54 protein-coding genes and 1 pseudogene (1 of these 55 running past the window's edge) are annotated in these 57,671 nt (G+C 69.4%); 14 read left to right on the top strand and 41 right to left on the bottom strand.

Translation table 11 applies throughout. The features are described from left to right. The 7 genes from qcrB to ACU436_RS35085 all read right to left on the bottom strand — a co-directional run. The coding region (gene qcrB, locus ACU436_RS35055) for a cytochrome bc1 complex cytochrome b subunit (protein WP_459031377.1) at positions 1-954 on the bottom strand (954 nt) is incomplete at its 3' end. Next, positions 951-1,619 carry a uracil-DNA glycosylase family protein gene (locus ACU436_RS35060; protein WP_459031378.1) on the bottom strand — a complete coding sequence of 223 codons (669 nt, stop codon included), beginning with the start codon at positions 1,617-1,619 and terminating at the stop codon, positions 951-953. The genes ACU436_RS35060 and qcrB, both read right to left, overlap by 4 nt. Before the next feature lie 11 nt (positions 1,620-1,630). Further along, a complete protein-coding gene (msrA, locus tag ACU436_RS35065) occupies positions 1,631-2,179 on the bottom strand; it encodes a peptide-methionine (S)-S-oxide reductase MsrA (protein WP_459031379.1) in 549 nt (182 codons plus the stop codon). A gap of 28 nt (positions 2,180-2,207) precedes the next feature. After that, positions 2,208-2,651: a DUF5709 domain-containing protein gene (locus ACU436_RS35070; RefSeq protein ID WP_459031380.1), complete on the bottom strand. Its 444-nt coding sequence runs from the start codon at positions 2,649-2,651 to the stop codon at positions 2,208-2,210. A 37-nt stretch (positions 2,652-2,688) separates the two neighbouring features. Continuing rightward, positions 2,689-3,354 (bottom strand): FAD-binding oxidoreductase, encoded by a 666-nt coding sequence (locus tag ACU436_RS35075; protein WP_459031381.1) that lies wholly within the window; start codon positions 3,352-3,354, stop codon positions 2,689-2,691. 53 nt (positions 3,355-3,407) lie between these two features. Further along, a complete protein-coding gene (locus tag ACU436_RS35080) occupies positions 3,408-4,016 on the bottom strand; it encodes a molybdopterin-dependent oxidoreductase (protein WP_459031382.1) in 609 nt (202 codons plus the stop codon). Between the two features lie 101 nt (positions 4,017-4,117). Then, a complete protein-coding gene (locus tag ACU436_RS35085) occupies positions 4,118-4,837 on the bottom strand; it encodes a TetR/AcrR family transcriptional regulator (RefSeq protein WP_459031383.1) in 720 nt (239 codons plus the stop codon). Positions 4,838-5,177: 340 nt separating this feature from the next. On the opposite strand from ACU436_RS35085, the gene ACU436_RS35090 reads away from it, so the two are divergent. Genes ACU436_RS35090 through ACU436_RS35100 form a run of 3 tightly spaced genes read left to right on the top strand, consistent with a single transcriptional unit; the run spans position 5,178 to position 7,779 of the window. Further along, positions 5,178-5,948 (top strand): SDR family NAD(P)-dependent oxidoreductase, encoded by a 771-nt coding sequence (locus tag ACU436_RS35090; RefSeq protein WP_459031384.1) that lies wholly within the window; start codon positions 5,178-5,180, stop codon positions 5,946-5,948. 23 nt (positions 5,949-5,971) lie between these two features. Further along, a complete protein-coding gene (locus ACU436_RS35095) occupies positions 5,972-6,892 on the top strand; it encodes a ferritin-like domain-containing protein (RefSeq protein WP_459031385.1) in 921 nt (306 codons plus the stop codon). 44 nt (positions 6,893-6,936) lie between these two features. Continuing rightward, on the top strand, positions 6,937-7,779 hold the full coding sequence (locus ACU436_RS35100) for an Fpg/Nei family DNA glycosylase (protein WP_459031386.1): 843 nt from the start codon (positions 6,937-6,939) through the stop codon (positions 7,777-7,779). On the opposite strand, the gene ACU436_RS35105 is transcribed toward ACU436_RS35100, so the two are convergent. The 3 genes from ACU436_RS35105 to ACU436_RS35115 are packed head-to-tail and all read right to left on the bottom strand — an operon-like array spanning position 7,760 to position 10,531. Next, positions 7,760-8,155, bottom strand: coding sequence for a hypothetical protein (locus ACU436_RS35105; RefSeq protein WP_459031387.1), 396 nt, complete (start codon positions 8,153-8,155; stop codon positions 7,760-7,762). The genes ACU436_RS35100 and ACU436_RS35105 overlap by 20 nt on opposite strands. A 28-nt stretch (positions 8,156-8,183) precedes the next feature. Next, the gene (gene ctaD, locus ACU436_RS35110) at positions 8,184-9,893 is read right to left on the bottom strand and encodes an aa3-type cytochrome oxidase subunit I (protein WP_459031388.1); all 1,710 of its coding nucleotides are present in this window, start codon (positions 9,891-9,893) and stop codon (positions 8,184-8,186) included. Between the two features lie 44 nt (positions 9,894-9,937). After that, a complete protein-coding gene (locus ACU436_RS35115; RefSeq protein ID WP_459031389.1) occupies positions 9,938-10,531 on the bottom strand; it encodes a Dps family protein in 594 nt (197 codons plus the stop codon). 594 nt (positions 10,532-11,125) lie between these two features. Here ACU436_RS35115 and ACU436_RS35120 point away from each other — a divergent pair. Next, complete coding sequence (locus ACU436_RS35120; RefSeq protein ID WP_459031390.1) at positions 11,126-11,794, top strand: antibiotic biosynthesis monooxygenase family protein; 669 nt, start codon at positions 11,126-11,128, stop codon at positions 11,792-11,794. 155 nt (positions 11,795-11,949) lie between these two features. Here ACU436_RS35120 and ACU436_RS35125 read toward each other — a convergent pair whose 3' ends face one another. Beyond that, positions 11,950-12,729 carry a TetR/AcrR family transcriptional regulator gene (locus ACU436_RS35125; protein ID WP_459031391.1) on the bottom strand — a complete coding sequence of 260 codons (780 nt, stop codon included), beginning with the start codon at positions 12,727-12,729 and terminating at the stop codon, positions 11,950-11,952. 264 nt (positions 12,730-12,993) lie between these two features. On the opposite strand from ACU436_RS35125, the gene ACU436_RS35130 reads away from it, so the two are divergent. Then, the gene (locus ACU436_RS35130; protein ID WP_459031392.1) at positions 12,994-13,650 is read left to right on the top strand and encodes a TetR/AcrR family transcriptional regulator; all 657 of its coding nucleotides are present in this window, start codon (positions 12,994-12,996) and stop codon (positions 13,648-13,650) included. Positions 13,651-13,743: 93 nt separating this feature from the next. Here ACU436_RS35130 and ACU436_RS35135 read toward each other — a convergent pair whose 3' ends face one another. Further along, complete coding sequence (locus ACU436_RS35135) at positions 13,744-13,908, bottom strand: hypothetical protein (RefSeq protein ID WP_459031393.1); 165 nt, start codon at positions 13,906-13,908, stop codon at positions 13,744-13,746. Positions 13,909-14,162: 254 nt separating this feature from the next. Further along, positions 14,163-14,642, bottom strand: a complete 480-nt coding sequence (msrB, locus tag ACU436_RS35140; protein ID WP_459031394.1) for a peptide-methionine (R)-S-oxide reductase MsrB — start codon at positions 14,640-14,642, stop codon at positions 14,163-14,165. Between the two features lie 464 nt (positions 14,643-15,106). Here msrB and ACU436_RS35145 point away from each other — a divergent pair, with 464 nt between their 5' ends. Both ACU436_RS35145 and ACU436_RS35150 read left to right on the top strand, forming a co-directional pair. Next, on the top strand, positions 15,107-15,772 hold the full coding sequence (locus ACU436_RS35145; RefSeq protein WP_459031395.1) for a cyclase family protein: 666 nt from the start codon (positions 15,107-15,109) through the stop codon (positions 15,770-15,772). A 120-nt stretch (positions 15,773-15,892) separates the two neighbouring features. Next, positions 15,893-16,063 carry a hypothetical protein gene (locus ACU436_RS35150; RefSeq protein ID WP_459031396.1) on the top strand — a complete coding sequence of 57 codons (171 nt, stop codon included), beginning with the start codon at positions 15,893-15,895 and terminating at the stop codon, positions 16,061-16,063. A 124-nt stretch (positions 16,064-16,187) separates the two neighbouring features. Here ACU436_RS35150 and ACU436_RS35155 read toward each other — a convergent pair whose 3' ends face one another. The 3 genes from ACU436_RS35155 to ACU436_RS35165 all read right to left on the bottom strand — a co-directional run bounded on the left by ACU436_RS35155 (position 16,188) and on the right by ACU436_RS35165 (position 18,442). After that, positions 16,188-16,643: a hypothetical protein gene (locus ACU436_RS35155; protein ID WP_459031397.1), complete on the bottom strand. Its 456-nt coding sequence runs from the start codon at positions 16,641-16,643 to the stop codon at positions 16,188-16,190. Between the two features lie 182 nt (positions 16,644-16,825). Then, positions 16,826-17,269, bottom strand: a complete 444-nt coding sequence (locus ACU436_RS35160) for a cytochrome P450 (RefSeq protein ID WP_459031548.1) — start codon at positions 17,267-17,269, stop codon at positions 16,826-16,828. Positions 17,270-17,407: 138 nt separating this feature from the next. Further along, complete coding sequence (locus ACU436_RS35165; protein WP_459031398.1) at positions 17,408-18,442, bottom strand: hypothetical protein; 1,035 nt, start codon at positions 18,440-18,442, stop codon at positions 17,408-17,410. 223 nt (positions 18,443-18,665) lie between these two features. Here ACU436_RS35165 and ACU436_RS35170 point away from each other — a divergent pair, with 223 nt between their 5' ends. Next, positions 18,666-18,926 (top strand): hypothetical protein, encoded by a 261-nt coding sequence (locus ACU436_RS35170; RefSeq protein ID WP_459031399.1) that lies wholly within the window; start codon positions 18,666-18,668, stop codon positions 18,924-18,926. Here ACU436_RS35170 and ACU436_RS35175 read toward each other — a convergent pair. After that, positions 18,917-21,508 (bottom strand): ATP-binding protein, encoded by a 2,592-nt coding sequence (locus ACU436_RS35175; protein ID WP_459031400.1) that lies wholly within the window; start codon positions 21,506-21,508, stop codon positions 18,917-18,919. The two genes, ACU436_RS35170 and ACU436_RS35175, sit on opposite strands and share 10 nt — an antisense overlap. Positions 21,509-21,764: 256 nt before the next feature. Here ACU436_RS35175 and ACU436_RS35180 point away from each other — a divergent pair, with 256 nt between their 5' ends. Beyond that, positions 21,765-23,138 (top strand): GlxA family transcriptional regulator, encoded by a 1,374-nt coding sequence (locus ACU436_RS35180; RefSeq protein WP_459031401.1) that lies wholly within the window; start codon positions 21,765-21,767, stop codon positions 23,136-23,138. Between the two features lie 212 nt (positions 23,139-23,350). On the opposite strand, the gene ACU436_RS35185 is transcribed toward ACU436_RS35180, so the two are convergent. The 6 genes from ACU436_RS35185 to ACU436_RS35210 form a co-directional block, all read right to left on the bottom strand. After that, positions 23,351-24,673, bottom strand: coding sequence for a flavin-containing monooxygenase (locus tag ACU436_RS35185; RefSeq protein WP_459031549.1), 1,323 nt, complete (start codon positions 24,671-24,673; stop codon positions 23,351-23,353). Positions 24,674-25,185: 512 nt separating this feature from the next. Continuing rightward, positions 25,186-26,259, bottom strand: a complete 1,074-nt coding sequence (locus ACU436_RS35190; protein ID WP_459031402.1) for an EamA family transporter — start codon at positions 26,257-26,259, stop codon at positions 25,186-25,188. Positions 26,260-26,478: 219 nt separating this feature from the next. Beyond that, the gene (locus tag ACU436_RS35195) at positions 26,479-28,080 is read right to left on the bottom strand and encodes an amino acid permease (RefSeq protein ID WP_459031403.1); all 1,602 of its coding nucleotides are present in this window, start codon (positions 28,078-28,080) and stop codon (positions 26,479-26,481) included. Positions 28,081-28,369: 289 nt separating this feature from the next. Then, positions 28,370-28,948, bottom strand: coding sequence for a tetratricopeptide repeat protein (locus tag ACU436_RS35200; protein WP_459031404.1), 579 nt, complete (start codon positions 28,946-28,948; stop codon positions 28,370-28,372). A 407-nt stretch (positions 28,949-29,355) separates the two neighbouring features. Next, on the bottom strand, positions 29,356-30,690 hold the full coding sequence (locus ACU436_RS35205) for a lipopolysaccharide biosynthesis protein (RefSeq protein ID WP_459031405.1): 1,335 nt from the start codon (positions 30,688-30,690) through the stop codon (positions 29,356-29,358). Then, on the bottom strand, positions 30,683-32,350 hold the full coding sequence (locus ACU436_RS35210) for a choline dehydrogenase (RefSeq protein ID WP_459031406.1): 1,668 nt from the start codon (positions 32,348-32,350) through the stop codon (positions 30,683-30,685). Before ACU436_RS35210 ends, ACU436_RS35205 begins: the two co-directional genes overlap by 8 nt. 1,421 nt (positions 32,351-33,771) lie before the next feature. On the opposite strand from ACU436_RS35210, the gene ACU436_RS35215 reads away from it, so the two are divergent. Together ACU436_RS35215 and ACU436_RS35220 are read left to right on the top strand one after the other, a co-directional pair. Next, on the top strand, positions 33,772-34,104 hold the full coding sequence (locus ACU436_RS35215) for a hypothetical protein (RefSeq protein WP_459031407.1): 333 nt from the start codon (positions 33,772-33,774) through the stop codon (positions 34,102-34,104). A gap of 29 nt (positions 34,105-34,133) precedes the next feature. Next, complete coding sequence (locus tag ACU436_RS35220; protein ID WP_459031408.1) at positions 34,134-35,174, top strand: hypothetical protein; 1,041 nt, start codon at positions 34,134-34,136, stop codon at positions 35,172-35,174. A gap of 169 nt (positions 35,175-35,343) precedes the next feature. Here the strand turns inward: ACU436_RS35220 and ACU436_RS35225 are convergent, their stop codons facing one another. The 5 genes from ACU436_RS35225 to ACU436_RS35245 form a co-directional block, all read right to left on the bottom strand. Continuing rightward, positions 35,344-36,186 carry a polysaccharide deacetylase family protein gene (locus ACU436_RS35225; RefSeq protein ID WP_459031409.1) on the bottom strand — a complete coding sequence of 281 codons (843 nt, stop codon included), beginning with the start codon at positions 36,184-36,186 and terminating at the stop codon, positions 35,344-35,346. Continuing rightward, the gene (locus ACU436_RS35230; protein WP_459031410.1) at positions 36,167-36,949 is read right to left on the bottom strand and encodes a phosphatase PAP2 family protein; all 783 of its coding nucleotides are present in this window, start codon (positions 36,947-36,949) and stop codon (positions 36,167-36,169) included. The genes ACU436_RS35225 and ACU436_RS35230 overlap by 20 nt, the downstream gene beginning before the upstream one ends. A 313-nt stretch (positions 36,950-37,262) precedes the next feature. After that, positions 37,263-38,060: an SDR family NAD(P)-dependent oxidoreductase gene (locus ACU436_RS35235; protein ID WP_459031411.1), complete on the bottom strand. Its 798-nt coding sequence runs from the start codon at positions 38,058-38,060 to the stop codon at positions 37,263-37,265. A gap of 108 nt (positions 38,061-38,168) precedes the next feature. After that, the gene (locus ACU436_RS35240; RefSeq protein WP_459031412.1) at positions 38,169-39,476 is read right to left on the bottom strand and encodes a lipopolysaccharide biosynthesis protein; all 1,308 of its coding nucleotides are present in this window, start codon (positions 39,474-39,476) and stop codon (positions 38,169-38,171) included. Positions 39,477-39,646: 170 nt separating this feature from the next. After that, positions 39,647-40,843, bottom strand: coding sequence for a COG4705 family protein (locus tag ACU436_RS35245; RefSeq protein WP_459031413.1), 1,197 nt, complete (start codon positions 40,841-40,843; stop codon positions 39,647-39,649). Positions 40,844-41,109: 266 nt separating this feature from the next. Here ACU436_RS35245 and ACU436_RS35250 point away from each other — a divergent pair, with 266 nt between their 5' ends. After that, positions 41,110-41,811, top strand: a complete 702-nt coding sequence (locus ACU436_RS35250; RefSeq protein WP_459031414.1) for a response regulator transcription factor — start codon at positions 41,110-41,112, stop codon at positions 41,809-41,811. On the opposite strand, the gene ACU436_RS35255 is transcribed toward ACU436_RS35250, so the two are convergent. From ACU436_RS35255 to ACU436_RS35270, 4 genes are read right to left on the bottom strand one after another with little or no spacing between them, the layout of a single operon-like run. Then, positions 41,795-44,443 carry an FtsX-like permease family protein gene (locus ACU436_RS35255; RefSeq protein ID WP_459031415.1) on the bottom strand — a complete coding sequence of 883 codons (2,649 nt, stop codon included), beginning with the start codon at positions 44,441-44,443 and terminating at the stop codon, positions 41,795-41,797. The two genes, ACU436_RS35250 and ACU436_RS35255, sit on opposite strands and share 17 nt — an antisense overlap. Further along, positions 44,440-45,132, bottom strand: a complete 693-nt coding sequence (locus tag ACU436_RS35260; protein ID WP_459031416.1) for an ABC transporter ATP-binding protein — start codon at positions 45,130-45,132, stop codon at positions 44,440-44,442. Before ACU436_RS35260 ends, ACU436_RS35255 begins: the two co-directional genes overlap by 4 nt. Then, a complete protein-coding gene (locus tag ACU436_RS35265) occupies positions 45,129-45,794 on the bottom strand; it encodes an ABC transporter ATP-binding protein (RefSeq protein WP_459031417.1) in 666 nt (221 codons plus the stop codon). The genes ACU436_RS35260 and ACU436_RS35265 overlap by 4 nt, the downstream gene beginning before the upstream one ends. A gap of 14 nt (positions 45,795-45,808) precedes the next feature. After that, positions 45,809-46,447, bottom strand: a complete 639-nt coding sequence (locus tag ACU436_RS35270; protein ID WP_459031418.1) for a hypothetical protein — start codon at positions 46,445-46,447, stop codon at positions 45,809-45,811. A 125-nt stretch (positions 46,448-46,572) separates the two neighbouring features. On the opposite strand from ACU436_RS35270, the gene ACU436_RS35275 reads away from it, so the two are divergent. Both ACU436_RS35275 and ACU436_RS35280 read left to right on the top strand, forming a co-directional pair. Next, positions 46,573-47,859: a sensor histidine kinase gene (locus ACU436_RS35275; protein WP_459031419.1), complete on the top strand. Its 1,287-nt coding sequence runs from the start codon at positions 46,573-46,575 to the stop codon at positions 47,857-47,859. Beyond that, positions 47,856-48,665 carry a phosphatase PAP2 family protein gene (locus tag ACU436_RS35280; protein WP_459031420.1) on the top strand — a complete coding sequence of 270 codons (810 nt, stop codon included), beginning with the start codon at positions 47,856-47,858 and terminating at the stop codon, positions 48,663-48,665. Before ACU436_RS35275 ends, ACU436_RS35280 begins: the two co-directional genes overlap by 4 nt. On the opposite strand, the gene ACU436_RS35285 is transcribed toward ACU436_RS35280, so the two are convergent. The 9 genes and pseudogenes from ACU436_RS35285 to ACU436_RS35325 form a co-directional block, all read right to left on the bottom strand. After that, positions 48,660-48,992 carry a hypothetical protein gene (locus tag ACU436_RS35285; RefSeq protein ID WP_459031421.1) on the bottom strand — a complete coding sequence of 111 codons (333 nt, stop codon included), beginning with the start codon at positions 48,990-48,992 and terminating at the stop codon, positions 48,660-48,662. The genes ACU436_RS35280 and ACU436_RS35285 overlap by 6 nt on opposite strands. Further along, a complete protein-coding gene (locus ACU436_RS35290) occupies positions 48,986-50,035 on the bottom strand; it encodes an aldo/keto reductase (RefSeq protein ID WP_459031422.1) in 1,050 nt (349 codons plus the stop codon). Before ACU436_RS35290 ends, ACU436_RS35285 begins: the two co-directional genes overlap by 7 nt. Further along, on the bottom strand, positions 49,983-51,116 hold the full coding sequence (solA, locus tag ACU436_RS35295; protein ID WP_459031423.1) for an N-methyl-L-tryptophan oxidase: 1,134 nt from the start codon (positions 51,114-51,116) through the stop codon (positions 49,983-49,985). The genes ACU436_RS35290 and solA overlap by 53 nt, the downstream gene beginning before the upstream one ends. Before the next feature lie 69 nt (positions 51,117-51,185). Further along, positions 51,186-51,538: pseudogene (locus ACU436_RS35300) on the bottom strand (amino acid ABC transporter ATP-binding protein); the annotation flags it as partial. A gap of 374 nt (positions 51,539-51,912) precedes the next feature. Next, positions 51,913-53,466 (bottom strand): ABC transporter ATP-binding protein, encoded by a 1,554-nt coding sequence (locus ACU436_RS35305; protein WP_459031424.1) that lies wholly within the window; start codon positions 53,464-53,466, stop codon positions 51,913-51,915. After that, positions 53,463-54,329: an ABC transporter permease subunit gene (locus ACU436_RS35310; RefSeq protein ID WP_459031425.1), complete on the bottom strand. Its 867-nt coding sequence runs from the start codon at positions 54,327-54,329 to the stop codon at positions 53,463-53,465. Before ACU436_RS35310 ends, ACU436_RS35305 begins: the two co-directional genes overlap by 4 nt. After that, the gene (locus tag ACU436_RS35315; protein ID WP_459031426.1) at positions 54,326-55,237 is read right to left on the bottom strand and encodes an ABC transporter permease; all 912 of its coding nucleotides are present in this window, start codon (positions 55,235-55,237) and stop codon (positions 54,326-54,328) included. The genes ACU436_RS35310 and ACU436_RS35315 overlap by 4 nt, the downstream gene beginning before the upstream one ends. A gap of 53 nt (positions 55,238-55,290) precedes the next feature. Then, positions 55,291-56,694: an ABC transporter substrate-binding protein gene (locus ACU436_RS35320; RefSeq protein ID WP_459031427.1), complete on the bottom strand. Its 1,404-nt coding sequence runs from the start codon at positions 56,692-56,694 to the stop codon at positions 55,291-55,293. Between the two features lie 613 nt (positions 56,695-57,307). Next, positions 57,308-57,671: the 3' end of a Gfo/Idh/MocA family protein gene (locus ACU436_RS35325; RefSeq protein WP_459031428.1), read on the bottom strand. Its footprint extends 695 nt past the window's final position; the window shows 364 of its 1,059 coding nt (coding positions 696-1,059); the start codon falls outside the window, past its right edge — the gene reads right to left on this strand; the stop codon is at positions 57,308-57,310.

A 57,671-nucleotide genomic window follows, 5' to 3' on the forward strand; every position in this document is an offset into this window, starting at 1 on the left:
CCGCAGCATTCCCTCGGTGAACAGCACGTACCAGTCGGGTTGGGACCCGGCGGAGACGTGGGCGGGGTTGTAGGGCCCGAAGTTCCAGATCGGGTTGATCTGGAAGATCCCGCCCATGATCCCCAACACGCCCACGGTGACCGTGAAGAACGCGCCGCCCTTGGCTGCGAAGGCCGGGAGGATCCGGACGCCGACGACGTTGCCCTCGGTGCGGCCGGGGCCGGGGAACTGGGTGTGTTTCTGGTACCAGACCAGCCCGACGTGCACGGCGATCAGGGCGAGCAGGATGCCGGGGATGAGCAGCACGTGCACGATGTAGAGCCGGGGGATGATCTCGGTGCCGGGGAACTCGCCACCGAAGATCGCCCAGTGGCTCCAGGTGCCGATCACCGGGACGGCCAGCATGAACCCGGACGCGATTCGCAGGCCCGTGCCCGACAGCAGGTCGTCGGGGATGGAGTAGCCGGTGAACCCGGCGAAGAAGCCGAGGAACAGCAGCAGCACGCCGATCACCCAGGTGGCCTCGCGCGGCTTGCGGAATGAACCGGTGAAGTAGTTGCGGAACATGTGCACGACCATCGCGGCCAGGAACAGCAGCGCCGCCCAGTGGTGCACCTGGCGGACGAACAACCCGCCGCGGACCTCGAACGAGATATGCAGGGCGCTCTCGTAGGCCCGCGACATGTGGATGCCGCGCAGGTTCTCGAACGGGCCGTTGTAGGTGACTTCCTGCATGGAAGGGTCGAAGAACAACGCCAGGTAGGTGCCCGACAGCAGCAGGACGATGAAGCTGTAGAGCGCGATCTCGCCCAGCAGGAACGCCCAGTGGGTGGGGAAGACCTTGTTGAACTGCTTCCGCAGGCGAGCCGGGTGGTAGCGCTGGTCCAGCTCGTCCAGGACGCCGATCACCTTGGCGTTGGCACCGGAGCCCGTCGGGGTCGTGAGGGCGCTCATCGCACCGCCTCGCTGTTCTTACCCACCCCGCCGGCTCCGCCGGAAGCGACATGAACATCGACGTCCGGCTGGAGGACCGCGTGCACGCGGGCGCGCAGCGCCGGGACGGCCTCCTCGGCGAACCACGGGTTGCGGGTCTGCCAGCGGAAGTTCAGCGGCGAGGGGTGGACGAGGGGCATGCGGTCGGGGAGGTGGTCGCGGAACGCCCGGACCGTGTCGGTGAGGTTCGCTCCGGCGGATCCGGGCAGGTAGTGCTTCTGGGCGTGGCGGCCGATCAGAACGGTGAGCCGGATGCGCGGGAGCTCCGCGAGGAGCCGTGGGTGCCAGCGTGGTGCGACATCGGGGCGGGGCGGCAGGTCGCCGTGGGCGGCCTTGCCCGGGTAGTAGAAGTCCATCGGCAGGATCGCGAACAGCGTCGGGTCGTAGAACTGGTCGTCGGTGATCCCGAGCCAGCGCCGTAGCGTGACGCCGCTCCGGTCGTCCCAGGGGATCCCGCTGCGCTGCGCGCGCGTTCCCGGCGCCTGCCCGATGAGGACGATCCGGGCCGCCGGGTGCGCGGTGTAGATCGGCTGCAGGCCCGCGGCGGTGGCGTCGCGGTTGGCCGGGTCGGCGACGATCTCCTCACGGATCCGCTGCAGCTCCGGACTCGTTGCCGATCCGTCCATGGTCGCGATCGTCAGGTCAGCTGGGACGAGGGCTGGGATGACGGCTGGGACGCGACGTCACGGCGTCGCGGCAGCACCCAGTCCGGCCGCGGGAAGTGGCAGGTGTAGCCGTGGGGGTAGCGCAGCAGGTAGTCCTGGTGCTCGGGCTCGGCCTCCCAGAACGGCCCGGCCGGCGTGACCTCGGTGACGACCTTGCCCGGCCACAACCCGGAGGCGTCGACGTCGGCGATGGTGTCCTCGGCGACCCGGCGCTGTTCGTCGTCGAGGTAGAAGATCGCCGACCGGTAGGACGTGCCCACGTCGTTGCCCTGCCGGTTCGTCGTGCTGGGGTCGTGGACCTGGAAGAAGAACTCGAGCAGGTCGCGGTAGGTGGTGGCGGCCGGGTCGTAGATGATCTCGATGGCCTCGGCGTGCGTGCCGTGGTTGCGGTAGGTGGCGTTGGGGGTGTTGCCGCCGGTGTAGCCCACGCGGGTGGACAACACGCCGGGGCGGGAGCGGATGAGATCCTGCATCCCCCAGAAACAGCCTCCGGCCAGGACTGCCCGCTGCTGCTCGGTCATCAGTGGATTCCTTTCTCGGTTCGGGACGCTAGACGTCGTCGGGATCGCGCACGATGTGGACGGCGGCTTCCTCGGCGCTGGCCGCCCCGCCGTCCCTCCCGACGTCGACGGCGTTCAGATAGGCGAAGTCGTCCCATTCGCCGGCGGCCTCGACGTCGACCAGACGCCCCGAGCGGACGCCGCCGACCTCGTCGTCGTACAACTCGCCGTCGGTGCCGGCGGTGTCGCCGAGGCCGTCGCCGTCATCGGTGTCGGCGAGGTCGGGCAGTTCGCGGGCCAGGCGTCCGGCGAGGCTCTCGTGCTCGTGCGCCTCGCGCGCCGTGACGCCGTAGTGCTCCCGTTCCCACGGTCGTTCGGGCACCGTGTAGCCCTCGTCGAGGACATCGACCCCGCGCCCGTCGAGGGTCTCGTCGTCCTCGAGCAGGCCGTTGTCGATGTCGACCCCGTCCAGGCCGTCGCTGTCATCGCCCATCGTTCTCGCCCATCTCATCCTCCTGTCGCGGGGCCGGTCATCCCGAGAACCCGAACCGCTCGACCCTGATCCGTTCATCGGGCACACCAGCGGCTACGGCCAACCGGGTGGCGGCATCGCAGAAGGCGGTGGACCCGCAGACGTAGACATCACGGTCCCCGTTCAGGGCGGCAGCGACGTCGCGGGCCATGAGACGACCCGCTGGACGAGCATGCCCGTCGGGGACGGTGCGTGTGAAGAAGACCGAGGTGTCCGGTCCCTGGATCTCGGTGGAGTAGTACAGCTCCTCGGGGCTGCGTACCGAGACGACGAGGCGGAAGAGGTCCGGCCGGCCGAGCCTGCGAGCGTGGCGCAGCATCGACATCAGCGGCACGACCCCGGAACCGCCGCCCACTCCGACCGCGGGCCGGAGATCCCAGGCGAAGTCGCCGCCGATCGGGCCCCGCACGTCGAGCACGTCTCCCACCTCGACGGCTTCGTTGAGGAAGCCCGACACCTCGCCGCCCGGCAGGACCTCGACGGTGAGATCGACCTCGGCCGAGTCCGACGGCGCGCTGGCGATCGAGTAGGACCGCTGGGCGCGGTACCCGTCGGGTGCGGTGAGGCGCACGACGAAGTACTGGCCGGCCCAGAACGAGCACGGTCGGGACAGCGCGAGGGTGAAGGTCTTCGCCGTGGGGGTCTCCTGGCGGATGCCGGTCACCCTGGCGGTCTGCCACGGTCCCGGGCGGGGCGGTCCTCCGGAAACGCTCGTCATCAGTCCCCCTGGTAGCGCTGCTCGGTCCACGGGTCACCCCTGTCGTGGTAACCGCGCACCTCCCAGAAGCCCTGCTGGTCCTCGGCGAGCAACGTCAGGCCCGACACCCACTTCGCGCTCTTCCAGAAGTACAGGTGGGGCACGAGCAGCCGGGCCGGGCCGCCGTGGATGTCGGTCAGTGGGGCGCCGTTGACGTCCCACACGACCCAGGCCTTGCCGCCGGTGAGGTCCTCGAGCCGCAAGTTCGTGGTGTAGCCGGTGTGGGATCTCGCCAATGCGAACGCTGCGCCGGCACCGACGCCCGCCGCGTCGAGGAGGGTGTCGACGGACACGCCGTCGAACCGCATGCCGAACTTGGACCACGTGGTCACGCAGTGGATGGCGCCCTCGTACCGAGAGGCCGGCAACGCGTGGATCTCCTTCCAGCTCCACCGGGCCGGCTTGTCGACGAGACCGTCGATCTCGAAGCTCCACCTGGCAGTGTCGATGCTGGGGGTCGGCTCGGCGTGTAGGACCGGCCAGTTCGTTCCGGCGTCGTACTGGCCGGGAGGCAGCCGCGGGTCGTGCGCACCGCGCCGGCGACCGGTGAATCCCCTCGTCAACGCCATCTGATCATCCCTCTCGATCATCGCCAGCGCTCGGAGGGCGGGCCTCGGCGTCCGGCAAGAAGGCCGGCTGTGGCCTGGACAGACCGAATATGACCGCCGCACTACTGGACTGTCAAGTCCGAATACGTCACTGCAGCCCGCGCCTGAACGGCGGCGTCGGCTCGCCGCTCGGGCACGTGATCGCTGCGCACCCGCCGGGCCTCGATGCCGTCGATCGCGAGGTCCAGCGCCATCACCATCGGACGCGAGCTGCGAGCTGCCTGGGACAGCAGGTAACCGCCCTGGTAGGCGGCCATGAGGCCGATGGCGAGCTCACCCGGGTCGGCCCCGGCGTCGAGCTCGCCTCGATCCTGCATCCGCCGCAGCCCGGCCGCGAGATAGGACTCCCACGAGCGGAACGCGGCCTGGATCAGGATCCGGGCCGGCTCCGACCGGTCCGCGAGCTCGCTGGACAGCGAACCGACCGCGCACCCGTTGGCGCCCCGAGCCTCCTCGACGAACCACACGACCGCGTCGCGCCACCGCCGCAGATCGGCGACCGACGCCAGCCGCTCGAGGTAGGGCTCCTGGAACTCCAGCACCCGCGCGACCTGCACTCTGATGACGGCGGCGACCAGCGCCTCTTTGTCGGCGAAGTAGTGGTAGAGCTGCGACTTGCTCGTGCTCGACGCGTCGACCACCTGGTCCACGGTGGTGCCGGCAACGCCCCCGGCATGCATGAGATCCGCGGCGGCACGGACTATGCGGTCCCGGGTCAGCGCTCCCCGCGCAGTCAGGCGCCGCACAGGAGGCTGGGCTCCGACACTGGTCACGGCGGTCATGTTAGTCCGCCCTTGCCGAAAGTAGTACTTGACAGTCCATTTCTGGTCCCACATAGTTCTCCGCAGTCGGTCCAACCGGGCGGCCGAAGAGCCGAGTGGACGCAGCGCTGCCGGGATCAAGGGTTCGGCCGAGGTCGTGGGGCTCGCGATACGTCGAGGACCTCGGGTCCGACGAGGCTGCCGGCCGCGTTCGAGCCGAGCCGGTGCAGCGCAGAGCTGCTGAGCCGGCTCGCCGACGCCGTCGCCGCCCTTGCATCGGTGATCCTGCTGCTGGCCGGCCACCCCGGCCGGGGCACGCACCAGATCGAAATTGTTCATACCTGAACGGAGAGTGACTCGCGTGGCCACGGACTTCGAAGGCAAGAAGATCGTCGTGATCGGCGGCGCCAGCGGCATCGGCCTCAAGACCGCCGAGGACGTGATCGCGAAGGGCGGCAGTGCGGTGATCGTCGGCCGCCCGGGTCGCAAACTGGACGACGCCGTGGCGAGCCTGTCGCGCGCCGGCGACGCGTGGTCGATCGCGGCCGACCTGACGGGCTGGCACCAGGTCGTCGAGGCTCAGAAGCAACTGGCGGAGGACCACGCTGACGCCACCCTGCTCGTCAACTCGGCGGGGCTCGTCCGGCTCAAGACGTTCGTCGACCACGAGGTGGCCGACTACGACTCCTATCACGACCTCAACCGGGCGACCTTCTTCCTGACTCAGACCGTCGTCCGAGGCATGGTCGCCGGCGGCCAGGGCGGCGCGATCGTGAACGTCGGCGCGATGTGGGCGCACCAGGCCCTCGCCGCGACACCGTCGTCGGCGTTCTCGATGGCCAAGGCGGGCCTGCACGCCCTCACGCACAACCTGGCCATCGAGCTCGCCGGCGACGGTATCCGTGCGAACGCCGTGGCTCCCGCCGTCACCAACACGCCCCATTTCGACTGGCTTCCCGCCGACCAGCGGGAAGCCACGCTGCAGCAGATGGCCGGCCTGCACCCGCTCGGCCGGATCGGCACCGCCCAGGACCTGGCCTCCGCGATCACCTTCCTCCTCTCGCCGGCCTCGAGTTGGATCACGGGCGCCATCCTCAACGTCGACGGCGGGGTCATGGCGGGCCGCAACTAGTTTCGACGAGTACAGGAGCAAGGATGTCTGAGCACCGCTTCATCGACGACGCCATCAACCGCAGCGCCGAAACCACCGAAGATCGCGCCAAGCTCTCCAGCATGGTCGCCGAAGCCGCCGCCGGCGCACCGACGACCACGACCGAAGAAGGCGGGCCGAGCGACGGTTCGATCCTGAACTTCGCGCTCAACCTGGAGTACCTCGAAGCGGAGTTCTACCTGCGTGGATCCACGGGTCAGGGGCTGCCCGATGACATGGTGGGTGGGACGGGGAAGCCCGGCCCGGTGTCCGGCGGCCGACAGGTCGACTTCCGTAGTCCTCTCATCAAGAACATCGCCCGCGAGATCGCCATGGACGAGCGCGCCCACGTTGCGTTCCTTCGCGGTGCACTCGGTTCCGCGGCCGCCGCGCGCCCACGGATCTCCCTCGACCACAGCTTCACCGCAGCGGCGACCGCAGCCGGATTGATCAACCCCGGCGAGGTCTTCGACGCCTACGCGAACGACCGGAACTTCCTCTTTGCGGCGTTCCTCTTCGAGGATGTCGGAGTCACCGCTTTCAAGGGTGCGGCGCCGTTCATCTCCAACAAGACTTACCTGGACGCAGCGGCAGGCCTGCTGGCCACCGAGGCCTACCACGCCGGAGTGGTGCGGGCGACGCTGTTCAGCGAAGGGCTCGTGGACGACTCGGTGTTCGACGTCGTGCACAAGATCTCCGCGGTGCGCAACGCGGTCAGCGGGCCCGCCGACGACGACCAGGATCTCGGCACGAAGGACGAGGCCAACCTGGTTCCCACCGATGAGTACGGCCGCGCATTCGGCCGGAGCGCTGCGGAGATCCTCAACATCGTCTACCTCGACCCCCAAGCGGGCTCCGCCGGCGGGTTCTACCCTGATGGGCTCAATGGGGAAATCGTCAGAGGCACCGGGCCGGCCGCGGGCTAGTGCTCCCCTGAGCCATTCAGCGGTGTCGACGGAAAGCCCGTGTAGTGCCTGAGCTGCCGGAGGTGGAGTCGGCCCGGACCGTCATCGAGCGGGCGGCGCTGGGCCGCTGCATCGCCGCGGTCGACGACAGCGACTCCTACGTGTGCCGACCGCACCCGCCCGGTCAGATTCGCGACGCGCTCGTCGGGCGCCGCCTCGTCACCGCACGCCGCCTCGGCAAGGCCCTCTGGTGCCCCACGTCCCCCCTGGACGGGTCGGCACCCGAGGGCCCACCGCTCGGGATCCACCTCGGCATGTCCGGGAAGATCATCATCGCCGACGCCGACGGCACCGAGATCGACGGCGGCGACCACTGGGAGGGCCGCCGCACACCCGGCGACTACCGGTGGTCCCGCTTCCGGCTCACCTTCGACGACGGCGGCACGCTCATGCTGGTCGACCCCCGCCGGCTGGGCCGGATCCGCCTCGACCCCCCGCTCGACCTCGGCCCGGACGCGGCCACCGTCACCGACGAGCAGTTCCACGCCGTCATCGCGCACGGCACCACGCCGGTCAAGGCGCGCCTACTCGACCAGCGGGCCCTGGCCGGCGTCGGGAACCTGCTCGCCGACGAGATCCTCTGGCGCGCCGCGCTCCACCCCGCCCGCAGAGTGGACGATCTCCGCGCGGCAGAGCAGGACCGGCTGCTCGACGCGCTCCGCGAGTCGGTCCGGGACGCCCTTCGGCTGGGTGGGGTACACACGCTCACCCTCGTCCCCCACCGCCGGCCCGGCGGTCGATGCCCGCGCGACGGCGCCCCCATGTCCCGTAGCACCGTCGGCGGCCGTACGAGCTGGTGGTGCTCCGCAGAACAGCGGGCCACTCCGGTCAGCGGTAACGACCACTGAAGCCGGAGCCGCCGCCGAGCTCGGTGAACCGGAGCCCGACGATTCCGCCGTCTTCGACGATCCAGCGCAGGTCGTAGCACGCCCGATAGCTCGGCGGCCAGAACGAGCAGAAGCGACCGTCGCCGTCGAGATACCACTCACCCTCGGTCGGCCGGCCCCGCTCGACGTAGATGGTGGCGCCGGCGGGTTCGAAGACCTGGGTGGCGCCGTCGTCGTACACGATGCCGCCCGCGGTCAGCGCCGTGGGAATGTGCTCGGTCGCCACGGCGTCACCGTCCGAGACATGGATGTCGCTCAGTGGGCCGGCCATGAGGTCCTCCTCAGGATTGGGTTCCGGCAACACGCCGTCCGAACGCGCGTAGCGCCCGGACGACACGTGAGCCGTCTTGATGTGGAGTTGCGGATCATTCACCGGGCGCGGGCAGCTCTGCGTGGCCGCGACCGCCGACGTGGGCCTCCGCTCGGGACCGCGCCACGAGGTGCGGGTAGTGCAGCTCGAACGCCGGACGCTCCGACCGGATCCGCGGCAGCTCGGTGAAGTTGTGCCGCGGCGGCGGGCAGGACGTGGCCCATTCGAGGGAGTTGCCGAAGCCCCACGGGTCGTCCACCGTCACGACCCGGCCGTAGCGGTAGCTCTTGAACACGTTCCAGATGAACGGCAGCGTGGACGCACCCAGCACGAACGCGCCGATCGAGGAGATCGCGTTCAGCGCCGTGAAGCCGTCGGTGGGCAGGTAGTCGGCGTAGCGGCGCGGCATGCCCTCGTTGCCCAGCCAGTGCTGCACCAGGAACGTCAGGTGGAACCCGATGAACGTGAGCCAGAAGTGGACCTTGCCCCACGTCTCGTCCAGCATCCGCCCGGTCATCTTCGGGAACCAGAAGTAGATCCCGCCGTAGGTGGCGAACACGATCGTGCCGAACAGCACGTAGTGGAAGTGCGCCACCACGAAGTAGGTGTCCGAGACGTGGAAGTCCAGCGGCGGGGACGCCAGCAGGATGCCGGTCAGGCCGCCGAGCAGGAACGTGGCCAGGAAGCCGATGCTGAACAACATCGGAGCCTCGAAGGTCAGGTTCCCCCGCCACATCGTCCCGATCCAGTTCACGAACTTGACACCGGTGGGCACCGCGATCAGGAACGTCGTGAACGAGAAGAACGCCAGCAGCACCGCGCCGGTGGCGTAGAGATGATGCGCCCACACCGCGACCGAGAGCGCGCCGATCGCGATCGTCGCGTAAACCAACCCCTTGTACCCGAACACGGGCTTGCGGCTGAACACCGGAAAGACTTCCGAGACGATGCCGAAGAACGGGATCGCGATGATGTAGACCTCGGGGTGCCCGAAGAACCAGAACAGGTGCTGCCAGAGGATCGCACCGCCGTTGGCCGGGTCGAACGCATGCGCACCGAAGTGCCGGTCCACGAGTATCCCGAACAGGCCGGCGGTGAGCACCGGGAAGGCGATCAGGATCAGGATCGCCGTCACGAGGATGTTCCACGTGAAGATCGGCATCCGGAACATCGTCATCCCCGGCGCGCGCATGCAGACGATCGTGGTGGTGAAGTTGACGGCACCGAGGATCGTGCCGAGACCGGACACGATCAGACCGGCGGCCCACAGATCGCCACCCGCCCCCGGGGAATACTGTGCCGAATGTAGTGGCGCGTAGGAGAACCAACCGAATTCCGCCGCCCCGCCAGGTGTGAGGAACCCGGACAGCACGATCAGGCTGCCGAACAGGAACAGCCAGTAGGAGAAGGCGTTCAGACGGGGGAACGCCACGTCGGGCGCACCGATCTGCAGCGGCACGATGTAGTTCGCGAACCCGAACACGATCGGGGTCGCGTACATCAGCAGCATGGCCGTCCCGTGCATGGTGAACAGCTGGTTGTACTGCTCGGTGGACAGGAACTGCAGGCCCGGCATCGCCAGCTCACCCCGGATCAGCAGCGCCATCACCCCGCCGGCCAGGAAGAACCCGAACGACGTGACCAGGTACAGGATGGCGATGTCCTTGGGGTCGGTGGTCCGCAGCATTCTGAGGAAAACCGAGCCCTTCGCCGAACGACGGGTCACGTTCGGCTGAACCGCCGGGACTGGGGCGAGTTGGGTCATGACGCCTTCTCAGGAGAGATGATGCGGATTCGCGGCTGGACCGGTCAGATACGGACGAGGGGCGTGTCGACCAGGTGCTCGGCCAGGAACCAGCACTGCAGCTCCCCGGCACGGATGACCTGCGAGACGAGCAGGTCGTTGGTTCCGTCGTCGCCCAGCTCCGCGCTCTTGGCCGCCGCCTTGTGGGCGTCGATCAAGATGCGCTCGTGCGCGTCGAGCAACCGGGACAGCATCGCCGGCACCTGCTCGACACCATCCGGCGGTCGCGGAACACCGGTCAGCTCCGCCGCGTGGCGCGGATCGCCCACCGCGACCGCACCCAGGCTCTGGATGCGCTCGGCGATCGCGTCGATGAGGGCGAGCTGCTCGTCAGCGTGCTTGTCGAGCAGCAGGTGGAGCTGGTAGAAGGTCGCACCGCGGACATTCCAGTGACTCTTCTTGTAGAGCGCGTAAAGAATCTGAGTGTCCGCCAACGTCCGGTTCAGCACCTGGCCCGCAAACACGCGCGCATCATGGGACAAGCCAACCGGAAACTGCTTCACGGTCCCGAACTTCTGAATCTCCCCTCCCCCGTGCTGATGCAGCCACGGCTGGCTCGACGGCGAGACGCGATCCATCCCATCCTGAGTCGCGGTCATCGGAAGACCTCCTCCACATTCATGGTTCGTACGGAAATTTGCGGGCCCGATCCCGTTCGACTACTCGGCCAAGGCCTCCATGGACCGCCTGACGGTCTCGTGCAGGTCCGTGTCCGGGCAGGCCGGATCCTCCACGCCCGTCGAGACCACAAGGGCCGCTGAACGCCCGTACCCCGTCCCGCGAGGTACGCCGCCATGACCCTCCGGGTACCGCTCCACCCCGGGGTGCGCGAGCGCAGCAAGTCGGTCGTCTGCCACGTCGACTCCTCTCTGGGCTCACCCCGGCGTCAAAACTAGACTGCTCGTTCCAGCTTACGACATCCAGCACGCGACCCACAGGAGGGGCATCGAGTGGCGCGCACCACATGGGCCCAATCGTCGTCCGGCCGACCGATGAGGCATGCTGATGCCCACACGATCAACGCTCTCACCTGCACGAACCTACGCATTGAGCGCCCGGCAGCGACGAGGAACCCGGCATGGCGGCAACGGCTGGCGATGCTCCGATCGAGCGTCCGCCCCTCAGTCCACACTCCCCCGTCCATGCTGGAGCACTCTCAGATCATGGACTGACTAGCACCAACGAGGAGGAGCATGTTCGCGGTGATGTTCGAAGCTCACCCGCAGCCCGGACGAAGGGACGCGTATCTGGAGCTGGCGACGCTGCTCGGCACCGATCTGCGGCAGATCCCCGGCTTCGTTGGCGACGTCCACTACCAGAGCTTGAGCCGGGAAGGCTGGGCGCTCTCGCTCTCGACATGGGAAGATGAGAAAGCACTGGTCAGCTGGCGTACGCACCCGAAGCACCAACTGGCTCAGGCGAAGGGGCGTGACGAGATCTTCATCGACTACACCCTGCGAACCGGCCAGCTGACGCACGACACGGACCTACCCGAAGGCTGCATGCTCAGCGAACAGAGACTCGACGAGACGGTCGCCGGCGCGGGGAACACGGCGGTGCTCGTCGACACGACGCGGGACGCCCTCGTCCCCACCACACACGACGCGGTCGAGATCGCCTCGCGCCTCGGTCTCGATCTCGACGCCGCCGGCTTGACCGACTGGGACATCTACGAGGCCACGCTGACGCCCGGCCACGTCCTCATGCGGACGGTGTGGCACGACCGGGCCGCCGCCGAGGCATTCGAAACGGCGGCAGCATTCCCCGGCGGCGCACGCCTGCGCCGGATTCGAATCATCCGCTTCTACAGCATGTACGACCGCCGCGAGGCGCCTCAGTACTACCCGGACTACCCGATCTGATCGAGTCCGGGCGTCAGGTCAGCGAAGCCCCCCGGGACGATGAGCCGGAACGCAGGGCCGAGTCGCTGCTGCGCCGCGGATGCGGGCGCGTCGAGCACGGCGCGGGGTACGGCCGACAGCTAGTTCCGCGACCGCCCGGCACCTCGCTCATCTGCTCATGCGTTCGGGTCCGGGGGCGGGCCACTCGCCTTCTGGGCCGCCCCGGACACGTACGGCTGGGCGGTGGTGAACCCGGGTTCCGGACCGGCGCTCACGGCAGCTTCGGACGGCGAAGCTCCCTGGACGGGGGCTGGAGCCGGCGGGCGGGCCATGTGGGCGGCGAGCCCCACCCTGCCGACAGCCAGATCGAGGGCTGCCTGCAGCGGCTTCTCGCTCCGAGCGGCCTGAGCCAGGATCAGTCCGCCTTGAAGGGCCGCGACGACCCCGGTGGCCAGCTCGGCCACATCGGCCTCGGCGTTGAGCTCTCCGCGATCCTGCATCCGCCGCAGCCCCGCCGCCAAGTACGACTGCCAGGTCTGGAACGCATGATCGAGCTTGGCCCGCATGGGGCCGGACTGCTCTGCCAGCTGGCTCACCAGAGACCCGAGCGGGCACCCGCGCGCTCCGTTGCGCGCGCGGTTCGACTCGACGACGTCATCAGCCCACTCCTGCAGATCCGCCAGAGACCCCAGACCCGCGAGCAACGAGCATTGCCGGGCGAGCACCACGGCGATCTGGAACTCCACGACAGCATCGATCAACGCTTCCTTGGCCGGGAAGTAGCGACAGACCTGCGAGCGGCTGACGCCCGACGCGACCCGGACCCGCTCGATGCTCACCCCTGCGACGCCGAGCCGGACGACGAGCTCGGCAGCACCCCGGACAATCCGGTCCCGCGTCGCCGCATCCCAGCCGGCCCGCCCCGAGGCTAGTTCCTCGAGTTCCTCTCTGGACACGCGCAGATGCTAGCCAACCCAAACCAAGTGGTCCACTTTGGCTGCCGCATCGCAGTCGATGGGGAACGACGAGCGCGCTTGCGCCTGCCCCGTTGGACACCTCCTACGGTGCACAGGAAGGTAGCCAACCTGCAGAATGATCTCCGACACCCCGTGTGACATCTGCAGCAGGCATTGCGCCGCGCACCGAATCCTCTAGACTAAGCGGTCTGCAATGTCCAGTTCAGACGTTCAGCATCACGTCGTAAGGCTAGGATCACGTCCGTGACGAGTGCCGGAGCCGAGCCGCCCGCGCGGCGCCTGACCGCGCGCGGTGCCGTCACGCGCGACCGCATCGTCCGAGCCGCAGCCGACCTCATGCACGTCAACGGGGTCGCCGGCACGACCATGGACCAGGTGGTCGAGGCTTCCGGTACCAGCAAGTCACAGCTGTACCACTACTTCGACGACAAGGACGCCCTGGTCACCGCGGTGATCAAAATGCAAGCCGCACGCGTGATGGAACGGCACGAACCCCACCTCGAACAACTCAGCTCACTGCAGGGTCTGCGACGTTGGCGCGATGCGATCGTTCGCTTCGTCGACGAGCGCCACGGAGCACACGGCTGCGAGATCGGCTCGCTGGCCAGTGAGCTGACGGACCGGTCCGAACCGGCCCGGATCCTGATCAACGCCACGTTCCAGAACTGGGAGTCGTACCTCGCCGCAGGCATCCGCCGGATGCAGGATCGCGGCCAACTCGACGCGAGCGCCGACCCTGCCGAACTCGCCACCGGCATCATGGCGGCATACCAGGGCGGCTACCTCCTCTCACAGGCCGCGCGAAACGCGCGACCGATGGCGCTGGCGCTCGATCTCGCGATCCGCAACGTCGAGGCGCTGACGCAGCAGCAGAGGCGTGCACCCGGCGCAGCGAGCTGATCGGTTCGCCGATCGCCCGGGCGGCTTGCAGCAACTTCCCTCAGAACAAGCGGCTGGCGTCGGCCGCGCGGAGATCCGCGTCTCGAGCCCCGCTCAGCTTTCCTCGTCGTGCACGGCCAGGGGCGGCGTGATGTCGTTCAGGATCTGGCGCTGGAACGGGACGTCCTCGGCGTCGCGGGCCTTGGCCAGGCACGCGAGGAGCGCCGCATAGCCGGCCGGGTCGCGGATCGGCTCGTCGCAGTTCGGGCAGGTGATCATCGGGTCCTCCGTTCCTCGGCCAGAGCTTCCACTTCGACCGAACCAGGTCGACGTACGCCGAGAGGAGTCGCCGGGCTCGCCGCAAGAGTGCACCGGTTCAGTGTCAGCGGCATTTCCCCGACCACTTCTCCCGAGAAACTGGGCGGTCCCGAAACGGGCCGACCGTGGTCCGGCTCGGGCGCCCATCCGTGTTGCTCCACCTGCCACTCGGCCGGCCGGCCTACGTCGCGCAGCAGTACGGTTCCAAAATCAGTTCACGCTGGCCGACCCTCGGTTTCACCCTCCTTTTCGGCACCGAACAGCTCCCGGTACTCGCCGTACCCCTCGCGCTCCAGGTCAGCCAGTGGTACGAACCGCAGTGCGGCGGAGTTGAGACAGTAGCGGAGCCCACCCTTGTCGACCGGACCATCATCGAACAGGTGCCCCAAATGACTGTCGGCATGAGTGGATCGAACCTCGACCCGGCGCATCCCGTAGCTCCGGTCGTCGCGCTCCAGCACATTGCCCCGGACGATCGGCTTCGTGAAGCTCGGCCAGCCCGTATGGCTGTCGTACTTGTCGATAGAAGCGAAGAGCGGCTCCCCGGACACGACGTCCACGTAGATTCCCGGCTCCTTGCTGTCCCAATATGCGTTACTGAACGCGCGCTCGGTTGCGCCTTCCTGGGTAACCCGGAACTGCTCAGAGGTCAATCGAGCGACGGCCTCCGGCGTCTTTCCGTACTTCGGCTCCAAGTCATCTCCTCCGTTCTCCACGGCCGACCCGCGACAGTGGCTGCTCCTGGCCACCCGCAGCCGGCCCCCTCTTGATCGCAACCGCTGCCCGCCAACTGGCAGGCGGGTGACGAGCCAGCACTACTGGACCGTCTAGTCCGATTATAGGGCGCGTCGGTGACGGCGTCGAGGCCCTCGCCCGTGGCGAACGCACCACCGCCCCCACCGGCCACCAGAGTCGAGGCGGCCGCCAGGGGTCGCCCCGCAGGGCGGTGACGCCCGGCTCGTCGCCTTGACCGAGCCTCATCCGACCTTCAATACTCGGACCGCCTAGTCCAGCACTCTCCGGCCCTCGCCTGATCGTCGACAGGTGGAGCCGTGCATCACCCATCGTTCGGCGAGAGGAGTGGTCACGATGCTGATGCGTACCGACCCGTTTCTTGGGAAACAGCCGAAACCAGCACACGACGCCAGGAGAGATCGAGATGGCCGCGCACCGAACCGTCGACCTGAACCACATAGTGCGAGCAGGGATGACCACCTATCCGGGGCTGCCCACACCGGCGATCGCCGCTCACCTATCCCGTGAGCAGTCACCTGAGGTCTACGCTCCAGGAACCGAGTTCGAGATCGACCGCATCACAATGGTCGGCAATACCGGAACGTACCTCGACTCCCCCTACCATCGATTCGCCGACGCCACGGACTTGGCGGGGCTGTCCCTCGACTCGCTGGTGGACCTGCCGGCGATCGTGCTGCGCATCGCTGGAACACCGGTACGGGCTGTCGACTCCTCGTCGCTGGCTTCACTCGGTGACGTCGACGGCTGCGCGGTGCTCGTCAACACTGGCGACGACATCCGGTTCGGCACCCCCGAATACATTCAGAACCCGGCCTTCATCACCGGTGACGGCGCCAAGTGGCTTGTCGACCACAACGTCAAGCTCGTCGGCATAGATGCAGTCAACATCGACGATGTAGCGGACCGGACCCGCCCAGCACACACACTTCTCCTTCGCGCCGGGATCCCCATCGTGGAACACCTCACGGCCCTGGATCAACTACCGCTGCACGGAGCGCGTTTTACGGCCGTCCCGCCCCGCATCGCAGCCTTCGGAACGTTCCCTGTGCGTGCATTTGCCGTCGTCTGATCGAACTGCCCCGTCAGTGACAGCGAGCGTGCGGTCGATCTCTGCCGATCGGCCTGCGACCATCTGCCCGGATGGGAGGAGACCGGCTACTTCTCCGAGACCGAACGCGCCGCTCTCCGCTTGACCGACGCGATCACGCGGGTGTCCGACGGGCACGTCAGCGACGGGGACTACGACGCCGCCGCGGCCGCGCTCACCGCAGATCAGATCTCGGCGGTCGCCTGGCTCGCGTCGGTGATGAACGTCTTCAACCGCGTCGCGATCACCAGCCGGTACCCGACCACCGGCTGACCTGTCGCCCCGGCAGTGGGTGTGGTCGTGGCAGATCATCGGCCCGCCGCAGCCACTACGCGCACTGCGGCCACCCCGCTCGAGCGGATCTGGCGCGGCCGCCGGGCACCTGCTGGTATCGGACCTACGCCTCGATCGTGGCGCAGGGCAACCCGACGCTCGAGTCCCCGTAGAAGCCCTCCGCGCAGATCTTCGCCCCGTCGGGCAGCACCCGGTTCACCTCGACCCAGCCCCGATAGGTCGTGAACGACCCGACGTTCTCCGAACGGGTCCAGCCGCTGAACCCGGGACCGAACACCCTTCCCTGCACATCGTCGTGCGGCCGGTTCTGGGTCCAGATCGCCACCTCGACCGTCCCCACATAGCGCCCGCTGTCACGAATGATCATCGTCGTCTGGTTGTTGTCGAACTCCCCACCCGCCATGGCCGGCGAGTTCAGCCCCACAACCATGCCCAGCGACGCCGCCACCACGACCAGCACCCTGGTCATACCGCGGCGCACCCGCCCGCCGGCCGTCGCCATCGCACCCGCGGCAAGCATGCGCGCCGCCGCAGCCTTCATCATCCTTCGAGCGGTCATCACTGTCCCCCGTCGACACGTTTCTGCGGTTCCTCGTCCTTGCCCGCGATCACGGTCGCCGCGCGGCGATGGTTCAGGGCGTGGCAGGGATGGCGAGAATTGCGCACGATCTGGCAAAAACGGCGTCGATCCCACCTGCGGTCTTCGCGATGCTCGCCGGTGCGGCGCCTGCGCGGTTCAGCTCACCAGGTGACGGGCAGGGCGTGCACGCCGTAGACGACGCTGTACCGCCGGTAGTCGAGCGATTCGTACGGTTGGGCGAGGCCCAGGTTCGGGAAGCGGCGCAGCAGGGCCGCGAACGCGATCCGCATCTCGGTCCTCGCCAGCGGCGCACCGAGGCAGTGGTGCACGCCGTGGCCCACGGCGACGTGCCGGGTGGCCGGCCTGGCGAGGTCGAGGCGGTCGGGGTCGCCGGCGGTGGCGTGGTCGCGGTTGGCCGCCATCAGCGAGGGCACCACCAGCGAGCCGGCCGGGATGGGGTGGCCTGCCAGTTCGACGTCGTTCACGGCCCGACGCGGGGGCATCCCGTGCACCACCGACAGCCGGCGCAGCAGTTCCTCCACGGCGGAGTCGGTCAGGTCCGGGTCGTTGCGCAGTGCCGCCAGCTGGTCGGGATGGCGCAGCAGGTACCTGCACCCGGTGGGACGTCGGCCCCATCGGACGCCGGTGTCTCACCAGTCCGACCGGACAGCACGGCGGATTGTGAGGCCGGCCCGTGGCCGGAACGCTCGCGGCCGCCCGGCTGCGACGAACCGCCACCCGCATCAGTCGAGGAGTTCGAGTGGCGAATCGACGTCGATGGTCAGCTCCACCGGATACGCGTAGGTCTGGCGGGTGCGGGCGATGTTGGTGGCAACCCGCTTCGCGTCACCCACGCCGGCCGCACCCGGCCGGTCCGGGTTCGTGCCCTGCAGCTCGCTGTAGATCGGGAGGTTGCGCGTCTCGTCGATCAGGTAGTAGCCGCCCACCCCACCGCTGTTGAGCGGATTGATCGACTGGAACTCGTAGGCGGTCTCGGCGGCCGGGTGCTCCGCGGCGATCCGGTCGATCTCCCCGGCGACGTGGAAGGTGTCGTACAGCACCTGGTTGACCGGGAGATCGCCGTCCCGCACCGCGAAGCTGATCTTGCGGAGCGGTGCCCCGTCCCGGTCGACGACGCCGTCGTCGCGAAAGGTGAACAGGTCTGCCGCGCGCACCCGCTCAGCCCAGTTCACCGCCTGCTGGTCGCTCAGCGTGACGGGGAAGACCCCATCCGACAGTCGCGACATCGCCAGTGGCGGCGATGCCGGCAACAACCCGAGATGCGGACACGTCACGAACCGCAAGGGCTGCGTCACCTCGAACAGATCACCGGCCGGCCGGAGCCGGAGCCGGGTTGCCGCCCCGGCGAGTGTCGAGGCCCGTCGCGACTCGCCCTCGTAGTGGTCGTTGAAGATCCTCCCGTCCACGCAGCGGCCGACGGAGAACCCCTCCTGCAGGATGTTGTTGGCCCACACGCTGCGGAACCGGCCCCTCTCGGTGTCGACCTCGCTCACCGACGAGGTGAACGTTCCGACGTTGCGTCGAGCGTCCGCGTCAGCCTTCGTCGCGAAGGTCTCCCGGTACATGGCGACCCGGAGCCGCTGCTGTCCCGCCGCGTTCTGCAAGGCCCCGAAGAACAGCTCCTCGGCCTTCCCGTCCGGATCGGCTCCCCCCTGCTGTGGCGTCCCGGCGACCGGGGCCGCACATCCGGTGAGCAACCCGGCGGCGACGAGCAACACCGTCAGGATCCAGCCGCCCCTGAGACCGTCCGTCCTCATGCCTCCATCACGGTCGACGCCGGGCGACTGTTCAAGGCTTGGCGGGTACGGCCGGAATTCCACGCGATCTGGCGAGAACGACACGACCCGAAGCGAGCGGTGCCGGCTCGGTGGCAGCTACCCAGGAATCTGGGATGGAGGTCCCGCCCCGCACCCGCATGCTGGGTAAGGCGATCCGGTCGGGCTCGGCCGGCTCGAAACTGTCCTCGACGAGGAGATGTTGATGAAGATCTTTGCTCGGCTCGGCGCTGTAGCTGCGGCTCTACTCCTCGCCCTGAGCGTTTCCCTCGTGACCGCAGGCACGGCGAGTGCGGCCGCGAATACCCGCACCCGGGTGGAGTGCGGCAACGATTACCACTCCTGCATGAACCTGCGGAAGGCCTACGTCAAGGACGGCGCCCGCATCGGTCCCATGCATTTCGGAGAGCCCGGTTGCACCGCGCCCGGATGCTCCAACGAGGATTGGTTCTACGTCTACTCGTGAGGTCGCCCACGGCTTGGCGGCTGTTCCACGCCGGAGGAGGCCTGCGCGATCGGCGGCACGGGCTCGCTCGGGCGGCCCGTCTCCGAGCGGGCTGGTGGCCCGGTGCCGACCAGCCGCTCGAGGCGGCCGCGGACCGATTCGGCGGTGACGTCGTCGTCCTGGGTGTGGCCGACCGCGATACCGGCGAGACACCCGAGGGCGCCCTCCCATTGTTCCCGGGCAAGGTCATGCCGACCCAGTGCGATGTGAACGTGGGCGAGACCGTCGCGGGCCTGTGCTTGGACGACGGGCAGCCCGAGCTCGATCGCCAGTTCGAGCGCCTGCTCGTGGTGGACGAGTGCCTCGTCCGTCCGGCCCGCGGCGAGGTGGAGACGCCCCAGCCCGTACCAGGCGTGCGCCTCGTGCACGGGGCTGCTCGTCTCCCAGGTGAGGTCGAGCACCGCGCGGCAGCAGGCGGCCGCCTCCTCCGCGTGACCCATGAGCCGGTGGAGACGGGCCAGGTCGACGAGCGCGCTGAGTTCGGTCCACGGGCTCCGGATGGCCCGGGAGAGCTCGAGCGCCTGCTCGAACGCGCCGACGGCGCGGTCGTGGCGGCCGTGCAGCCGGTGGGCGTAGCCGACTGCCTGCAGGGCGGTGCCCTCACCGATGCGATGTCCGAGCGCGCGGGCGAGATCCAGTCCGCGCTCGAACTCGTCACCGACGTCGTGCTCGCTCTCGAGGCGGACCCAACCGAGACCGATGAGTGCTTCCATCTCCGCGGCGCGATCTCCCGTGGTCGGTGCGATCTCCAGGGCCTCCTCGAAGCGGGCGCGTGCGGTCCCGTACCGGCACCGGTACCGGTCCATGTGGCCCAGGTAGATCAACGCATCGAGCTCGATCGGCCGATGACCGCAGGATCGCGCCACCGCGAGGGCCAGCCGATACCGCTCCGTCGCCCTTTCCGATCGCCCCTGGAGCCGGTCCATGTGGCCGACCCCGATCAACGCCTCGGCTTCACCACTCCGATCAGTGCGGGCCCGCGCTGCGGTCAGTGCCCGCTCGTGGAGGTCCTCGGCATCGGTGTAGTGGCGCAGCGTACGTAGGTGGCGGTGCATCGCGGCGGAGAGGTGGCGGAGGTGGTCGGGCCACCCGTGATCCGCTGCGAGCTGCGCGGCCGCCAGTAGGTTCCCCAGCTCGGCGTCGAGCCACGTCTCGGCCGCGGTCTCGTCGTCCAGGGGCGGCGACGGCGTGCCCGCAGGACGCGCCGGTAGCCTCCGCTCGCGCTCGTAGGGGTGGGTGAGATCCATCGCCGTCGACGCGGTGTGGCAATAGTGGTCGAGCAGCCTCGTCAGGGCTTCGGCCCGATCAGGCTCGGTCCCCTCGGCGGTGGCATGCGCCCGGACCAGGTCGTGGAAGCGGTAACGTCCCCGCGTCAGCTCCTGAACGAGGTGGGTGTCCAGGAGCCCGCCGATCAGTCCCCCGGCCGCCACGGGCGTGGACCCGATCAGCGCCGCGGCCGCGTACAGGTCGAAGTCGGCACCCGGGTGCAGGCCCAGCAGACGGAACGCCCGGCGCTCACCGTGACCGAGCTGGCGGTACGACAGGTCGAGGGCGGCGGTGACGCTGCGCAGCCCGGCCTCCAGCTCGCCGAGGCGCTGCCGGTGGTCCCGGAGCCGTTCGATCAGGTGCGCAACGGTCCAGGCCGGACGCGCCCGCAGCCGGGCGGCGGCGATCCGGATCGCCAGCGGCAGCCGATCGCACAGCTCGACCACCTCGGCCAGCAGCGCGGGCGCCACCCGGTCGTCCCCCGTGACGCGCGTGAAGAGTTCTGCGGCGTCACGCAGCGGAAGCACATCGAGGGAGAACGCGTGCGTGGAGTCCAGTCCCGGCAACCTCTGGCGGCTGGTCACCAGCACCAGACAACCCGGAGTGCCGGGGACCAAGGGCGCCACCTGGCCCTCGTCCGCGGCGTCGTCCAGCAGGATCAGCACTTTCCGGCCCGCGAGCTTGCTGCGGTAGAGCGCGGCGCGGTCATCGAGCCCCTGCGGGATCCGTTCATCCGGCGACCCCAGCGCCCGCAGCATCCTCGCCAGCGCGTCGCCCGGCTCGACGGGCGCAACTCCGTCGGTGTACCCGTGCAGGTCCAGGAAGAGCTGCCCGTCCGGGTAGTGCCCCGCCAACCGGTGCGCGGCGTGCACCGCGAGCGCCGTCTTCCCGATCCCGGCCATTCCGTCGATCGACGCGACGACCACCGCCGAGGCATCCATGACCCGGTCCACGGCGGCGAGCTCGGCCCACCGCCCGGTGAAGGCCGGCGACGGCGCCGGCAGCTGCCGCGGGATGTCGTCCGGAGGCGGCTGGAACTCCGGGTCGGCGGAGGTCCGGGCCATCTCGACCAGGCTGGAACGTTCCGAATCGTCCAGATCCAGCGCGGTGGCCAGCAGGTCGAGTGACGAGGTCCGCAGCCGTCCGGTGTAGCCGGACTCCAGCCTCCCTATCGTTCGGGCGCTCAGGCCGGCCCGCTCGGCCAGCTGCTCCTGGGTGAGGAGAGCGCGCTCCCGCCACGCCCGAACGAGCGCCCCCGGGTGGACCTGGCCGGTCACGACACCACCTTAGGTCGTTCCGAGCCCGTTCCCCGCGGCGCAGCAGTCGACGACGGCCGGGTTCAGCTGCTGATCGTCCCACGGGTCAGCGACGGGACGTGGTGACCGTCAGGACGCTTCGGGGGGCCGTACCGCCGTTGCGGTCGGGCGTGCGGCTCGCTGACGCCGCCCGGGTGGCGGAGCGAGTGGCGCCAGGGCTTGGATCGTCGGGACACATGCGCGCCTGCATCGCTGCTCCGTGGGTGTGTCGTCGGCCGTGTCTGCGTTCCCGGACACGAGCGGTTCCACCGCCTGGTTCACGACGTCCAGAAGATGGCAGGAACACATCCCGATCTGGCGAGAACGCCGGACGATGCGATCCCGCGGCACCAGCCAAGTGTCGGATCAATGTCCGATCGATTACCTGGACCTGTTCGCCGCACTGATCGATATTCGACCCATGCAGCATCGTGAGCGGCGACACCTCACGTGCCGGTTCGGACCGCACCCGCGAACGTCGGCCGAGCTGATGGACGTGGCGCACGAGACGATCACCGTCCGGTCGGCCCGAGGCGCGCGATCAGCACCGTCGAGGACCCGCCGTCTCATCGCGGTTCCGATGCGGCACAACGGCAGCGGTCCGGGCCCCGACGACGTGCACACCCATGTCGTGACGGTGCTGGCGCACGGCACGCCGGTCGTCGAACTCGCGATCATCTCCGCGCTCTTCGGCAACTCCCACCGCTACCCGCAAGCCCTGCCGCAGTCCACAGTCGGGTGGTACGAGCACGAGATCCTCGCCGTGGACCTCGACGACGGACCACGGCATCCACCGGACGCCGCGGTCGACACGGCGGAGCGGATCGGCTCCCTGGCGCGGGCGGACACGATCATCGTGGCGGCGGGTCCCGACGTCCCGCCCGATCCCCCTGACGAGGTGCGACACGCACTGCAGAACGCACGCGCAAGAGGCGCCCGGCTCGTCGCGATCGGCCCGGGCACCTTCGTGCTCGCGGCCGCAGGCATCCTCTCCGGCGTACGCGCCACGACCCATTGGTCTGCCCTCGAAGAGCTGCGCCGGCGCCACCCGGACGTCCTGATCGACGACGGGGTGCTCTTCACCGAGGGCGGCGGGGTCATCACGTCGGCAGGAGCCGCCGCAACACTCGACCTGTGCCTCGAGCTGATCCGGCGGGACCACGGCGCCACCGTGGCCAACTCCCTCGCGCGTTGGATGATCGCGCCTCCGCAACGGCAGGGGCGACAACGCCAGTACGTGGCTGCTCCGCTCGGCGAAACGAGCGAAGGCCTCGTGCGCGTGCTGGACTGGGCGGCGGCCCGACTCGCCCAGCCCATCACCCTCGAGGAGATGGCGAAGATCGCGGGAGTCAGCCCCAGAACGTTGAACCGACGGTTTCAGGCGGCGCTGGGAACATCACCGCTTCAATGGTTGCTCACCCAGCGGACGAGTCTTGCGCAGGAGCTCCTCGAGTCGACCCAGGAGCCCGCCGAGGAGATCGCCAGGATCACCGGCTTCGGAACCGTGGGGAATCTGCGACAGCAGTTCACGAAGGTCCTGGGTATGCCGCCTCAACACTATCGCCGGATCGTGCGCGACCGAATCCCACCGATGAACCCGCGAACCCGTTGACGCCCAGGGCGGCCCGGCCAGGAGCTGATCACCCTCGACACCGAGCGCCGACCAACACGTCCCCACACCACGCGAACCGGACGGATCACACGCCGGGTCGGGCCGTCCGGACGCCCCGGCCAGGCCCGCATAGGTGGTCCCCCGGACGAACGGCACTCCCGTACCGCTCTATCGGACGAGGGTGCCGCTCGTACGGGAGATGGGGAACCCACCTACTCGGTGCGCAGGAACGTGGCCAGTGAGTCGTCGGGCTCGTCCCACCACGGTGTGTGGTGCACGGGACCGACCGTGCCCGTGCACGGCGAGGAGAACGACCGGTCGCGGTAGCCGGTGATGCTCTCCTCCTTGTGGTGCTCCCACGTCTTGAAATGCTCACACACCAGGTCCAGGTCGAACCCCGGGTAGTCCACACCCTTGAGCAGATCACGCACGTAGTCGGTCTGGAAGTCGATCTCATCCGCCGGACCACCCAGGGCTTCCTGCCGCTCCCGCCACACCGCGACGTCCACGTCCATCTCCCCCCGCGCCGGCAACGCGACCCGACCGAGCACGACATCACGCGCGAACCACGCCTGCGCATCGAACATGTTGAACGTGTAGTACTGATCCTGCATCCCCAGATACAACAACCTCGGGTTCCCCGTCCACACCACACCCTTGTACAGATCCGGCGGGTACAAGACGTTCGCGGTACGCAGCCGCAGCCCCTCCTCGACGAACGGGAACCAGTGCCGGTACCCGGTGCACAACACGATCGCATCCACCTCACGGCTGGTGCCGTCGACGAAATGCGCCGTCCTCCCCTCCATACGCTCCAGCCCCGGCACCTCGCAGATCCCCTCCGGCCACCCGAACCCCATCGCCGCGTTCCGGTAGGAGATCGTGACCGAACGCGCCCCGTACTTGCGCGACTGCAGCGCCACATCCTCCGCCGAGTAGCTGCTACCCAGCACGAGCAGATCCTTACCCGCGAACTCCTGCGCGTCCCGGAAGTCGTGCGAGTGCAACACCCGCCCGGGGAACGTGGCGAACCCCGGGTACTCCGGCATGTTCGGGGTGGAGAAATGGCCGGTGGCGACGATGACGTGGTCGAACTCCTCGGTACGGGTCACACCGTCCCCACGCGACTCCACCGTGACCTCGAACACATCCCGGGCGGCGTCGAAGGAAACCCACCGCACCGCCGAGTCGAACCGGATGTGCCGACGGACGTCACTCTTCTTCGCCCGCCCCGTGATGTAGTCGAACAGCACCTCCCGCGGCGGGAACGACGGGATCGACGTGCCGAAATGCTCGTCGAACGTGTAATCGGCGAACTCCAGGCACTCCTTCGGCCCGTTCGACCACAGGTACCGGTACATGCTCCCGTGCACCGGATCACCGTGCTGATCCAACCCGGTACGCCACGTGTAGTTCCACAACCCACCCCAGTCACCCTGCTTCTCGAAACAGACCACCTCGGGAACATCCACCCCGCTGCGACGCGCCTCCTCGAAAGCGTGCAGCTGGGCCAGGCCACTCGGGCCGGCACCGATGACGGCGACACGCGCCGTGTCTCTTCTCTCGGGCGTACTCGATGCGAGCGGGGTGGGAACGGGGTCAGGGCTTGTCGGAGTCTCTCCGTCAGCTGCGCTCACAACTTCTTCACGAACGTCCGCGCCTGGTAGAGCGCCAGCAGGGGCAGCCCGATCATCAGGATCACCATCAGCACCGGCCCCGCCGGATACGCGAAGAACGTGCTCATCCGCTTCCTCTCCCATCAGTCCGGACTGCCGCATCCGGCTGCGCCCGAAGTCGTTGAGGCCGAACTTGAACAGAACCTTCTCCACCCCGCCGGACTTGTCCGGGTCCACGGTCGACTCGACCTCGTCGAGCAGACCGCTGGAGAACAGGTCGGTGAGCGTCAACCGCACCGTGCCGAACCAGTACTCCCCCGACACCCCGTAGGCCTGCATCACCTCGGCGGCGATGTCGTAGTCCCACATCGGCCCGCGCTGCGCCAGCAACTGCAACATGTGACCCTTCATGTGCACGGTGGTGCCTCCCCTCAGGAGTTGGTCGCCGCGCGGGAATGTGCACCCGGAACCGCCCGGACGACCTCCAACACATCACGCTTCTCGGTGAAGAGAACGAAACTGCCGAACACGGCGATCAGCCCACCGATGACGAACTGGACACCCGGCGCCTCCAAGGTGAACAGATACAGCCACACCAACGCCAACGGCCCATACAACGCAGCGATCGCCTGCCCCCGACCCACCCCGATCAACGGGAACGACTTGTACCAGGACACGTAGCAGAACCCGAACGTGAGGCCGAGCAGGACGAGCAGCAACAGGTTGTTCGGATTGGCCAGGGCGGCCCCGGTGACCTCCCAGAACCGGTTGCCCTCCAACCCCCAGGCGATCGGCACGGCGACGAACACCCACAGCGCCACCTCCGCGGTGAAACGCAGCGTCAGGCCGACATCGGGGTCGCTGACATCCAGCGCGCGCCCCGCGATGGCACCCTCGATCCCCCACCCGATGAACGCCAACGCGCCACCCACGTAGCCGAGCAGGCCCCCGGTCCCCGCGCCCGCGAGCTCCCCGACGATCCCCGGCGCGAAGATGATCACACCGCCCGCGACGATCACCAGGATCCCCACGACCGCCCGCCGCGTGATCCGCTCGTTGTACCAGAGCCTGGCCAACACCGCCCCGATGATCGGATACAACAACGCGGCGACCGCCGCGAACGCCGCCCCCACGTACGCGATCGCCAGGATCGAACCGAAGATCGCCAACATGCCCGCCAACCCCGCCGGGGCATACCAGCGCGAGATGCGCACCCGCCGCATCGTCCGCACGTACTCACCCGTCTTGCCCAGCACCGCCACCCAGAGGTACATGGCCAGCAGCACCGCGACGGCGTTCAACGTGGTGATCACCATCGCCGCCAACAGGTAGTCACCCGTCGAACCCGCAAGATCCACGAACGGGACCTCCGAGTAGATCACCGTCCCCGGCACGTACCAGGCGCCCCACAGCACAGCGCACCAGATCGCCCAGATGAAACCCCACCGCACCTGCCGGTTGCGGTACTCCAGACGCAACTGCTGCACCTTCTCGATTCCTGGCATGGCGACTCCTCACAGGGGACCCGGCACCCGAAGCGCGCGACGAGGCGCACGGCGTCGAGAAGCGATGGGATCGGCGTCGGATGGGTAATTGCGCATTGCGGAGGCCCCCGAGGCACCTCACTACTGCCCATTGCGAGACAGCATCGCCGAATGACTTCGACTTGTACACCCTCCCGTCGAACGGGATGCGTCGGCTGACCCGGGGTGCGCGAGCACCGGTCAGCGCGGGTGCCCGGATTGCTGCGGGTGCGCCTGCCGATGCGAGGCCTCCCCCAGGATGGCCGCGAGCTCCGCATCCGCGGCTTCCTCGCGGACCGGGCCGGTGAACCACTTGCGGGCGGACAAGAAGTACCAGCCGCCGAACAGGAGGAGCGCGCCGCCCACCGTCAGGGGGGCGTAGTTCACCGACTCGAAGGCGAACTCCTCCGCTCCCGGAATGCCGTTGGGCGAGATCGGCAGGAGGAACAGGACGCAGATGAACGCAATCCAGGCGACCGAGAGCGTGGAGATCCACTTGTAGTGCTTGCCGAGGCTCCAGGCGCCCGGCTCGAACGAGTCGCCTGCCTTGATGCGCAGGATGATCGGCAGCCCGAACGCGATGGACAGCCCGATCACGGCGATCGAGGTGCCGACCGCGTACCCGACCACGCCGTTGGCAAGCGTCGGGATCATCAGAGCCCACGCGCTGACGACGATCGCGATCACCGCGTTCACCGGCACCCGGTTGGCGCTGACCCGGCGCCACAGCCGGGATCCGGGCACCGCATGGTCGCGGGAGAACGCGAACATCATCCGCGACCCCGACGTCACACACGCCGCGCCGCAGAACAGCTGCGCGCCCACGGTGATGAGCAGCATGAACTCCGCCCATGCCTCGTTGGTGGCCTCGGCCCAGATGTAGACCACGGCCTGGCCACCCGCGTCGAGGGTGCCCTGCACGTCCGGCACCGCGAACGTCACCACGGCCAGCAGGACGAACCCGAACACCACCGAGGCGCCGACGGCCCACACCATGCCCAACGCCGAGGCGCGGGACGCCCCGCGGGTCTCCTCGCTCATGTGCGCCGAGGCGTCGTATCCGACGAGGGAGTACACGTTCAGCAACAGCCCGATGCCGAACACGTACCAGATGGCCGAGTCGGAGAACCCGGAGTTGTTGATCACCTGGCCGAACACGAACCCGACCGACTGGTGATCGGTGGGAACGAGCAACAGGACGACGACGACCAGCGCGACACCGGCCATGTGCCACCACGCCGACAGCACGTTGAGCCGCGACAGCAGGTTGATGTTGAGGAGGTTGAGGCTCAGCTGCACCGCCGCGATCACCGTCATGACGATGAAGATCGTGATGTTGTCGGTGCCGACGAGGCTCGGGAACCACAGGTTCAGCAGCGCCGTCGTGAACGTCGCCCCGGCGTACTGGACGGCCGCACAGACCGCGATCAGACCCACCAGGTTGAACCAGCCGGTGAACCAGCCCCACGCGGGCCCACCCAGCTTGGATGCCCAGAAGTACAGCGCGCCCGCCGTGGGCATCGCGGAGGCGATCTCGGCCATCGCCATCGCGACGAGCACCGAGACGGGGCCGACGATCAGGCAACCCCACATGATGACGGCCGGGCCGCCGTTGTGGAATCCGATGTAGTAGGAGGGCAGGTATCCCGTGAAGATGGAGATGATCGTGAACGAGATGGCGAAGTTGGAGAACCGACCCATCTTGCGGTACAGCACCTGCGAGTACCCCAGCCGCAGCAGGAGCGCCTCGTCGCTACGGGCGGTCTCGTGATCTCTCGTCAGATAGGTGGATGGGCTCGACATGCTGCTGCCTCGGTTCGTCTGGTCTCGGGGGCTCGGGGGAGTCGAAGGGGCAGGGGAGCTACCCCTCGAGGAGGTGCAGGAGCACTTCGTCCCGGTCTTGTATCGAGCGGTGGTTCACCGCGCGATCCGTCCTGGGGTGACATGCTGATTCCTTGGTTCCTGTTCATCGTTGTCGATCAATGCGACCCTGCTCAGCAGATCGAGTGCAGACACAATGCACGGACGTGCTTTTCGAACTAGCCGACGACACGCACCCGAGAAGAGCGAGAAGAGCCACCGAGATCGGGCGTCACCGACCGTAGGCGTCCTCCTCGAGCAACCCGTGTGACACTCCTGAATCGAGGAGGGCCAAGGTGTGGGAGTGCTTGGGCCCGAAGGTCGCCTCGGCGTCTTCCATCGTCGACGCGAGCATCCGGTGTGCGGAGGTGACGTCGCCGGCAGCGGCAAGGGACAGCGCCAGGTTCATCCGCGCGCCGAGCGTGTCGCCGTGGGTGGGCCCGAGCGTGCGGGAGCACTGCACGACGACCTGCTTGGCCAGCGCGATCGCGGTGTCGGCGTCACCGGTCACCCGGTGAGCCGCGGCGAGCGCACCGCGGGCGACAAGGGTGTCCGGATGATCGTCACCGAGCACTCGAGCCCGATCCGAAACGCTGGTGGTGATGAGTTTGAGACCCTTGCGCCGCTGTCCCACTGCGAAGACGGCGACGCTGAGGTTGCCCGCTACCGTCATGGTGCAGGGATGTTCGGAACCGAGCGCGGAGCGGCAGGCGACCAGAGCCTGTTCGAACAGCGGCACGGCTTCGTCGTAGTGGCCCACTTCGAACATCTCAGCGGCGATTCCGTTGACCGCCGCGGCGTCCCGCACCATTGGTTGCTCTACTGGGGGCAACTGCGGTGCGCCGCGTAAGTGCTGGTCGTGATTCTGGTAGTAGGGCCCTGATTGATCGTGATCACTCGATCGCATCCGGCCGTCCAACCCCCTCAGGTGACGTGCATGACGTTGACCCAAACCAGCCGCCCGTACGAGGGGCCGGACGTTAGCACATGGTCAACTCTGCGTAGCTGAAGGCCTACAGCAGGTGCTCCATGCGGGTGCATGATCCACCATCGAACGGGTGATGTCCATCACCGCCGGCCACGCCTGGACCTCGACGGTGATGGGGCGGCGAGAGTGCCGGTGCCCGGGCCCCTCGGCGTCGGTGAGCACGATCCAGGCCCACTCGTCTACTCAGAGTAGATCGTTGAGCATGCCTCTCGCACCATGCCGCGCCATGCTTACGCGCGGGCCCAGCGGTTCAGCAGGATTCCGGCGGCCACGACTGATTGCCCCACGACCAGGGCGATCCCGACACCGGTCAGCCCGCGGTGGGGCATCAGGGCCAGCGCCAGCGGGACCACGATGACAGCGACTGTGGCCGGCACACCGAAGATCGCGCTGGGGCGCTGCCGGATCCTCGCTACCGCGACCGCCGCCCCCACCACGACGTTCGGCACCGCGGACAGGGCGCAGAGCACGAGCAGCGTGGTACCGCTCTCGGCATAATGCGGACCGAAGATCGACAGAATCAGGCCTGCGCCGAGCACGACCACCAACACGCCGGGAACGATCAAGGTGAGCGCCTTGGTGACCATGGTGCGCACCGCCGTGTGGCACGTTTCAGGGCTCGACGCCACATGCGTCACCATCGACTGGCTCATCCCGTGCGTGACCAGGTAGAAGGCGTAGGCGATCGCCCACACCACGCTGAACGTGGCGGCCGAGTCCGGATCGAGGGCGTACAGGACCACCAGCGGGAGCCCGAACTCGACCGCGTCCGTGCAGAGCCCTCCGGCCCAGTCGGCCGACACGTACCCCGCGATGCTCCGCGGCCCGATCCGCACCCGCGACGGCGCCGCCACCGCGGTGGGCCGAAGCACCCTCGTCAGGTAGGCCGCAACGACCAGCACGACCACCGCCGTGGCGACCACCCACGACACCGCGATCACACCACGGAACACGAGCACGGTACCGACGACGAGAAACGCGACCTTCAGCAGTGAGAAGGCGAGGTTCTCCAGCGGCACGAGGGGCGCACGCTTGATCGCCGTGAGCGTGTAGTCGTGCATCGCGAACACCGCCCAGACCGGCGTGGCCAGCACGAAGAACACGAGGAGCGGTCCGGGCCCGAGCGCGCCGACCAGGTCGGGGGCCCACCACCGGGCCCCGAGCGCGAATCCGGCACCCAGCACGCACGCGGTGACGATCGTGGTCGCGTAGCAGCCGGCCACCAGCGACCTGGCCGAACGCCCGGCGACCGGCACGAAACGCAGCAGGGCACTGCCCAGGTTGAGCTGGGCGGTGACCCCGAGCAGCGTCATCGTCGAGATCAACGTGGTGTTGACACCGACCTCGTCCGGCGGGAACAGGCGCGCGGCGACCACCCAGTAGAGCAGCCCCACGATCGAAGAGATCGCCGAGCTCAGGACGAGGGCGAGCCCGTCCCGGTGCTGCGGGTCGCGCCAGCCACGCAGCATGCTCCGCAGCCGACCGGGCGTCGTGCCCTGCGCATCGACGGTCGGCAACGGCTCGGTGACGACGTCCCACACGTCACCGACGTGCGGGTCACGCATCGGTTGCGTCGGCGCTTCCGTCGGATCGGCCCGGCGCGACGGGGTTCTCGGTCGGCAGGGGCGTGTTGCCGAGGATGATGTCGGCGGCCTTCTCCGCGAGCATCATCGTCGGGGCGTAGGTGTTCGCGTTGGTGATCGAGGGCATCGCGGCCGCGTCGACGACACGCAGGCCCTCCAGCCCGCGCACCCGCATGGTGGCCGGGTCCAGCACCGCCCCGTCGTCGACGCCCATCCGGGCGCTGCAGGACAGGTGCAGCCCGGTCCGCGCGGTGCGCGTAACCCACACCATCACCTCGTCGTCCGTGCGCACCGTCGGACCGGGCAGCCACTCGGAGCCGCCGAGGGCCGCCATGGCGGGCTGTGCCAGCAACCGCCGCGCGGTTCGCACGGCCTCCAGCCATCGCGGCCGATCGTCGACCCCGGACAGGTAGTTGAGCCGCAGCGCGGGATGCGCCGAGGCGTCCGGGGACACGATCTTCACCGAGCCCCGGGCCTCGGAGCGCATGACCTCGACGTGCAACTGGTAGCCGTGCTCGTCGACCGGGGACGACTCGTCCTCGCTCCTCATCAGCATCGGCGCGAGCACCAGGTACACGTCGGGCTGATCACCCGCGAGAGCGCTGCGGACGAAGCCGCCGGCGTACATGGGGTTCCAGGCACCCGGCCCGGTTCCCCGGACCAGCGCCTCCGTGACGATCTTGGGCCAGTTGGCCTTGTTCCGCACGGCGGCCATCGACACCGGGACGGTGCCGGTCTGCTGGATGTGCACCGCCAGGTGGTCCTGCAGGGACTCGCCGACACCGGGCAGGTCGTGGACCACCCGCACGCCGACCGCTTCGAGTTCGGCCTTGTTGCCGATGCCGGAGAGCTGCAGGAGCTGCGGGGACCCGACCGCGCCCGCGGCGAGGATGATCTCGCGGGCACGTGCGACGGACTCCCCGCCCCGGCCTCTGCGGTACCGCACGCCGACCGCCCGGGTCCCGGTGAGGTCGATCCCGGTGACGTGCACCCGACACAGCACCTCGAGGTTGCTCCGCCCCTGCACCGGGTGTAGGTAGGCGCGGGCGGCGTTCTCGCGCCGACCGCCACGGACTCCCTGGTCGAACGGCGCGAAACCCTCTTGCTCCACGCCGTTGATGTCCGGCAGCACGGAGTACCCGGCCTGCCGGGCGGCGTCGAAGAACGCCTCGAAGATCGGCCCTTCCGCCGGGCTCCGCATCAGTGTGTGCGGCCCACCGCGGCCGCGCGTGGAGTCGATCTCACCCACGCAGTTCTCGAGCCTGCGGAAGTAGGGCAGGCAGTGCGCGTAGTCCCATCCCGACATGCCGGTCTCTGCGGCCCACCGGTCGAAGTCCGCCCGGTGGCCGCGGGTGTAGAGCATCCCGTTGATGCTGCTCGAACCACCGAGCAGCTTGCCGCGCGGATGATCGAGACGACGGGACTGCAGGCCGGGCTCCGGCTCGCCCGTGTACCGCCAGTCGTGCCACCGGCTCCCCACCGGCATCCCCATCGCGAGCGGGAGTTGGACCGCCAGGTCCCACGCATGGTCCGGCCGGCCCGCCTCCAGCACCAGCACGCTGGTACCGGGATCGGCGCTCAGCCGGTTGGCCAGGATGCATCCCGCCGTCCCACCGCCCACGATGACGAAGTCGTAAGTCATATCCGCATTCGCATCGGCCACGGACCGCAAACCTCCAATGTGCACCAGAACGAGGAATCGACCGCGCGCCCACCAGAGACCACGACGGGACGACTCGTAATACTGCGTCAAATTCCGAACCGCTCAGCCGGCCCCATTTTCCCGTGGAAATAGTCCTGAGACACGAACAGCATTCTCGCCGAAGAGGCGGAGTCCGGCCCGGCCCAGCTCGATCCACACCGAGGACGACGTTCGATTCGTCGGCCCTGGTGGCGAGCGTGACACATTGCCTGGTCAGCGCGCCCATGTCAAATACCCGGCCCGCCGAGCGCGGTCATACCCTCGAACCCTTCCTACGCCTATCGTCGCGGCGGCGAGCAAGGTCGTCGAGGCGAGCGGCGAGACGAGGGTAAGCATCGTAGGCAGCGCGTTGCACACAGAGGAACTGGCCGTCCCAGATTGCGGCGGCGAGCCGCTGCCACGGCTTCACCGCGTCTCTACTGTCGTCATCACGCCGCCCTGCGAGCGCGATCTGAGTCGTTTCGATATCTGATCCAGCCCTCCAGTGAACCGGCCGCTCCGTCCCGATACCTGCAGTCGATGATCGCCATGAGCCGTCGTCGAGGCCGGGCCGGACACCGACGGGTCCGGTGCGAGAAGGCAAAAAATCGACGTGGCCGTGGCACTCAAGGCGTCGCCTCCGGTTGACAAGATCAGTTAACTCCGATCGCAATCATCGCTAGCGCCGCTGTGAACACGCTGAAATCACCTGTGAGCCAGCTGAAGGCGAGCCCATTCCGGACGAATCGGACGTCGCGTCCTACGGTGCCGTACCGGGACCAGCACGGCTCCAGGAGTCGAGTGACGCGACCGGAGCCGGAAGGGGCCACCCGACGAACCCACCGCAAGTGCGCATACAGGCGCCGCAGGCAGTCGACCGCAGCGCTGCCGGATAACGCCGTATCCCTGGGCGCGCCGGCAACCAGGCCGGTGCGACGCCAACCATATATGACTGAAGCGCTCCGCGATGGTGCTTCGCGCCACAAAGCGGCGGACCAGATTTTGCCGTCTTCTAACCATCAACCGGTCTTCCGCTAACACTGCAACCGCTAACTTCCGGGGTGCGGGCGCCGGCCGTCGTGGTCCCCCCGACATCGGCGGCCGGTGTCCGTACTCCAACCATTGTCGAGCCCGGGCGGTTGCCATCCCATAACTGTGAATCATCGCTTCGAGCCGGAGCACGTGCTCTCGACACATCCTCGGAGATAGCGCCCCAATGGCCAAGTGGTCGAAACACCCTGCATCACCTTGAAAGCTGCGCCCAGGGAACCCCGAAGCCCGCTCATCTTCTCCGGTGTGCCGGGATGCGGTAGCGCCACGAGAGATCCGAGTGAACTGCACAGAACAAGCAGCCTGCCCGATCGAACGATGAGGGGCCAACTATGGAACGAGGCACCGACTACCCATGGTATCCGCTTCCGGAAGATGCCACGGTTCAACTCATCGCAATCGAGCGTCGGGCTGTCCGCAGGCAGCCCAACGGCTTACCGATCGAGCCGGCCCGCGTGGTCTGGGGAGTGTTGATTGACGAAGGTGGGACCACTCACGAGCGGCACGATCTAGGCAGCGACGTGATGCGCGCTCTCCACGAGGACGGCGGTGAACGAATCTACCCGATGACAAGGATTTCGCCTTTGCGGCTCAATGCGGCGATAGAGCGAGCAACCGGCGGTCCAGAAGCAGGAGAGAAGTACACACTCGACCCAACAGCATGAAGCGGGTTCGGTGGATCGTACTCTGCGCCGTGATCGTCCTGGTCGATTCGTTGTGCTGCGGCCTGGCCTTGAGCTCCTCCCGCGATACCGGCACTGCCGGCCGCACCGTGGAATGGATTCGCGATCACGCCGGGAGCGCGGTCATCGATTTCGTCGAGAACATCGTCTACGCCCGACCGCCGTCAGCCGGCTCACCGGACCCCGCATCGCTTCCCGCTCCCCCCACACCCGGCCGGGAGTCGACCGGACCAGCGCCGCTGCCCACGTTGCTGGGATCCGCCCCGCTCCCGGGCGAGGGTGCTTGGTCGGCGGGCCCCGCGGCCTCGGATGGAATACCGGCGATCTACACGACGTTCGCGCGCCCCACTCCGGAGTACCCGAGCGTCGTCGCGGGCGTGGCCTATCTCGACCAGCGACATGTCCGCATCCAATTCATCGCGGGGACCAGAGAACCCGGCGGCGTACCCACCCCGGAAGCAGCCGTGGTCCCGCAGGCCCTGCGCCCATCACTCGTGGCCACCTTCAACTCGGGGTCCACGATGGCGGAGGCGAACGGCGCCTGGATCAACAACGGCAACGCCGCCGAACCGCTCCGATCGGACGCAGCGTCACTCGTCGTCCGCAAGGACGGCAGCGCAACAGTCGGCCGGTGGGGCAGCGACGTGGTCGCCGGCCCGAACATCGCGGCGGTACGCCAGAACCTCCAGCTGATCGTCGACAGGGGACAGCCGGTGCCCGGTCTCGACCGCAACGCGCACGAAGGATGGGGCAGCGCACACAGCCAGCGCCAATACACCTGGCGCTCCGGAATCGGGGTCACAGCGGCCGGCGGACTCGTCTACGTGGCCGGCGCGAACATGGACCTCGTCACGCTCGCCGCCGCCCTCGCAGAAGCGCGTGCGATCCGGGGAATGCAGCTCGACATCCACCCCAGGTTGGTCGACCTGTTCACCTACCATCACGATTCAGGCCGCCTGACCGCGCAAAAACTACTCCCCGACATGCGCGGCCCGAGCGACCGCTATCTCGTCCCCGATCACCGCGACTTCTTCGTCGTAACGCTGCGCTGACAGGCCAGCTTACCCACGGCGGGCAGGTGCTGTACGAGGTCAAGGAGCTACGCCCTCGATGAATCGGCCTTGTTCGCATTCGACGAGTCGGAAAGCGACGGGGACTCGGAGAACCACATCGCCACGATCGCCGTTGGCCAGCATGATCGGTCATCCGCCGAAATCGACATCAGGTGAAGAGGGTGGTCGCGGTGACCGGTGTGAGTCCGCGGTCGGCGAGGTCTGCGATGACACCAGCGAGAGCCGTCAGGGTTCCCTGATGTCCCAGGTGCATGCTCACGACGCTGCCTGCGCCCGCGGCGGCGACGTTGTGACGGATGGCGGCCGGCCCGGGATCGGTCCAGTCCCTGGAGTCCACGTCGTAGGACAGCACGACCGGATACCCGGCCGCAGCTGCCAGCGCGCGGACGGTTGGAGTGGCGTGCTGCGCCTGGGACGGTCGGAAGAACGCGCCCGGCCTTCCGGTCGCGGCGACGATCGAGTCGCGGCAACGCTCGATCTCCGCCATGGCCGCGTTGTCCTCGAGCTCGTCGATGTTCCGGTGCGACCATGTGTGGTTGCCGATCTCGTGGCCGAGATCCGTGACGATGCGAGCGGCGTCCGGGTACTGGTGCAGCCAGGTGCCGACGGCGAGCACGGTTGCCGCAGCGCCGTGATCGTGCAGGGTGGTCAGGACGCGGCGCGCGAGTTCGATGTCGCCGGCACCGTGGAAGGTCAGGGCGACCTCCGGACGTCCGGTGTCGGCCCGCTCGACCTCGCGCGGCGCTGCGGCGCGCGCCTCCGTCGGCGGCGCGGGTGTGGATGTGGATGTGGGAGCGACCGGTGCTTCGGCCGGCGGGGCGAAGGGCGTCGTCGAACATGCGGCCGCCAGCGGGAGCAGCGCCGCTGCTCGTAACGCCGCACGCCGGGAGGTCCCGCCCCGTTGCCGGTGAGTCATACCTGTCGAGTCCCTCGGCTTGTCCCGAACATCTCGTCTGGGGCCCTGAAGAGTTTCATTGCGGCGCCGGACCACTCGGTACGGGCGGTGGCCACGGGCCGATGGCCTGGCCTCGTGCGCAGACCAGTGCGGCGGTGCAGAGCGCGAGCCACGTACCGCCGAGCAGCCAGCCGTCGAGGACGTCGGTGAGCCAGTGCACCCCCAGATACAGGCGGCTCACACCGATCGCGACAGCCAGGACGCCCGCGAGCCCCACCACGGCGACGCGGGCCGCTGTGCGGTGGAGGAGGTGGACCCCGACCGCTGCCATGATCCCGAGCGCGACGACCGAGACCAGTGAATGACCGGAGGGCAGGGAGTAGCTCGTCGCGACCGTGAGGCGGGTCAGGTCCGGGGGCCGGGGGCGCTGGTAGAAGTCCTTGAGCGCGTCGGTCAGGAGTTCGCCTCCCGCCGCCGTCACCACGACGACGAGGGCTTCCCAGCGGCGGCGGGCCAGCACCAGCGCAACTGCGGCGGCGGTGGCCAGGCCGAGCATGCCGACCGTCCCACCCAGGTAGGTGATCTCCTCGAACACGGCGGTCGGCACCGGAGCCCGGTGCGCCAGCATCCACTGCAATGTGGACTCGTCGGCCGCCGGGATACCCGGCCGGTCCGCGATCGCGTCGACGACCATCGCCTGCGACAGGAACAGCAGCGCAGCGATGCCTGTCGCAGCCACCACCGGGCGAGGTAGCCGACCCAGATGGGGAAGTCTGCCCGCCACCGACGCGAGCGCGACCATCGACCAGGCCACCAGCGCGGCGATCCCCGCCCACTGCTCGGCGTCCGCGATCTGCATCCCGTCCCCTCCATCGCGAGCCCACCCCGTCGCTCAGAAGTCGATGTTAGGAGCCGGCGATGCCGAACCCGGCCAGGTGAGGGTTAACGACGGGCAAGGAATAGACGCCTCAGGATGACACGGCACGCGCCGTCGCACCCCGGCCACCGCGATCACGGCCACCGCGGGGACGAGGAGCCGAAGTGGCCCTTTGGACCACGCTGCACCGAGCCCGAGCTCGTGGGGCGGCAGCGTGACGTGCCAGGAGCGGGCTGAACTACGACCATCGCCACAGCTCAAGCGATGGTCCGGGGGTCGGGTGGCAACGCCAAGTTCACCGAGATCGTTCCGGTGCGCCGGCAGGCGTGGACCTCCCGTACCGCTCGCGGCCACGGCCGGCCAGCCGCGCCAGGATCCGCACCGTCCGTCGCGGCAACTCCAAGACATCGACCACCGCCCGGTAGCGCCGGCCGGGCACACTCATCGTGCGGCCACGAGCGAGGTCGGCCAGGCACGCGTCGACCACCGCGTCAGGATCCAAACCTGGCCCCGACACCATTTCCGGCCGGGCGTTCATACCCGCCCCGATCCGACCCGGGCACAACGCGATCATTCGGACCCCGGAGCCGGCGAGGGAGGCGGCGATCGTGTCGGAGAACGCCAGCACCCAGGATTTGGAAGCCGCATACGCGTCGCCACGGCCGGCGAGATAACCCGCGAAACTTGCCACATTGATCACTCCACCGCGGCCGCGCTCGATCATCCCCGGCAGTGCGGCCCGGGTCAGGCGCATCACTGCCGTGATGTTGGTGTCGATCTCGGCCTGTAGCCCGGCAGCCTCTGCTCTTGTGAACTCGCCGCCGCCTTTGACCCCGGCGTTGTTCACGAGTAGACCCACCGGCCGGGCCCGATCAGCGAGCCGCTGCTCGACCGCGGCGAGGTCCTGCAGATCGGTGAGATCGACCGCAATGACCTCGACCGCCACCCCGCGTGCCCGCGCCGACATCGCGACGTTCTCCAGGCCAATCCGGTCGCGAGCCACCAAAACGAGATCGTGGCCGTCATGGGCGAGTCGCGCGGCGAAAGCGGCGCCAAGGCCACGGCTGGCGCCGGTGACGAGAGCGGTAGTCATGGTCCGCATGCTGATAACCACCTATTGAAGAGAAGCCTCGAGTATCCGAAGCCATGAGTTGCGAAATGAAGCGACCGGCGGGCGCCGGCTGGTTGGCAGTACGGCGACCTAGCGCCTGGCTGCGCGTACCAGGAGCAGGCCGGCCGCCGCGACGCTCTGCGCGCCGAGCCACGCCACCCCCGCACCGACCACGCCCAACACCGGCATGAGGAACCAGCTCCCCGCGATGACCGCCGTCGTGATCGCCGCCGGCAGCCCGAACAGAACGCGGCCGTCGCGACGCACCCGCGCGGCCCAGACCGTCGACCACGTGACGACGTTCGGGATCGCAGACAGCACAAGCAGCACCAGCAGCAGGCTGCCTTCCTCGGCGTAGCGGGCGCCGAACAGCGACAGCAGCGGGTACGCGCCCACAGCGATCGCCACCACCGCCGGGACGAGCAGCACCATCGCCTTGTGGACCATGCTGCGCCGCGCGGCTTCGAGCTTGTGGGGGTCGGCGGCCAGATGGGCCACCAGCGACTGGCCCATGCCGTTGACCACCAGGTACAGCGCGTACGCGATCTGAAAGGCGATGCCGTACAGGGCCGCCGCCTCCGGACCGAGACGGGCCAGCACGACCAGCGGCAGCCCGAACACCGCGGCCAACAGCAGCACCGTCCCGGCGTAGTCGGCGCGCACGAACGACGCGACGTCGCGAATCGTGACGGTGGAAGGCGCCGCCTCGGCCTCGGTCTCGGTGGTGCGCGGAAGCACTCGCATCAGGTAGACCGAGACGACCAGGACGATCACAGCGGTGGCCGCGACCCAGGCCACGGCGAGGCCGCTCCACATCCCCAACGCGGCCGCCCCACCGAGGAACACGATCTTCAGCACGGAGAACACCAGGTTCTCCACGGGCACCACGGTGGCCTTCTTCAGCGCGGGCAGCAGGTAGTCCTGCATCACGAACATCGCCCATACCGGGGTGGAGAGCGTGAAGAACACCACCAACGCGGACCCGCCGAACACGGTATGCAACTGCGGCGCCCACCACGACGCGCCGAGCGCGAACACCGCACCGGCCAGGCTCGCCGCCGCGACGGCCGCCGCGTAACACCCCACCACCAGCGCCCGGGTGCGCGGACCCGCTACCGGTACGAAACGCAGCAGCGCATTGCCCAGGTTGAGCTGCGCCGCCGTGCCGAGCAACGTCATCGCCGACAGGACGGCGCTGTTCACCCCCACCGTCGCCGAGTCGTACAACCGGGCAGCCACGATCCAGAACAACAGGCCGAGCCCGGAGGTGAGACCCGAGCTGAGCACGAGCGCGAGCCCGTCCCGGTGCTGAGGCGTACCCCACCCGCGCAGTACACCCGCGCGCAGCCGCGAGATGCTGCTCCGCGTGGAAACGGGATGGTCCTGCAACGTCGTCATGGGCCCTTTCGGTCTGCCGAGCCCGGAGCGTCCGTCTCGGAGACCGTTCACACCGTGGTGGGCACGCGCTGAAGCCACGCTGAGAGCAGAGGTGAACGCTGAAGCCACGCTGAGAGAGGGCATGACCGCTGTGGGCGATCCGCGGGTCACGATGCTTCCCGTCATCACGATCAGCTGATAGCCGCGAGCAGCTGTGTGAGGGCGGTTCGTTCGCTGTTCGGGTCGGGGCTCGTGCGGCGCAGCTCGCGAAGCGCGGTGTCGATCTTGTCGTCGATCTCCGTCCAAGCGGCCTTGTTCTTGGGCTTGAGCCGCGCTTCCGCGTTGTCCCACTCGATCTCCAGGTCCCTGATCCTGCTCGTCGCCCCGGACTGGTCGCCGGAGTCGAGGAGACCCAGCGTGTCCTGGGTGATCACGCGGAAGGTCGAGAGGTCGCCGAGCGGCGAATGCGGTGCCGGCGCGGCCTGGGCGCCCGCGGTGGCCGGCTGCGCCGCCGTCGTGTCGGATGTCGTGTCGGATGTCTCGGCGGCGAGTGCGGACGTGCGCCAGAAGTAGCCGGTCGCTCCGGCCAGGACGATCAGCGACACCACGACCGCGGTCTGCCACGTGCCGCCTCGCTCGGCGGCGCGGCTGGGCGCGTCGGCGGTGTTCGTGGTGACATCCGCCTTCGTCATCGCGAGGTAGGTGACGATGCCGAGGATGCCGACGGTGAAGATCAGGCTGGTCACGGTCGCGCCCAGGTCGAGTCCACCCTGGCTCGGTGGCTGCGAGAGGTAGTCGCCGATCGACGCGCCGAGCGGGCGGGTGAGGACGTAGATGATCCAGAACGCGAGGACGGAGTTGAGCCCGAGCCGCCACGCGATCGTGATGGCGCCGATCAGCGACACCACGATGATCCCCGTGACCAGATATCCCAGGCCGAGCACCTCGGCCATGAGGTCACCGGTGGCCGTTCCCAGTGCAAAGGTGAAGAGGATCGCCAGCCAGTAGAACGTCTCACGCTTACTGGTCACGATCGAATGGATCGACAGCGTCCGTTCGCCGTGGTACCAGGCGAGGAACGTCAGGCCGAGCAGCACCCCGAAGATCACGGTGCTCGCCTCGAGCGGAACCGCGAGGTTGTCGGTGAGGTTGTCGGTGACCAGGGTGCCGAAGACACTGACGAGCGCTACCGCCAGCCAGTACGTTCCCGGCACGTACCGGTCCGCCCTGAACTGGAAGATCATGGCGACGACCAGCAGCGCGCCCGTGACGACGGACGTACCGGTCAGGCCGAAGTTCAGGTTGATGTTCAGGAAGTCTGCGGCCGTCTCGCCGACGGTCGTGCACATCACCTTGATGAGCCAGAAATAGATGGTGACTTCCGGCACCTTGTTGAGGATTGGCCGGCTCGGCGCAAGCGAATGGTGTGCGTTCATGGCGATGGGATCAGCCTGTTCGACTCGGGGCAGTTGGGCTTGAATCCGAGATGAGGCCGGACCGCCCTGGGTCGGGGAGAATGGCGGACCGGTCCGGGTCGTTCCCGAATGACGCTAGCGGGCGTCAGGTGAGCGATCGGCCGAACAACGGTAAGACGACGGCCAACTCTGGGTCGGCCCCAGGGCGTGGTCCGGCCACCGCCTCTACCCTGGTGGGCGTGGCCAGGCTGATGCTGGTGGAGGACGACGAGACCATCGGAGGTGCGCTGGAGCGCAGCTTTCGCTCCCACGGGCACGAGGTCACCTGGGTGCGGTCCGGTACCGCCGCGCTCGCGAAGTCGGCGAGTTGCGAACTCGACCTCGTCCTGCTCGACCTCGGCCTGCCCGATCTCGACGGTGTGGAAGTCTGCCGCCGCATGCGCGCCCAGTCCGACACCGTGATCGTCGTCCTCACCGCCCGCACCAGCGAGGTCGACGTCGTCGTCGCCTTGGAATCCGGGGCCGACGACTATCTGACCAAGCCGGTGCGTATCGCCGAGCTGCACGCGCGCTTGCGCGTGCACCTGCGGCGCGGCGCGGCCGCGAGCAGTGCGGAGCCGGTGTTGGTGGTCGGCGATCTGGTCGTCGACACCGCGCGCCGCAAGGTGACCGTGCACGACCACGAGGTGCCGATGCGGGTCAAGGAGTTCGATCTGCTGGCCCGGCTGGCGGCCGAGCCGGAGATGGCGCTCAGCCGTGCCACGCTGATGGCTGACGTCTGGGACGAGCACTGGTTCGGGTCGACCAAGACGATCGACGTGCATGTCGCGGCGTTGCGGCGCAGGCTGGCCGCAGTCGAGCAGGAGGAGGCGCTGCTTCCGCAGATCGTCACGCTGCGCGGCCACGGCTACCGCCTGGAACTTCCTAGAGCTCGCGCATGATCCAGGGTGCCGGCCGGGAGATGACGTACTCGGTGACGGCGACGGCGACGCCCACCGCGGCCACCGCGAGAACGGTCACCGCCGCGAGGTAGGGCCACGGCACGGCGACCGCGGACGGCGGCGGGTCGAACACGCCGGTCAGGACGGCGACGAGCATCGACGACAACAGAGACCCGCCGATGGCGGCGAACAGCAGCCCGCCGAGCGTGACGACCGCTGCTTCACCGAACAGGAATCCGCGAAGCTGCCGCCTGCTCGCCCCGAGCGCGGCGGCGATGGCGAACGAGCGGCGACGTTGCCCGAAGCCGAGCGCGAGTACGAGCCCGCCGGCCGCGACTGCCAGCAGGAACGCGAATCCCAGCTCGACGCGGGTGAGGCCGGCCAGCTCGACCGAGGTGAGGCTGGAACCGACCCGCCCGCGGGCCGCCGACATGTCGGTGACAGTGGGGCCGGGGCCCAGCAGGGCGCGGATCCGGTCGGCGACGACCACGGTGTCGGCGCCGGCGGTGTCGACGAGGAAGGCACCCACAGCGTCGCTTCCCGTGCTGCGCGCGACGTAGTCGGCATCGGCCACGAGGAAGCTGTCGTTGGGTGCCGTGGGGAACTCCTTGACGATCCCGGCGTAGTGGAACGGCACTTCAGTGAGCTGCCCGGTGCGGCTGTCCGGTAGCCGCAGCTTGATCAGGTCACCCGGTTGGAGTTGGAAGTCCGTCACGGTTTCCGCGCTGACCAGCACCGAGTCGGGTCGCGCGGCGAGGGCGTCCATCAGCTGCCGGCTGCTGCCGCCCTCGAAGTAGGCGTCCTGCAGCGCGGTGACCCCGCCGATCGTGGCCGGTCGCACACCGTAGAGATCTTGCAGGTCGGCCCCGATGTAGGCGAAGCGGTGCTGGAGCGGCTCGACCCCGGCGACTCCCGCGACCGTGGCCAGCGTGGCCCCAGCGGCCGGCGGCACGGCGGCGCCGGGGGCCTCCGTGACCGTGACGTCGGCACCGTTGGTGAGCAGCGCGTCGACCTCGGCCTGTTGCCGGTAGGTCGCGTCGAAGGTGGCGGTCGAGATCGCGAAGCACCCCGCGAGTGCGAGCAGCACGATCGACCTGGCCAGCGGTCGGCGGCGGCGGGCCAGCGCGGCCGCCACCGTGGTCGAGAGGTTCCCGGTCAGCGGATGCATAGCCGTGGCGAGCAACCGCCGCCCGTGTCCCAGAGCCAGGTCGACGAGCCGCCAGGTGACGAGGCCGATGCCCAGCCACAGCAGCGCGGGGCCGGCGAACGCCCAGTAGGAGACCGCGATGGCCGGAGTTCCCTCCGGTGCGACGACCAGCGTGTTGCCGTTCAGCCCGGAGATCCAGAACACGACGGCGGCGAGCATGAGGACGACGACATCGAGACCGGAGCGGGCCCACTGGGGGGATTTCGGTCGGGTCGCGGCCGCTGCCCTTGCCGCCGCCACCGTGATCGTGCGCTGGTCCCGCCGCGCCGCCACCACGACGGTGAGCGCTGCGATCACCAACCCGGCCGCCACGGCCGTCACCACCGACACCAGCGAGGTGGTCGTGGCCGCGAAGCCGGTCGAGCCGAACACGAGGCTGCCCAGGACCGCAGCCGTCCCCAGTCCGGCCAGGCTGCCGGCGGCACCGACGATCGCCGCATCCACGAATGCGAGGCGCGTCAGCTGGGCTGCGCTTGCGCCGCGGGTGCGGAGAAGCGCCTGTTCCCGGCGGCGCCGTTCGGCCGCGGCACCGGTCACCGCGCTGGTCAGCAGGCCCGCGAGCACCGCGCCCGGGGTACCGAGGAACAGGAACAGGATCCGTGCGTATGCCGCGTCGCTGCGGGCACTGTCCAGAGCCGAGGCGAGGTTGTCGCCGACCAGGGCAGCTCCGGCGGCCCGCGCCTCCAGGTTGTGGGCCGCGGTCGTCACCGCGGTGTAGGCCGTGGCCGGGTCGGCGGGCAGCGCCCGGGTGTAGGCGGCGTGCACCTGCACACTGACCTGGTCGCCGCCCGCAGCCGACATGTCGGCCAGACGCCGTCCTGGCAGCACGACGACGTTGTCCGGAGGCGCTGTCGGCTGGCCGGCCGGCGGCGCTCCGACGTGCTGGAACAGCGAGTCGGCCGCGGTCAGCTCGACCACGCCGTCGACCGGAACGCTGGTCGGGGTTCGGCCGGGTAGGACGACCTGGATGGTGTCGCCGGGCGCGACGTGCAGGTTCGCGGCGGTCTGCTGGGCGAGCAGCACACCCTCGTCGGCGCCCACGAGGGTGCGCATCTCACCGGGGAACATGCTGCGGTACCCGTCGGGCAACCCGACGAGGGTGGCGGCGCCGGTGGTCTGGGTGGTGGCCGCCGTGACGGCGGTCAGCGCTTCCGCACCGGCGAACGCGACGGGCGCGCTCGCCACCACTCCCGGCGCGGCGCGCACAGCGTCGAGCACGGTCGCGGGGTCGCTGCCCGGTGCCACCTGGACCTGCCAGTCGACCGCCACGCCAGCGGCGGCCCGCTCGGTCATCGAGACCTCGGCCGCGACCAGGAACGCGCCCAGGCTCGCCAGCAGCGCCACCGCGATGCCTACGCCGGTTGCGGCCGCGGCGAGGTACGCACGGCGCCGGCGGAGCAGCCCGCGCCCCCAGATCACGATCATGGAGTGGTCCGGGCAACCGGTCGGCGGTCGTTCGACGCGACGACCCGCAGCCGGCCGTCGAGCATCCGCCAGCGCGTGGTCATCCGAGCGGCGACGGACTCGTCATGAGTGGCGATGACCAGGGCCGCGTCGAGCAGGTCGGCCGCCTCGAGCAGGACCGTGACGACCTGATCCGCGGTGGCGCGGTCGAGCTGCCCGGTCGGCTCGTCGGCCAGGACGAGCAGTGGCTCGGCCGCCAGCACCCTGGCTACGGCGACCCGCTGGGCCTGTCCGGCGGAGATCTCCGCCGGTAGCCGATCGCCGAGGTTGCCGATGGCGAGCGCAGAGAGTGCCGCGTCGGCGCGCCGGCCGGCATCTCCTTCGTCGACCCCGGCGAGAAGCATCGGCAGCGCCACGTTCTCGCGGGCGGTCAGCTCGGTGAGCAGGCTCGGTCCCTGGAACACGACGCCGACGTCACCTGGCCGGCAGGCAGCGCCTGTCGACCGGGTGACGGTGCCCGCTGTCGGCGTGTCCCGGCCGGCCATCAGGTGCAGAAGCGTGGACTTGCCCGAACCCGATGGGCCCGACACCGCGATGCGGTCGCCGCGACGGACCGTCGCGGACGCGCCGTGCACGGCCACCACCGCGTTCGACCCGCTGCCGTACGTGCGGGCGAGGCCTGCACACACGACGAGTGGCTCGCCGGTCATCGAACCAACCTCCCGTCCCGCAGCAGCAGGGTCCGGTCCGCCGCTGCAGCGACGGAAGCACTGTGGCTGGCCACCACGACGGCGACACCGCGGTCCGCCGCGTCCAGCAGAAGGTTGAGCACGAGATCCTCGGCCTCGGTGTCGAGCTCGCCGGTCGGCTCGTCGGCCAGCAGCACCGCCGGATCGTTGGCCAACGCCACTGCGAGTCCCGCCCGGGCGGCCTCACCTCCGGAAAGCATGCTCGGGTAGAACTTGCCCCGGTCGGACAGACCCACCGACCCGAGCAGCTCGTCGACATCGACGGGCCGCTTGTCGCGCCGCCCGGTGAGCGACCGCACGAGCACGATGTTGTCCTCCACCCTCAGGTGATCGAACAGGTTCCCGCTCTGGTACAAAAACCCGATCATCCGGCCGCGCAGGCACGTTCGCACCCGTTCGGGCTGCCCGCTCACGGGTTCACCGCAGGTCACGACCCTGCCGCCGTCGGGTTCGTCGAGCCCGGCCAGGCAGGCCAGCAACGTCGACTTCCCCGACCCGGACGGGCCGACGACCGCGACCATCTCGCCGGCGTTGACATGGAATGTCACATCCTGCAGCGCGAGCGTCTCGTCGCCGCCGACCCGGAAGAACCTGTGCACCGAGGTCACTTCGACGGCGGCCATCCCGACGGCAACCATCACTGCCACCGGAACGAGTCGCTGACAGTCCGCCACGGGTCGACGTTGTCGGCTCCCTCGGCGCCGGTCAGGGTGACGATCGCCTCCTGGCCGGCGCGCCAGAACTCGTAGCGCTCCACGGCCGCCGCGACGGCCTTCCCGGTGACCGGATCGACCTGCGAGGTGCCGAAATAGGTGATCAACACGGCGGGGCCGCCCTTGCGCGTCACGATGGTGACGTCGCCGGCGCGGAAGCCAGGCATCGTCGCGGCGATCCCGGGCAACTCCGCACCCCGCGCCGAGTCGGCGGTAGGCGCGCCCGGGCTCGGCACCACTTGCACGCGCACCGAGTTGAACTTGTCCGTGAACACCACGGCGCCGCCGGCGTCCGTTCTCGACCACCCTTCCGGCACCGACACCGCATAACGCTGGTCGGCCGGGGAGTAGGGCACGAACACCTGGTCGTCCGGAATGTCACCGGCGACCGGAGCCTCGACCGCGGGCGCGGTGGTGGCGGACAGCTGCGTCGACGGGGCGGCAGCGGGCATGCCCGTCGCCGAGGGTGGCGGCGGGCTCGGCGTCGATCCGGAGCAGGCCGACAAGGCGATCAGCAGGGCGGCCGCGCCTGCGACCGGCATGGCCTGTCCGGCAGTACTCATATCGTGGACGCTAGGCCGAGGCGGGGAAGCGGCACGCCCGACAAGGGCCAACGGATGGCAAATTCGGCTCGCGTGCGCGCGGGTTCATCCATGCTGGAGTACACGCCCCGGATTACGGAGGACCAGTGCGACGACGGATCGTCCGGCTCACGGTGACCGCTGCCGTGCTGGCCATCGCGCTGTTCGGCCTTCCGCTGGCGGCGATCGTGTCGACGTACCTCTTCGACGACGAGCGGTCCGAGCTCAGCAGGGTTGCCGAGACGGGTGCATTGCGCCTCTCCGCCGAACTGGCGAGCGGACAGGGTCTCGTAGCCGCTCCGGCGCTGGAACCGGACATGACGGCCACGCTCTACGACCGATCGGGAGCCAGGCTCTCCGGACCCGGCCCGGGCCCGGCCGACGCGCAGACCCGGCTGGCCCTCACCGGTCGTGTCGTAGCCGGCGACGAGGGCGGCGATCTCGTGGAGGCGGTCCCGGTGATCGACGACGGCGCGATCGTCGGAGTGCTACGCGTGGCGACACCGCGGTCGGCGATCTACCCCCGGATCGCAGCGGTGTGGGTGGCGATGCTGGTGCTCGGCGCCATGGCCGTGGGGTTGGTCTGGCTGGTGGCCCGCCGGCAGGCCGCACGACTGGCCTATCCACTCGAGCAACTCGCCTTCTCGGCACAACGGATGGGCGACGGTGACTTCAGCCTGCGCACACTGGCCTCAGACATCCCGGAGATCGACGCGGTCGGCGCCACCATCGATCGCACCGCGGCCCGGATCGGCGACACGATCGCCCGCGAGCGTGCGTTCTCGGCGGACGCATCCCACCAGCTCCGCACCCCGCTCGCCGGGCTTCGCCTCGGCCTGGAGACAGCGCTCGACCCGCCGGGCCAGGATCTGGAAGGGGCGATCAAAGAGGCCATCGACTCGACCGATCGCCTCGAACACACCGTGCTCCAGCTGCTGGAACTCGCCCGCGAGACCACACCATCGGCCGGACCGCTCCTGCTCGACGAGCTGCTGAACGACGTACGGGAGAACTGGCACGGCGTGCTCGCGGCGGCCGGGCGACCGCTGCGCATCCACGTCGCCGACGGGATCCCCACCGCCGCCGCCTCGAACGCCGCGGTACGCCAGATCATCACCGTGCTGCTCGACAACGCGCAACGCCACGGACACGGCACGGTCACGCTGCTGGTGCGCGACGCCACCGAAACGCTGGCAATCGACGTGATCGACGAGGGCGTCGGGATCCCGCGGACCGAGAACCTGTTCGTCCGTTCGCCGGGCGCGGACGGGCACGGCATCGGGTTGGCCCTGGCGCGCAGCCTCGCCGAGGCGGAGGGCGGCCGCCTCCTGCTGAGCAGCGCGTCGCCCGTCACGTTCACCTTGTTCCTACCGCAACACGGACGAGCGGAATGAGCGGCGGTCGCCGCGAGCGTGGTCTCGATGACCCGCCACGACAGCGGTTCGTCGGGTCGCGTGACCTGACCGTGTGGCCGACCGCGATCGGGCGCCTCGGGGTCCGGTTGGTGCTGCGCCTGCGGCGCTGGTTGGGGCCGTACGAGGTGCTCGCGGTCACGCTGGCGATGGGGCTGGTCCTCCTCGGCCTGCTCACCGCAGCGGCCGCCGCCGTGTACGACGCCGTCACCGAGGGCGATGGGATCGCCGCCCTCGACCAACCCGCCCTGCAGGCGGCGGAAGACCTTCGCACCCCGGCTGCCAATGCCGTGATCGGCGGATACACACAGGTCGGGGGCGCAGCGGTGTTATCGCCCCTGGCGACCATGGTGGCGCTCGGACTCGCGCTGCACTGGCGTCGCTGGACACCGATCGTACTGATTGCGGCCACGGCGGCCGGTTCCGTGACGCTGACGATCCTGGGTAAGGCGGTCGTGGGACGGACCCGCCCGCCGTTCATCGACGCGGTGCCGCCCTACGAGCTGAGCGCGTCGTTCCCCAGCGGTCACTCGCTCAACGCAGTGGCGCTGGCGGGGATCGTCTGCTATCTCATCGTCCGAGGCAAGCGGACCGGCTGGGCCCGGGTGCTGATCATCACCGTCGGGGTGATCTTCGCAGTGACCATGGGGCTCACCCGCGTCTATCTCGGTCATCATTGGCTGACCGACGTCGTCGTCGCCTGGGCACTCGGGCTGGCCTGGCTGACGACGGTCGTCGTCGCGCACCGGCTCTTCCTGAGCGTCCGACGCTCCGACGGGCGCTCATGAGACGGCTCGCACGCCGGCGATCTGCGCGGGCTTCAGCACCGGGGCGGTGCGCCCGGTGACCAGCGCGGAGTCGGTGGCCGCGAGCAGCACGTCGTCGACGCCGGTGCCCGGGTAGCGGGCGGCGATCAGCTCCCGGAGGCCACGCTCGCCGTTGACCTCCGGGTAGTGCAGGTCGACGGCCAGCAGCCGGGCGACGTCGACGTCGTCGCCGAGCAGGTCGCCGAGCGAGACGCCGGTGATCGAGCTGTCGGCGAGGTTGTGGGCGACCGTCTGCTCGTACTCGGACTGCCAGTATTCGAGGTCAAAGGGCTGGAATGCGGCTACCACGCGTACGCCTCCGGTGCGGGTCCTGGCCCAGGGAAGATCTCGTCGAGTGCGGCGAGCGCGTCCGGCGGGAGCACCGTCTCGGCGGCGGCGATGCCGTCGTCCAGGTGCGCGGCCTTCCGGGCCCCCACGACCACCGACGCCACCCCGTCCTGCGCGCACAGCCAGGCCTGCGCCACCACGGCGGGCGCGGCGCCGAACTCCGCGCAGAGCGCCTCGAACCGCTCGATCGCGTCGCGCCGGGCCGCGAGCCCGGGGCCGCCCGGCCGCTCGCGCTGCGGGCCGCAGTCTCCCGCTTGCCGAGGATCCCGGCGAGCAACCCCGAGTTGAGCGGGCTGTAGGGCAGCAGCCCGATCCCGTACGCGAGGAAGGCCAGCAGCACGTCCAGCTCCACGGTGCGCTCCATGAGGTCGTAGATGCCTCCTCCGCGACGAGGCCGAGCATCCCACGCGCCTTCGCCGCCTCCTGCCCCGCACGATCTGCCACCCCGCGAAGTTGCTCGTGCCGGCGCAGCGGATCTTCCCGACCTGCCGCAGGTCGCCGAGGGCCTCCCAGATCTCGTCCCAGCCGGTGGCGCGGTCGACGTGATGGAGCAGGAAGACGTCCAGGTGGGCCGGTGCGCAGCCGGCGCAGGGACGACTCGCACGCCCGGTGCAGGCGCCTCGCGGACAGGAGCATGTCGCTCTGGCCCGGCCCCATCCGCCCGTACGCCTTCGAGACCAGCACGACCTGGTCCCGCCGGGCGAGATCGGCGGCGGACCAGCTGCCGACAATCTCCTCGGTGCGCCCTTGAGCGGCGAGGCATCGGCGATCGTGCGGTTGGCGTCGGCGCCGTAGACGTCGGCGGTGTCGAAGAGGACGACACCCCGGTCGAGCGCCCGATCCATGATCGCGTGGGCCTGCTCCCCGGGCGTGACGGGGCCGAGGTTCATCGTTCCGAGCGCCACCGGGCCGACCCGCAGCCCGGTGCGCCCCAGGGGCGGTACTCCATCGTCAGCTCCTGAACCGGTCGGGGGAGAAACGCTCCAGCGGGATCGCGGTCCCACCGGAGAGCGCCAGGTCGGCCACGATCTCGCCGACGGCGGCGGCGTGCTTGAAGCCGTGCCCGGAGAAGCCTCCCGCGAGCACGAGGCGCGGTCCGACCGCGGGGATGCCGAGCACGAAGTCGCCGTCGGGGGTCTTGGAGTTCATGCAGGCCCTGGCGTCGACCGGGGCCGGAATGAGGCCCGGGAACGCGGCGCGGCAGAATCCGGCCACGGGCTCGACGTCCTTCTCGTCGACGGGGTGGTCGTTGTCGCGGGGGTGGTCAATCCACGGTTTGGGCGCCGTCGGACCGGCGCCCAGCTTCACACCGCGCCCGTCGACGTCGGGGATGCCCCAGCCGTCGACCGAACCGCTCTCCCGGATGAACACCGGGAAGCGGTCGGGCCGGTACGGCGCCCGGTCGGCGCCGGTGAACCACATCAGCGACGAACGCTGGATTCGCAAGGGCAGCGCGAGCTCCGGCAGCAGGTCGGTGAACCAGGCCCCGGTCGCGACGATCGCGCGGCGGGCGGTGACGACCTCGCCGGGCGTCTCGATCGTGACCGCGCCGTCCTCGGGCCGGACCGCGGTGACCGCGCATCCCGTGCGCAGCCGGGCACCCGCGGCGACGGCCAGCCCGGTCGCCGCCGTGATCGCGGCCTCCGGGTTCAGCACTCCCGCGCCCGGCTCGTGGACGCCGACGTCGCCGGGGATGTGCGCGTGCTGCGGGAACCGCGCGGCGAGCTCGTCGGCCTCCACCAGCTCGTGCTCCACCCCGCCGGCCGCGGCGCAGCGCAGCGCGTCGACGATCAGCTCACCGTCGCGCGGCCCGATGCACAGGCCGCCCGAGCGCTGCAGCAGCCGCGTGCCCGACTCCTGCTCCAGCTTCCGCCACAGCTCTTCGGCGCGCGCGACGATCGGGTTGTAGTGCTCGCCCTCGAACATCGTGCGCCGGAAGATCCGTGACCCGCCGTGCGACGAGCCCCGGTCGTGCGCGATCCCGAACCGCTCGAAGCCCACCACCGACGCTCCCCGGACCACGGCACTCCAGGCGGCCATGGACCCCATCGCGCCCAGCCCGACCACCGCGACGTCGTACTGCATCCCACTCCTCCTTCACAGGACCTTCGCCAGGAAGGCCTTCGTCCGCTCGTGCCTCGGGGCGGCGAGCACCTAGGGCGGCACGCCCTCCTCGACGACGCGCCCGTTGTCCATGAACACCAGCCGATCGCCGATCTCGCGGGCGAACCCATCTCGTGCGTCACGACGATCATCGTGAGCCCGTCGCGGGCGAGCGCCCGCATCACATCGAGGACCTCCCCGACGGGCTCGGGGTCGAGCGCCGAGGTCGGTTCGTCGAACAGCATCAGCTTGGGCCGCATGGCGAGCGCCCGCGCGATCGCCACCCGCTGCTGCTGGCCGCCCGAGAGCGGCCGCGGGTAGGAGCCGCACTTGTCGGCGAGGCCCACCCGCTCCAGCAGCGCGACGCCGCGGGCGCGCGCCCCGTCCGCAGGCTCGCCGCGCACGAGCCAGCACGGGGCACCAACCCACGTAGCCGTCGCCATCGCACCGGCAGCAGGGGGTGGAGCCGTGCTGGATTGTTATCTTGATCGCGCTGCAAGTTTCCTGCGCCTCGACGACCCTCCAAGGGTCGGCCACCCTGAGAGCGGCTTTTCGTGTCGTCGTTGCCGGCTCGGCGCGGCTCCTGTGGCGCATCGGCACGTCCGAGCAGCGTGATCTCTGGTTGACCCCAAATCTGGCCTTTCATGACGCGGCCGACGACTCGGGCCGAAGCCGCTGGCCTCCTCCCGTTCGGTCAGAATCCGAGTCAGCTCCGCGCCGCGGGGGTCGAGCTCCGTACCGCCCAGCTTCGCGAGCCGAGGTGGCACTCGCCGTGGTTTCACGGCGTCTTCGGTGAGGGGTCGCCGGTAACCAGCTCCACGGTGGCCGGGTGGCGCGGGTCGCCGAGCACGGAATCCGCGGGGCCGGCCTCGACGAGGGCACCGCGGTGCAGCACGGTGACCGTGGCGCAGTGCCGGTCGACCAGGGCCAGCTGATGGGTGATCAGCAATAGGCCCAGCCCGCGACGCGATTGGGCCTCGGCCAGCAACTCCATGATCGCTCCAGCGGTGGCGGCGTCGAGGGCGGACGTGATCTCGTCGCAGATCAGCACGTCCGGCTCTGAGGCGAGGGCCCGCGCGATGGCTACCCGCTGCCGTTGCCCGCCAGAGAGCTCGTGCGGGTAGCGGGCCGCCGATGCGGGTGGGAGTTCGACCTGTGCGAGCAGCTCTCTGATGCGGTGCTCGCGCTCATCGGTCGGTACGACCCGGTGTCGGGTCAGGGGTCGGCTCAACGTCGCGCCGATCGTGCGGCTGGGGTTGAGGGTGGACAGGGGGTCCTGGGGTACCCACGCGATCCGCCGCTTCTGTTCGGACGACCGACGCTCGGCACGGTGGTGTAGCGGCGTGCCGTGGAGCTCGATTCGCCCGGTGCTGCTCTGATGGAGGCCGACCAGGATCCGCGCCACGGTGGTCTTGCCTGCGCCCGAGGCGCCGATCAACGCCGAGGCCGTGCCAGCCCGGACCTGAAGATCGACGCCGTGCACGATCCGGGTACGGCCACGGTCCACCGATCCCGCGAGCGATTCGGCGGAGAGGATCACCGGCGCCGCGTCGGCCGGCGCCCGGGTGCGCCCCGGGTCGGCGGGTGCCCGGGAGCGCGCCGGGCGCCCAGCCGCGCTGGATCGGGCGCGGTCGCCGGTACGGTCGACGACGTCGTCGGCGAGCGCGCCGAGCGCTGAGTTGTCGTGACCCGAAACCGCGATCGCGAGGCCGTGGTCGTCGGCGAGGCCGCGCAGCAGGGACGCGATCCCGGCCCGCAGGGCGGGGTCCAACCCGGCCAGTGGTTCGTCGATCAGCAGGATGCGGACCCGGCGGCCCAGCGCCCGAGCGATCGCGACCCGGCGTTGCTCGCCGCCCGACAGCTCGGCCGGTCGCCGGCGCAGGTAGTGCGCGGGCAGTGACACCTGTTCGAGAACCGCACGCAGCGCGGCCCGGTCCCGATCCGCGGCCACCTCTGCGAGCAGCGTCCCGACGCGCATGGTCGGGTTCAACGCCGCGCCGGGGTCCTGGCCGACGTAAGCGAGGTTTGCCCGACGGAAACGCTGCAGCTGCGGACCGCTCAGCGTGAACGGGTCGGTGCCGCCTACGTCGACGAGTCCTGCTTCCCGGGTCGCTCCGGCAGGGAGGTGCCCGAGCAGGGCCCGCATCAGCGTGGTCTTGCCGGACCCCGACGGGCCGGTGATGACGCTGATCCGGCCGGCCCGCAAGGTCAACCCACCGCCCCGCAGAAGGGTTACGGGACCGGCAGCCATCACGGTCAAGCCGGTGACCGTGGCCATGACGACCGGCTCCACGATCAGACCTCGTCCGGCGACGTCACCGGTCGCGCTCATCGGAGGGGCTCCCGCGGCGACCGCCTGTGGACCAGCGTGGTGAGGCGGCGGGCGCGGGGAGACAGCGCGTCGACGGTGAGGTTGACGCTCACGGCAAGCACCCCCACCGCAAGGCTGGGAGCCAACACCGCAGCCGGGTTGAGCAGTACACCTTCGCCGTTCTCCCGGATCATGAGAGCCCAGTTCGTCGTGCCCAACCCGGTCGGTAGCTGGAGGAAGGCCGCGGTGCTCACGACATAGACCGCTTCGACGAACCGCAGCCCGAGCATCGTGACGATCGTGGTGCGCAGATTCGGGAGGACTTCCCGCCACACCAGATGGCCGAAGGTCTCGCCGCCCGCGACCGCAGCTTCGACGTAGCCCGAGCCGGCGACTGTGGCCGCCGACGCGGCGACGACCCGGGCACTGTAGGGCGTGCCGAGTACCACGGCGAGCAGCACCAGACCGAGTGCGCCGGACCGGGGCCAGGACAGCATGACCAGCAGGATGGCCAGTACCGGTGGGATCAGGATGAGCAGGTCAGCGACCCGTTCGATCACCGCACCGGCGCGGGGGCGCAGCGCGGCGACCACCCCGAGCAGTGCCGCCAGGCCGGTCACCGTCACCGCGATGATCCCGGCGAGCAGCACGAGGCCCCATCCGCCGGCGAGGACGTGGCTGAGCACGTCCTGCCCGAGATGATCCCCGCCGAGCACGGCGATCCCGTCCGGCGAGCCGAACGGGATCGACACCGCCTCCTCCAGGGGCTTCGGCGCCAGGAACGGACCGAGCGCGGCGAGGAATACCACGACGACGGCCGGAACGATCCGCAGGATGGCGCGGCGCCGTCCCTGTTTCGGCGCGTCGAGCTCGATCCGGGTCATGACGGGTCTCCAGCGACCCAGTGGCGGACGAGATCCGCCGCCAGCAGCACGACCATGATCGCGGCGCCGGTGAACGCCACGACGGTAGCGACGAGGGGCGAGTCGCGGTCGGCCACCGAACCGGCCAGGACCGAGCCCACGCCGGGATAGTTGAAGATCGTCTCGACGACGATCGCGCCGCCCAGCACGATCCCCACGGTGGTCGCGATGGACGCGGCGATCGTCGGCAGAGCCCGAGGCAGGACATGCCGACGCACCACCGACACGACGGGAACGCCGTCCAGGAGCGCTGCTTCGACATGCGGCGCACTCGACGCATCGACGATGGCTGCGCGTACGACCCTGGTGTTCCACCCGATCTGGGGTATGGCGAGGGCCAGCACGGGTATGACCAGCGCTGCGGGCCCGCTCGCGCTCACAGCGGGCAGCAGGCCGAGCCACAGGGCGAGCACCGTGACGAGCAGGATGGCGGTCACGAACTCCGGGATCGCGATGATCATCATCGTGCCCGGGGAGAGGACAGTGGCCAGCCACCCGTTCGGCCGGGTTGCCCACCACCCGCCGAGCAGGAGCGACACCACCACGGTCACGGCGAGCGCCAGGCCGCCGAGCTGCAGCGTCGCGGGGAAGCGCTCCCCGATCAGGTTGCCGATTGGCACACCCCGAGCCGACGTCCCCAGATCGCCCGTCACGAGACCCCCCAACCAGGTCCCGAACCGCACCGGCAGCGGCCGATCGATGCCCAGCTCCCCGACCCGGGCCGCGATCTCAGCGTCCGTGGCCGAGCGCCCCAGCGTCGCGCTCGCTGCGTTGCCGGGCAGCAGCGCTACGACCCCGAACACCGCCAGCAGCAGCACCAGCAAGAGCAGGATCCTGCGGCCGAGCGTCCCGACGATCGCGGCTGCCACCGAGCGCCACCGGTGCACGGATGTCCGTGCGATATCGCCTGTGGCCGCGGTGGTCACGCGGACAGCCAGGCCTTCTCGAGCTGGACTCGCCCGTACCCGGGCAGGACGGGCAGGCCCTGCACGCGCGTCGAGGCCACGTCGACGCCGTCGGCCATGCCCCACAGCAGATACCCGCCGCGTTCGTGCTGGATGCGCTGCATCGCCGTCACGGCCGCGACGGCCGCGGCCGGATCGCTGCTGGACACCGACCGGGCGTAGGCCGCGTCGAACTCTGGATCGTGGAAGGCCGTCTCGTTCCAGGTCGCGGCGGAGTTGAGGGTCTTCTGCGCGAAGAAGACGACCGAGTCGTTCGTGCCCCAGTACATCGTGTAGATCGGGGCGGTCAGCCAGATGCTGTCGTAGAAGACGGTGGGGTCCTGCCGGATCACCTCCAGGTTCACGCCGATCTCCTGCGCCTGGTTGGCGAAGAGCGTGGCGGAATCGGCGAGCCCGAAGATCTCCTCGGTGGTGTGGAAGGGGATGCGCTGGGAGCGGTCGAAGCCGGCCTGGTCGAGCAGTGCCGATGCCCGGGCGACATCTCTCGGGCGCTGCGGGAGCGAGCGGTCGTAGTCGGGATCCGCAGTGCCCATCACGTCGTTGGCCACGCTTCCGTACCCCGACAAGGCCTGCCGGACCAGGGCGTCGCGGTCCGCGACCAGCCGCATCGCCTCGCGAACCCGCGGATCCGCGAACGGACCGTCGGAAGTCCGCATCACCACGGGCATCGACGTGTCGTTGGGACGCCGCACAACCGCCAGTTCGCCGCGGCCCTCCGCGGTACGGGCCGCGACCGGACCGACGTTCGATGCGAGGTCGATCTGCCCGGCCAGGACGGCGTTGCTCATCGCCTGCGGGCTCTCGAACATCGTGACCTCGATGGCCTCGAGCAGCGGCGCACCACCGTGCCACGCCGGGTTGGCGACCAGCCGGGCGTTCCCGCCGCTGTAGGACTCCAGACGGAACGGCCCGGAGCCCGGCGCTCCGGCGATCTCCGTCGTGTCCTTCTTCATCGTGAACGTGACGAGGCGGAGCAGGAGCGGCAGCGCGCTGTTCGGTTCTGTCGAATCGAGCACCACCGCCCGGTCCCCGGCCGCGGTGATCGCGTTCGGCTCGACCGGTACCTTCGTCGCTCCTGAGGACTGCCCGCGCAGCCGCTGCAACGACCACACGACGTCAGCGGAGGTCACCGGGGACCCGTCGTGGAAACTAGCCCCTTCGGCAATCGTGAACGTCCACCTGCGCTGCGACGCGTCGGCTTCCCACCGGCTCATCAGCCGTGGGGCCGTCGCCTGTTCGGCGCCCGGAACGGTCAGCGCGTCGTAGACCAGTGAAAGGATCAGATAGTCACTGTCGTTCGCGATCGTCGAGTGCGGATCCTGGGTGATGGCGGACGCCTTGCCGAGCGCACCGACGCGCAAGGTGCCACCGGCTCGCGGCGGCCCAGCCGACGCACGCGAGTCCGACCCGACATCCGACCCGCATCCGGCTAGTGCGAATCCCGCCGCTCCCAAGCCGAGGGTGGCTCGGAGGAGATGGCGCCTTGTCAGCTCCACGACAACCCTTTCACTCAACAGGTCAGGGGAGCCTTGCCTATCGTGACGAGCAGGGGCTGCGCAAGCTACGCGCCCGCCGTGCGACGTGAGCCTCATCTCTGGGCGGACGGGGATCCTCTCTCGAGCATCACGCGTCTGCGGCCGCCCGCTGCCCCGATCCTGAGCGGTGCGCAACCCGGTAAGGCGCTGCTAACCTCGCCTGGCCGATCGCACGCTCCCCCGGCGACGAAGCCGAGTACCGCACGCTGAACCGGATCGCGCCGACCATCGGCCTGCCACTTCGATGTCGCCCTCGCACTGTCCGCGGGCTCAGTTCTGAGCATTCCCTACGCCGTGGATGCCCTGACTCCCTTGATCCGGTCCACACTCGACTGACGCCGGCCCGAGGAACGCGGATCTTCCAGGTCACGTCGAGATCGTCGCGGAGGTCGAGGGGCGAAGCGGCCAGGTCGAGGTAGGGCGCGCGTCGACGAGGCGTCTAGAAGACCGCTCGCACGCCGGGGACGATCCGCGAGGGCTTCATCACGGGCACGGTACGCCCGGTGACCAGCGCGGAGTCGGTGGCCGCGAGCACCCGCACGATGTCGAGGCCGCGCTCGCCCGGCGTCTCCGACGGGATACCGGTGCGCACCGAGTCCACGAAGGCCCGGTCCTGGGCCATCAACGGCTCGTGGAACGCCACGAACGGCGAGACGATGTCGCCGGTGCGGTAGCTCACCGGGCGCTCGTGGGCACTGTGCGGGTCGTCGATGCTCGAGGGGTCGACCCCGATGTCGTAGATCCGGATCCGCTCGTTGTCGGACATGTCGTCGTAGACGGCCATCTTCCGCTCGCCCACCACG

The organism is Pseudonocardia wallangbongensis, assembly GCF_054486945.1.

Coding starts and splice junctions, on each gene's coding strand:
- ACU436_RS35060 (WP_459031378.1), bottom strand. CDS start 1,619: ATGGACGGATCGGCAACGAGTCCGGAGCTGCAGCGGATCCGTGAGGAG.
- msrA (WP_459031379.1), bottom strand. CDS start 2,179: ATGACCGAGCAGCAGCGGGCAGTCCTGGCCGGAGGCTGTTTCTGGGGG.
- ACU436_RS35070 (WP_459031380.1), bottom strand. CDS start 2,651: ATGGGCGATGACAGCGACGGCCTGGACGGGGTCGACATCGACAACGGC.
- ACU436_RS35080 (WP_459031382.1), bottom strand. CDS start 4,016: ATGGCGTTGACGAGGGGATTCACCGGTCGCCGGCGCGGTGCGCACGAC.
- ACU436_RS35085 (WP_459031383.1), bottom strand. CDS start 4,837: ATGACCGCCGTGACCAGTGTCGGAGCCCAGCCTCCTGTGCGGCGCCTG.
- ACU436_RS35095 (WP_459031385.1), top strand. CDS start 5,972: ATGTCTGAGCACCGCTTCATCGACGACGCCATCAACCGCAGCGCCGAA.
- ctaD (WP_459031388.1), bottom strand. CDS start 9,893: ATGACCCAACTCGCCCCAGTCCCGGCGGTTCAGCCGAACGTGACCCGT.
- ACU436_RS35115 (WP_459031389.1), bottom strand. CDS start 10,531: ATGACCGCGACTCAGGATGGGATGGATCGCGTCTCGCCGTCGAGCCAG.
- ACU436_RS35120 (WP_459031390.1), top strand. CDS start 11,126: ATGTTCGCGGTGATGTTCGAAGCTCACCCGCAGCCCGGACGAAGGGAC.
- ACU436_RS35135 (WP_459031393.1), bottom strand. CDS start 13,908: ATGATCACCTGCCCGAACTGCGACGAGCCGATCCGCGACCCGGCCGGC.
- ACU436_RS35145 (WP_459031395.1), top strand. CDS start 15,107: ATGGCCGCGCACCGAACCGTCGACCTGAACCACATAGTGCGAGCAGGG.
- ACU436_RS35155 (WP_459031397.1), bottom strand. CDS start 16,643: ATGACCGCTCGAAGGATGATGAAGGCTGCGGCGGCGCGCATGCTTGCC.
- ACU436_RS35165 (WP_459031398.1), bottom strand. CDS start 18,442: ATGAGGACGGACGGTCTCAGGGGCGGCTGGATCCTGACGGTGTTGCTC.
- ACU436_RS35170 (WP_459031399.1), top strand. CDS start 18,666: ATGAAGATCTTTGCTCGGCTCGGCGCTGTAGCTGCGGCTCTACTCCTC.
- ACU436_RS35190 (WP_459031402.1), bottom strand. CDS start 26,259: ATGCCAGGAATCGAGAAGGTGCAGCAGTTGCGTCTGGAGTACCGCAAC.
- ACU436_RS35195 (WP_459031403.1), bottom strand. CDS start 28,080: ATGTCGAGCCCATCCACCTATCTGACGAGAGATCACGAGACCGCCCGT.
- ACU436_RS35200 (WP_459031404.1), bottom strand. CDS start 28,948: ATGGTGCGGGACGCCGCGGCGGTCAACGGAATCGCCGCTGAGATGTTC.
- ACU436_RS35205 (WP_459031405.1), bottom strand. CDS start 30,690: ATGCGTGACCCGCACGTCGGTGACGTGTGGGACGTCGTCACCGAGCCG.
- ACU436_RS35210 (WP_459031406.1), bottom strand. CDS start 32,350: ATGACTTACGACTTCGTCATCGTGGGCGGTGGGACGGCGGGATGCATC.
- ACU436_RS35215 (WP_459031407.1), top strand. CDS start 33,772: ATGGAACGAGGCACCGACTACCCATGGTATCCGCTTCCGGAAGATGCC.
- ACU436_RS35230 (WP_459031410.1), bottom strand. CDS start 36,949: ATGCAGATCGCGGACGCCGAGCAGTGGGCGGGGATCGCCGCGCTGGTG.
- ACU436_RS35235 (WP_459031411.1), bottom strand. CDS start 38,060: ATGACTACCGCTCTCGTCACCGGCGCCAGCCGTGGCCTTGGCGCCGCT.
- ACU436_RS35240 (WP_459031412.1), bottom strand. CDS start 39,476: ATGACGACGTTGCAGGACCATCCCGTTTCCACGCGGAGCAGCATCTCG.
- ACU436_RS35255 (WP_459031415.1), bottom strand. CDS start 44,443: ATGATCGTGATCTGGGGGCGCGGGCTGCTCCGCCGGCGCCGTGCGTAC.
- ACU436_RS35260 (WP_459031416.1), bottom strand. CDS start 45,132: ATGACCGGCGAGCCACTCGTCGTGTGTGCAGGCCTCGCCCGCACGTAC.
- ACU436_RS35265 (WP_459031417.1), bottom strand. CDS start 45,794: ATGGCCGCCGTCGAAGTGACCTCGGTGCACAGGTTCTTCCGGGTCGGC.
- ACU436_RS35270 (WP_459031418.1), bottom strand. CDS start 46,447: ATGAGTACTGCCGGACAGGCCATGCCGGTCGCAGGCGCGGCCGCCCTG.
- ACU436_RS35280 (WP_459031420.1), top strand. CDS start 47,856: ATGAGCGGCGGTCGCCGCGAGCGTGGTCTCGATGACCCGCCACGACAG.
- solA (WP_459031423.1), bottom strand. CDS start 51,116: ATGCAGTACGACGTCGCGGTGGTCGGGCTGGGCGCGATGGGGTCCATG.
- ACU436_RS35305 (WP_459031424.1), bottom strand. CDS start 53,466: ATGAGCGCGACCGGTGACGTCGCCGGACGAGGTCTGATCGTGGAGCCG.
- ACU436_RS35310 (WP_459031425.1), bottom strand. CDS start 54,329: ATGACCCGGATCGAGCTCGACGCGCCGAAACAGGGACGGCGCCGCGCC.